Origin of the sequence: Rhodococcus phenolicus, assembly GCF_001646785.1 — a bacterium.
Taxonomy (GTDB): domain Bacteria; phylum Actinomycetota; class Actinomycetes; order Mycobacteriales; family Mycobacteriaceae; genus Rhodococcus; species Rhodococcus phenolicus.
In genome coordinates this window covers 57672-114034 of record NZ_LRRH01000037.1, presented here as the reverse complement: position 1 = coordinate 114034, position 56363 = coordinate 57672, and the positions used below count along the sequence as shown (strand labels likewise).

The following is a 56363-nucleotide window of genomic DNA, read 5'->3' as shown; positions in this document are numbered from 1 at the left end:
AACGATGAGCTGGGTCCTGGCGGTCGACTTCGGCACCTCCAACACCTCCGCCGCACACCGCACCGGACCCGACCGCATCGAATCCCTCCCCCTGACCCACACCAGCAACCTGATGCCCTCCGCGGTCTACCTCGACCCCCACGGCACCATCACCACCGGCGACGTCGCCGTCAACCACGCCACCCTCGACCCCGCCGGCTACATCGCCGCCCCCAAAGCCCACGTCACCACCGGCACCGTCCACACCCGCGGCCACGACATCCCCACCGCCACCACCATCGCCGCGGTCCTGCGCACCGTCCACACCCGCGCCCTGACCGCCCACAACAACCAACCCCCCACCGACATCGTCCTCACCCACCCCGAAGCCTGGTCCCCACGCGAACTGGCGGTCCTGCGCCACGCCGCCACCCTCGCCGGCCTCGGCGGACACGTCTGCCTCATCTCCGAACCCCGCGCCGCCGCCTTCCACTACTCCCGCCACCACGACGCCAAGATCGTCGCCGGCTCCACCATCGCCGTGTTCGACTTCGGCGGCGGCACCCTCGACGTCGCCGTCCTGACCGCCACGGACGAATGGACCTTCGAAGTGCTGCGCGCCGCCGGCGACAACGCCCTCGGCGGCAAGAACCTCGACGCCACCGACGCCCCCTCGGCGACGATCCGGGTCACCGGCAACGGCACCGAGATCACCGTCACCCTCACCCGCGAGGAGTTCGAGCAGATGATCGAACCGCAGATCGGCCGCGCCGTGCAGCTGGCCGCGACGGTGCTGCGCGAGGCCGGCGTGGACCGCGGGGGCCTGCAGGCGCTGTACCTGACCGGCGGGTCCTCGCGTATCCCGTACGTGCATCGGCGGCTGGCCGAGCTCGGCCCGATCGCCACGCTGGACGACCCGAAAACCGTGGTGGCCAGGGGCGCGGCGGGGTTCGTCGCCGGTGGGCGGGGCACCGATCCCGCGGCGCAGCGGGCCACCGAGGTACTCGAGCGCGAACCCCGGCACCCACGGCAGGCACCGGCATCCGTATTCCACGGCCCGGCGTTCGCCCGGCCACCCGCTCCCGCTGCCGCGCAACAGAAATCCCGTACGCCGCTGATGATCGTGGGCGCGGCCGTCGCTGCGGTACTCGTCGCGGCAGCTGCGATCTTCTTCGTCACCCGCCCGGACACGGATCCCGCGTCCGCGGCCGCGGCGCAACCCGGCGCCGCCGTCGTGATCGACGCCACCGAGCCGGCGGACAGCTCCGCCCCGGCCGCCACCGCGGACTCGACGTTCATCAGCGAATCCACCGACGACGTGACGTCACTGCTTCCGACGAAGCTGATCACCTCGTCGACGGCATGCGAGAAATCCGGCTTCTCGTCCGGCAGTTCGGCCCTGCAGGTGCGTTGCCTCGTCAACGTGAATTCGAACCTCGGCAAGGCCGTCGGCATGGAAGCGAACGAATACCTCGGTGTCACGGCATGGCGCGACGACGAGTACGCGCGGTCTCATCTGATCCAGTTGCGGGACAACAAGACCGGCGCGTACACCACGATCACGTCCCCGGACGGGAGCCGCATCGTCGGCTACGACCCGAGCGGCCCCTACGTGATGTTCGATGTGGTCGACAGGTCGCGGGGCCTGATCGTGCAGTTCTCCACCGAAACGGCCGAGCAGGGCCTGGCCCTCCTGAAGGAACTCGGCTACGTCGCCTGACGTGCGGCTGCGCCGACAGGACGGCCGGGAAGCGAGAACGACACCGTGACTCCGTGGAGCCCGTGGGACGACAGCATCACCTGGCGTATCCCGTTGTTCGACACGGTCTCCGGGATCGACGCGGACTCCGGCACCGGCCGTCCGTCCTTCGACCCGCCCGAGGCGTGGGCACGCGCCCTCGCCGCAGTCGCGCTCGACCTGAGGTGTCTGCGCCACGGACGGTCCGTGAACCTCGATCGATTGGTCTGGGACCTGTCGATCAACGGCGACTACCACGTGTCGGTCGGCTGGCAGCGCATCCGCGGACTCGGTGGCTTCGGCATCGGTGGCGGCCTCACCGTGGATGTCTCGTACGGTGAAGCGGCGGCCTGGGTCGCCGAGGTGGTGCAGGACGATCTGGCCGGCTACGAATTCGTGCAGTGGCCGAGTCGCGGGCGCCACCTGTTGCGCCCTCGTCTGCACGGCGCCGATCCGGTCTGGGTCGATCCGCACGGCGACGTCGTGCTCTGCCCCATCGGGCACCTGTGCGAGAACGCCGGCTCCTGGCGGTAGGCCGGATCACCGGCCACACCGTCCCCGTCGGAGCCGGGTGCGATCATCGGCGGATGAAACCCGCCGTTCGTTCCGTCCACGAGATCGTCTCCGCCGTCGAACCGTGGGACGACCTCGAGCGAAGTCACCGGTCGGCAGCGCTGGAGTGGATCGCAGGTACGGACGACGTCTTCCGCAGACGTTCACCCGCGACCCCACCGCAGCATCTCGTGTCCTATGTCGTCGTGGTCGACCCGAGCGAGGCGAGTGTGTTCCTCGTCGACCACATCAAGGCGGGCCTGTGGCTTCCTGCCGGCGGGCACGTCGAGCCCGGCGAGCACCCGAGGGACACCGCGATCCGCGAAGTGCGGGAGGAACTCGGAATCGAGGCCGACTTCGGTGTCGCCGGTACCGCCCCTCTCTTCCTCACGGTGACGAACACGGTCGGCAGCGGCGCCGCGCACGTCGACGTCAGCCTCTGGTACGCCGTCGCCGCCGGCAGCGGCACCGAGTTCGCCCTGGATCCACGGGAGTTCCGTGGCGGCCGATGGTGGACGGCCGACGAGATGGCGGGCAGCGATCCGACTCGCTTCGATCCCCATTTCCTCCGATTCATCGCGAAACTCCGTTCCGTGACGGAAAATTCGGGCGCGCAGGCCACGCCGAGGGTGGTGGGTACCGGCGGGTGACGCGGATCTGCGATTACGGTCCTCCGGCGACACGCGTGTCACAGGCCGGTACCCGGACGTGTCCCCGAGAACGTTTCCGAACAGATCGGGGGATCTCCCGGATGTGCGCGGGCGCGGAAATTGGTGGAATCCCAGCATGACATTCGTGACCGCCGCCGCTGCCGAATCCGTTCCGGATCGGATTCTCGGCGTCGTCGCACTCGCCGCCATGATCGCCCTGCTCGTTCTGCTGATCGTCGCCGCCGTCGATCACACGCGGCGGCCGCGGATACTGAAGGCTCTGGGCTACGGTCTGGCCGGAGTCGCCGGTGCGTTCGCGATCGCGCGCGGAGTCGCCGAATTCTTCGTCGTCGACTTCGGCGACCCGGCCAGCTATCGCGACGACTGGGGAGGACCGACCCTGCTCGGCGTGCTCCTCGTGCACAGCGGGCCGGGAGTGGTCGCGGTGATCACCGCCGGTTACCTGATCCGCAGGAATCGCACCGCACACTCTGCGGTGACGGGCTGAGCAATTCCGGCCACCGCAGCAGTTTCGGTCAGAAATACACGTAGACCGGGCGGATCGGGTTGGGGATCGATCGAAGCTCGTGCGCGACATCGTTCGTGTCGTACTGAACGCACTCGTGGATCTGGACGTAGTGCCCGTCACCGCGGCACTCGATCTTCCGCGCGGCGCCGTACGGACTCAGGATGATCGGCTTGTGGGTGTTCGCGCCGATCAGTGCGCCCGGGTCGAGGGGCGCGACGAAGTAGTCGGTTCGGTCCCGAACCGCGTTGAAGCCGTACGGGTCGTCGGCGGGTTCTGCCGAGGCGGCTGTCGCCGTCGCCAGCAGGGCTCCCATGACGAGTGCGGCCGTCGCGAGGATACGAGTGAGCACGGGCGTCCTCCTCCATTCGGTGTCCACATGGTATTCGGAACGGTGTAGCCGGACCGGTCGTTTCCGTTCTCGAACGAGGCCGGTATCGCACTGCGAACCGTTCTGTAACGTCTCCTGCGATCCGGCCGGGGCGTCCCGCCGCCCGGAGCCGCCTCGCTCGGAAGTGGGTACTGTGCGCATCGGAATCGTGGCCTACGAGGGCTGTTTCGCCACCGAAGTGTTCGCCGTCTCCGATTTTCTCCGCATCGCCAACCATGTCGCCCGCGACAACGGTACCGCCGCCGGTGCATTGTTCCGGACCTCGGTGGTCGCGGCGTCGCCGGAGCCGGTGACCGTCGCGGGCGGATTCACGATCGAGGCGCGTCCATGGCGTCACGGCTTCGATCTGCTCGTCGTACCCGGGTTCGAGCTCACGCCCGCCACCGACCTGGACGTCCGGCTCGCCGACCGCAGCCGTGAGATCGACTTCCTGCGCACCGCCGGACGTCGCGGCACCCGCATCGCCTCGGTGTGTGTCGGCGCCTTCCTGCTCGGTGAGGCCGGCCTCCTGGATGAACGACGATGCACCACCTCCTGGCTGTTCGCATCGACACTGGCCCGGCGATATCCGCAGTCGACGGTGTGCGCGGAGTCCCTGATCGTCACCGACGATCGGATCACCACCACCGCCGCGTTCACCGCGTCGCTCGACCTCGCGACCACCATCGTCCGGGACCACCTCGGCGCCGACGTCGCGCGGACCGCCGCGCGCATCACCCTGGTGTCGGAGAACCGGACCAGCCAGGCGCCGTACGTGGTCGAGTCCATGGTGGAGACGACGGCCGGGCCGTTCGCGATCGCGGTCCAGCGCTGGCTGGTCGATCACCTGACCGAGCCCTACAGCCTCGCGCGCCTGGCAGACGCGTTCCACGTCAGCACCAGGACGGTGTTGCGCCGCTACGCCGACGAAGCCGGCTCTTCACCGCTGCACTTCCTTCGAGAGGCCCGGGTCGGCGCCGCCAAACGGCTCTTGACCGACACCGATGTGCCGATCGGCGAGATCCCTCGACGCGTCGGATACCAGGACCCGGGCACGTTGCGCCGGCTCTTCCTGGAGCGGGTCGGCATGGGGCTCGGCGACTACCGCCGCGAGTTCCGCACCCGCTGACACCGGACGACGCGGTGGCCGGATCCGCACGAAAGGTGGCGATCGCGCCCCTCCTTCCCCGGCGCGTTCGCCGACGAGGATCGAGCCTGTTCATCCGAACCACACGACGAACAGGACCAGCCATGACAACTCGTGAGACGACCGGGGACGATCCGCTCGAGGACTTCGAGCGCCGGCACCTCACCTTCGATTCGGTCATGAAACGCGTGCTCGTCTCCGGCTCGGGCCCGGCCGTCGTCGTGATGCCGGAGATGCCGGGCATCAGTCCTCATGTCGCCCGTTTCGCGCGGTGGATTCGCGACGCCGGCTTCACCGTGTTCCTGCCGTCGCTGTTCGGTCGCGACGGCGCGGTCCCCACCGTCGAGGACGGCACCGCGGTGATGCAGCGCGCGTGTGTCAGCGCCGAGTTCCGGGCGTTCGGCGCGAACCGGACCAGCCCCGTCACCCGATGGCTGCGCGCCCTGGCCGCCGCCGCACACACGGAGTGCGGCGGCCCCGGCACCGGGGCGGTGGGCATGTGCTTCACCGGCAACTTCGCCCTGACCATGACGCTCGAGCCGTCGGTCCTCGCGCCGGTGCTGTGCCAGCCGTCCCTTCCGCTCGACGACCCCGCCGGGTTGGAGATCGCACCGGAGGATCTCGCCGCGGTGCGTGAACGAATCGACCGCGACGACCTGACCGTGCTCGCATACCGTTTCTCCGGTGACAAGTGGTGCCGTGCAGAGCGTTTCGCAGCCTACGAATCCGCGCTCGGGAACCGTTTCGTGGGCACGGTACTCCCGGACAGCGCGGCCGATCCCACACCTCCACCGTTCTTCGCGGACGTGGTGGCGAGTCCGCACAGTGTGGTGACGGCGCACCTGATCGATGCCGCGGGCGAGCCGACTCTCGCCGCTCGCGACGAGATCCTGGGGTTCCTTGCTGCGCGGCTGACCCCGGGGCAGAGCCGATAATCGGGAGTATGGCCAATTCGTCGTCCGGTGATTCGATCCTCGATCGCGTCGTGCGCATCCTCGAAGCGTTCGACGACGAGAAACCGGCACTGACCGTACGGGCGCTCTCGCGGCGTTCGGGGATCCCTCAGGCGACGATGTACCGGCTCGTCGGCGAGATGGTGCAGCACGGGATCCTGTCGCGGGAGCAGGACGGCACCGTGCGGCTGGGGCTGCGTCTGTGGGAACTGGTCGCGCGCAGCTCGCCCGCGAAGGATCTGCGTGAGGCCGCGTTGCCGTTCCTGCAGGACGTGCAGTCGGTGGTGCACCAGCACACGCAGCTCTCCGTGCTGCGGGACGGCGAGGTGCTCGTCCTCGAGCGGCTCTCGTCGTCCGGTTCGGTGATCAACCAGGCCTCGGTCGCGGGCCGGATGTCCGCGCACGACACGTCGATGGGCATGGTGATGCTCGCGTTCTCCCCCGCCGAGGTACAGGAGGAGTACCGACGCCTGCACCCCGAGGTGGAGCATCGGTTCTCCACTACCGCAAGTGATTTCCGTCGTGCGCTTGCGGAGATCCGACGATTGGGATACGCCAGTTACGACGGTGTCCTCGACGACGGCACCACGGGCATCTCGGTTCCGGTCGTGGACCGGGCCGGGCACGCCGTGGCGGCGCTCGGGGTGGTGGTGCCCACCGGCGTCGCCCAGCGGCAGGCGATCATCGCAGTGCTCATGGCAGCCGCACGGGGCATCGCCCGGGAGGCCGGGGAACAGCCACCGGGACGGAACATTCCGGGTTTTCTCGTTCAATGAGAAGAGATGTTCGCTCGAGACGAGTGGCCTACAACACTTCTCTTCGTCCCGAGCACACCGTCCCCGTGGAGGAAGTCCGTGAGCGCACCCCGCACGACCGTCACCACGCAGGTCGGCATCGTGGGCGGCGGCCCCGCCGGACTGATGCTCTCGCACCTGCTCGCCAAGGCCGGCATCGACAACATCGTCATCGAGAAGCGCGATCATGAGACCATCCGCACCACCCACCGCGCCGGCATCCTCGAACACGGCTCCGTCGAGTTGCTCACGAACAGCGGAGTCGACGGCCGCGTCCTGTCCGAAGGCCATCGCCACGACGGCATCGACCTGCGATTCGGCGGTCACAGCCACCGCATCGATTTCCAGGACCTGGTCGGCGAATCGGTGTGGCTGTATCCCCAGAACGAGGTCTTCGTCGATCTCGCGGCCGCCCGGGCACGTGACGGTGGCGACGTCCGCTACGGGGTCGGCGACACCGAGGTCCTCGACATCACCACTGACACCCCAAAGATCCGCTTCACCGAGGCCGACGGCACCCCGGCCGAGATCCGGTGCCGCATCCTCGTCGGTGCGGACGGATCGCAGAGCATCTGCCGCAAAGCGATCCCGGCGGATGTGCGCACCGACCATTTCATCGAATATCCGTTCGCCTGGTTCGGCATCCTCACCGAAGCACCGCCGAGTGCGCCCGAACTGATCTACGCCCGCTCCGAGCACGGCTTCGCGCTCATCAGCCAGCGCAGCGACACCGTGCAGCGCATGTACTTCCAGTGCGACCCGGCCGAGGACGCCGCGAGCTGGACGGAGGAGCGCATCTGGGACGAGTTGCAGCGGCGGGTGGACGGTCCCGACGGTCTCGAACTGAAGCGCGGCCGCATCTTCGAGCAGATGGTCCTGCCGTTCCGCTCCTACGTGTGCGAGCCGCTGCGTCACGGCAATCTCTTCCTTGCCGGCGATGCCGGTCACACCGTTCCGCCCACGGGTGCGAAGGGCCTGAACCTCGCCCTGGCGGACGTGGGCCTGCTGTTCCGCGCCCTCGACTCGTACTTCTCCGCGGGCTCGACCGCACTGCTCGACGACTACAGCGAGACCGCCCTGCAGCGGGTCTGGAAAGCCCAGAACTTCTCCTACTGGATGACTTCCATGCTCCACACACGTTCCGAAGCAACGTCGTTCGAACACAAACGAGCTCTCGGCGAGCTCGCCGCCGTCACCGGATCCCGGTACGGGCAGCAGTATCTCGCCGAGGGATACACCGGTTGGCCCGACAACTGACGCCGCTTCGTCCCGTCCCTGCCACTTCGACACGCGAGGTTCCCGTGCTCCATCTGCCGCCGCGATTCGCCCGACCCGAGGGCGCGCACCCACCCCTGGACTTCCCGGACTACCGGACCACCGGCCTGCGGCGGCCCGCCCAGCCGCTCACACTGATCCCGCAACGCCTCGGCGAACTGACCGGCCCCCTCTTCGGTGAGGACCGGGTCCGGGAAGGTGACGCCGACCTGACTCTCGCAAACGGTGGTGAGGCCGCAGGCCAGCGGATCATCGTGCACGGCCGGGTCCTCGACAGCGACGGTAAGCCCGTCCCGCACACCCTCGTCGAGGTGTGGCAGGCCAACGCCGCGGGCCGGTACCGCCACGTGAACGACAACTGGCCCGCCCCGCTCGACCCGCACTTCGACGGCCTCGGCCGTTGCCTCACCGATGCGCAGGGCGAATACCGTTTCACGACTGTCAAACCCGGTGCCTACCCGTGGCGCAACCATGACAACGCATGGCGGCCCGCCCACATCCACTTCTCCCTGTTCGGCACGGCCTTCACCCAGCGGCTCGTCACCCAGATGTACTTCCCGGACGACCCGTTGTTCTTCCAGGACCCGATCTACAACTCGGTGCCGCCCGAGGCGCGCCACCGCATGGTCAGCGTGTTCGACTACGACGCCACCGTCGACAACTGGGCACTCGGGTTCCGCTTCGACATCGTGTTGCGCGGACACGAGGCCACCCCCTTCGAGGACGAGGAGGACAACGATGAGTGATTTCGCTCCTCGCTACGCCGTCACCCCCGGCGACCAGAGCACCGCCACGTTCGGTCCGACCCCCTCGCAAACCGTCGGGCCGTACTGGAAGATCGGCCTCGACTGGGGCACCGACGGTGAGAACGTCGTACCCGCGGGCACTCCCGGCCGGGTCACCGTCCGTGTCACCGTCCTGGACGGTCACCGTGAGCCGGTGGCCGACGCGATGATCGAGACCTGGCAGTCCGACACCGACGGCCGGTACGGCACACAGGGTTTCCGGGGATTCGCCCGTAGTGCCGCCGACGAGACCGGAACGGCCGTCGTCCACACCGTCAAACCGGGCTCCGACGACGAAGAGGCACCGCACCTGCTGGTCGGGATCTTCGCCCGCGGCATGCTCGACCGCCTGTACACCCGCATGTACTTCCCCGAGGACGACGCGGCGCACACGACCGATCCGGTACTCGCGGCGCTGCCCGAGTCGCAACGGGGCAAGCTCGTCGCGGAACGGTCCGACGACGGATACGCGTGGACGGTGTACGTTCAGGACCTCGATCCGAACGGTGTGGAAACGCCGTTCTTCTCGATCTAGACGGGAGCCCTCGTTGTCCGAGCCGGCACGACCCGAGAACACCCGTGGCAGCTTGTTCGACCCGGTGTTCGGGGCGGGTGAGATCGCCCCGATGCTGTCCGACCACGCGTGGCTGACGGCGCTGCTCGACGTCGAGGTGGCGATCACCCGGACCGCCGAAAGGTACGGTCGCGCGACCTCGGACGACGTTGCGGCCGTCGCCGCGGCGGCCGCGCGGATCGCCCGCGAGCTGGATCCCGCCGAACTCGGCGGGCTCGCCGCGGCCGGAGGCAATCCGGTGATCCCGCTGGTGAAGATCCTGCGTGACCGCGCCGATGCGCCGGCCACCGCCGTGCACGTCGGCGCGACGAGCCAGGACGTGCTCGACTCTGCACTGATGTTGTTGTCCCGCAAGGCGGGCGGGTACGTCCTCGGGCAGCTGCGTGCCGCCGCGGATGCCGCGGCGCGGCTCGCCCGGACACACCGCGACACCCCGATGGTCGCGCGCACGCTCGGTCAGCAGGCGCTGCCCACCACGTTCGGTGCGCTCGCCGCCGGCTGGCTCGCCGCACTCGACGACGGTGCGGCCGAAGTGGAACGGGCCGTGAACACGCTTCCGGTGCAATACGGCGGGGCAGCAGGTACTCTCGCGGCCGTCCACCCCGACGGACCGGCGTTCGCCGACACGCTCGCGGATCTGCTCGGCCTGGCCCGGCCGCTCGTGCCGTGGCACACCGCACGCACACCGATCACGCGCCTGGCCTCCGCACTGGGGATCGCCACCGGGTCGGTCTCGAAGGCCGCCACCGATATCGTGCTGATGGCCGCCACCGAGCTCGGCGAGGTCGCCGAGGACGCACCCGGTGGGTCCTCGGCGATGCCGCACAAGCGGAACCCGGTCGCGGCGATCACCGCACGCGCTGCCGCGCGCCGGGTGCCGGGTCTGGTCGCGACCGCTCTCGCCGCGGCGGACCACGAGTTCGCCCGCGCCGCCGGAGCCTGGCACGCCGAGTGGGAGACGCTCACCGACCTGATCCGGCTGTCCGGCGGTGCGGCGCATCAGCTTTCGGTGTGCCTCGGCGGACTGCACGTGAATCCCGATGCCCTGTCCCGCAACCTCGGTCTCACCGGCGGAGCCATTCTCGCGGAGAAGGTCACCGCGGCGCTGGCCGAACACACCGGCGGAGCGCGCGACATCGTCACCGCCGCGGCGGCCGCGGGCACCCCGCTCGATCGTGTTCCTGCGATCACCGAGCATCTCGGCGCCGATCGGGTGCGCGAACTGCTCGATCCCACCTGCTATCTCGGCCATGCCGGCGACCTCGTCGACCGCGCGCTGGCCCACCACGACCTGACGAAAGGATCCGCGTGACCGTCGCTCTCCACTACGAACTGCACGGCGACCCCTCCGCCCCGCCGGTGCTGCTGCTCGGGTCGCTCGGCTCCGACCTGTCGATGTGGGAGCCGCAGATCGCCGCGCTGTCCCCTCTCGCGCAGATCATCGCCGTCGACCATCGCGGACACGGACGGTCACCGGTCGTCGACGGTCCGTACACGATGGCCGACCTCGGGGGCGACGTCCTCGCCGTGCTCGATGCGCTCGGTCTCGAATCCGTACACGTGGTGGGTCTCTCGCTCGGAGGAGCCGTCGCGCAGTGGCTCGCCGCGCACCGTCCGGCACGGGTTCGTACCCTCACTCTGCTCTGCACGTCGGCGGCGTTCCTTCCGGCCGAACCGTGGCGGGAGCGGGCGGCGGCCGTCCGCGCCGAAGGCGTGGCCTCGCTTGCCGAGTCGATCGTCGGCCGCTGGTTCACCCCCGGACTCGCCGACCGCGACGGCGACCTGGTTTCCCGCCACGTGGCCATGGTCTCGGCGACGAGCGACGAGGGCTACGCCGGCTGCTGCGAGGCGCTCGCGAGCTGGGACGGACGTGCCGACCTGGCCCGCATCGTCGCACCCACCCTGGTGGTCGCGGGGGCACAGGATCCGGCGACGCCACCGTCGGTGATGCGGGAGCTCGCCGACGGTATCGCCGGGGCGGATTTCCATGTCGTCGATCCGGGCGCACATCTGATGAACGTCGAGCAGGCCGGACGGATCACCGCCCTCGTCCGCGAACACCTGACCCGCGCGACGCCGGCAGGTGCGCAGCGCACCGCCGCATTCGATCAGGGAATGCGGGTGCGCCGTTCGGTGCTGGGCGACGCCCACGTCGACCGGGCGACGGCGGCGGCGACCGAGTTCACCGCGCCCTTCCAGGATTTCATCACCCGTACCGCGTGGGGCGATATCTGGTCCCGGCCGGGACTGGATCATCGGACCCGCCGGCTGCTGACCCTGGCGATCCTCACGGCCGTCGGGAACGAGCACGAACTCGACATGCACATCCGGGCCGCCCTGCGCGCCGGGATGGACCCCGATGTACTGGTCGAGGTGTTCCTGCACACCGCTGTCTACGCGGGTGTGCCCAACAGCAACCGGGCCTTCGCCCTCGGCCGGCAGGCACTCGCAGACGCGGACGTCTCGTAGACCGAGCGAGCAGACGCAGTTCCGCACTCTTCGCGAAGTCGTCGCGACAAATGTTGCGGCACAGATTCTCCGGCCGGCGAGGTCGCGGTCGGCTCGACTGCGGCGTCCACAATCCGGCTCAGCCGAGTCGCCGCGCCCGCAGCACCGAGTCGCGCAACGTCACCTCCCCGGCCTGCGGGTGGACCGCTGTCCGGGACCGGACGTCGCAGACCTCGATCTCCCACTCGCCGTCCTCCAGCGCCGGAATCAGCGATTCGGGGGTGAAGAGGAACGAGCGGTGACCGTGGCGGAGCCCGGTCGCGAGGTCTTCGGGGTGGTGGCCGACCACGAGCAGGGTGCCACCGGGAGCGACCGCGGAGCCGAGCCGCCGGGTCAGGTCGACCATCCCGCCGTCGGGAAGGTGCATGAACTGCGACGAGACGAGGTCCCATCGTTCCTCGCCGGGCTGCCAGGTACGGACGTCGGCCTGAAGGGTCGTGACACGGTCGCCGACGCCGGCCTCGGCGGCGTGCGCCGCTGTCTTCTCGAGTGCGGCGACGGCGAAGTCGAGGGCCGTCACCGACCAGCCGCGGCCGGCCAGCCAGACCGTGTCGGCTCCCTCACCGCAACCGACGTCGAGTGCCCGGCCGGATGCCAGGGACGAGGCCTCCACCTCGAGCTGCGGGTTGACGTTTCCGCTCCACACCCGTTCCCCTGAGTAGCGCTCCTCCCAGGCGGGCTGCTCGAACATCTCGGCCCGGCGATCGTCGGCCGCGCGGTCGGCGTCCTCGGCGGCCAGGTCGGCATTGATGAACGCTCCCACCCGATTACCGTGAGCAGCCGAGCCGATCAGGGTCATGCTGATGTCGGTGGTGTTGCCGGCCGCATAGAGGCCGGGCACGGACGTCGCCCCGACGGGGTCGACCGCGATCACCGAACCCACCGGCGTCCCGCCCATTTCGACCTGCTGCGGCTCCACGCCGAGAGGCGACAGGAAGTCGGCGCGTACCTGTGGCCGGGACGCCACGACGATTGCCTCGCGCTCGAGCACAGCGCCGTCGGCGAGGCGCAGCCCGACCAGCCGATCGCCGTCGGTGACCACCTCGCGCGGGGTGCCGTGCTCGATCGGGACACCGATGGCGGCCATCCGCTCCAGATCGGTGGGCGACAGCTCGACGCCGTCGGCAACGACGATGACGACGTCGTCGGTGAGCTGGCGGAAGAGCAGGCCCTGGTGTCCCGCCATCGGACTGGTCGCCAACACAGCAATCGCCTGATCACGCACCTCCCAGCCGTGGCAGTAAGGGCAGTGGAGCACGTCCCTCCCCCAGCGCTCGGCGAGTCCGGGGACGTCGGGCAGCTCGTCCACCACGCCTGCGGTGACCAGCACGCGCCGCGCGGCGACCTCACGGCCGCTTCCGGTGACCACGGCGAACCCGTGCTCGGTGCGAGTCACGGCCGTCACGCGGTCGTTCGCCAGTTCCACGCCGTACGCCGCAACCTCGGCGCGCCCGTCGGCGAGCAGCTCGAGCGGCGGAACGCCTTCGCGGCCGAGGTAGTTGTGGGCATGGTCGGCAGGGGCGTTGCGGGGTTCACCGGCGTCGATCACCAGCACCCGGCGCCGGGACCGTCCCAGCACCATCGCGCCGCTCAGGCCGGCAGCCCCGCCACCGACGACCACCACATCGAAGTTCTCGTTCCCAGTCATACCTCCACAGTGCGGGACCGGACCGAAAGTGGCAAGTTATATTGCCGATACAGCAATCACCCTGCCGTGGACACTTCCGGCATCGCCGACCTGCGCTGGGTTCTTCAGCGCGCAGGACTGATCCTGGTCTTCGCGCCGGGCAGGGAGATCGGAGACGCCTCCACCGCCACACCCGACGACTGTGTCCGTGTGTTGTATCGCATCTTCCGCGACGACCACTGGCTCACGGGCGGATTGGTCAACTGCTTCGAGAGTCCCGACTCGGTGGCAGGGCGTATCTGCGGCGCGCTCTCGAACTCGCCGGCCACTCCAGCTGATCACACCATCGGCGGTTCAGGATTCGAGACGGAAGAGAAGACCGGGACGGTCCGATCCAGCACCGGGCCCGCCTCTCTCACCGGCACACTACTCCGCCACGCACAGCGGTTCCCGAAAACGCCCCCACCAACCGGTCGGTGGCGCCACCCCCAGGGTCCTTTCTGTGTTGAACAGGTGTGGGACGTCAAAGCGGCAGACTGAGCGCATGTGGAAACGCAATTACGACATCGCGGTGACGATAAGCACGGGCGCAACCTTGTGGGCGCTGGGCTCACCATGGCCGATGTGGGTGGTCTGGTTCGGCATTGTTGCGTTCGTCGTACAGGGGCGACTTCGGGCGCGATCCTGGCAACCGTGATCGAGGCCGGCTGGCTCGCTCGGCCCGGTTTGAGTTGCCTATACGAGACCAACATGCAGGACGGTTATCCAGGACGGGCCGGGAGCCGGATTCCGCAGGACGCGATCGGGTGCCGGATGGGTTTCGGGTGTGCTGTTTGAGGATCGTCAAACAGCACACCCACGAAGCCGAACCCGAACACAGCGGGCCGGGCAGATTTCCACCACGGCGGACCTCGGGCTCGAACACCGCCCATTTTTGCGTTTGTTTCGTTTGCTGCGTATATTTCACTTAGAGGAGGCGGGGTATGTCCGCGATCGAACATCCGAGTGCCGTGGAGCAGGAACAGGCACGACAGGCGCTGAACGCTCTCCGGGGCGTGAAACCGAGTACCGACACGTTCGACGTCACTGTCGCCGGAACGTCGGAGTCCGTGCACCTGCCGAGTTCCGCCCTGGAGTTGATCAAAGACGTACTGGCGAACATGGCAGCCGGCCAGGGCGTGACCGTGGTCCCTGCGCATGCGGAGCTCACCACCCAGCAGGCCGCCGAACTGCTCAACGTGTCGCGCCCGCACGTGATCAAACTCCTGGACCAGGGCCTCATCCGGTACCGGCTGGTAGGCCGGCATCGTCGAATCCTGGCATCCTCACTGCTCGAGCACCGGCGCACCCAGCAGCGCAATGCGCGGCGGGCCGCCGACGACCTCACCGCCCTGTCCGAAGACCTCGGACTCCACTGACGTGACCTTCACCGTCCTCTACGACGCGAACGTGCTGTACCCGAACGTGCTTCGCGACGTGTTGATTCGCCTGGCCCAGACCGGGCTGGTTCACGCCCGGTGGACCGACCGGATTCTCGACGAGACGTTCCGCAATCTCGCCGCCGACCGACCGGACATCCCCATCGATACCCTGGCCAAGCTTCGGGGGCTGATGAACCGAGCGGTCCCGGACTGCCTGTTCACCGGGTACGAGGCACTCATCCCGGCGCTGACGCTGCCCGACGAGAACGACCGGCATGTGCTCGCCGCGGCGATCCGCTGCTCAGCGCAGGTGATCGTCACCGCGAACCTGCGCGATTTTCCCGATGCCGAACTTGCCCAGTTCGGTATCGAGGTCCTGCACCCGGACGAGTTCGTCATGCACCTGTTCACGCTCGACGGGGCGCGGGTGCACCAGGCGATCAGCGCTACTGCCGCAGCGTGGCGCAACCCGCCCGGCGCCCCTGCCGATGTATGCGAGCGCCTCGCCGCGGCGGGCTTACCGATCTCCGCCGCGGCGTTGCGTCGCTGAGACTCCACGACGCGCCCCTATGCGGTCTGATTGTTCCGAAAGTTGTTCCCGTACCGATGTTTCGAGACCTTGTTTCGGAATCAACTTGTGAGACGCCGGGAGCTGGGTCGACCCGATTCCGCTTGCACGCCGGATGACTGTCTAACTGCCAAGGTTGTGAGACGGTTGAGTGGGGTACGTGATGAGCTCGTGATCTCGCTGGAGAACACCTCGGATTCGACTCTCGCATTGGATGCGAACGTGTCGATTTTCGACCTGACCTGGGAGTTTGCCGCAAATGTCGGCGGCACGTGAATACTGACCCCGGCACGGCATCTCAATTTTGACCCCCTGTCCACCGATCCTGGTTCGAGTCGAGCCAGGAGGGACGAAGGGATGTTGTCCGTGGAAGATTGGGCCGAGATTCGTCGTCTGCATCGCAGCGAACGATTGCCGATCAAGGCGATCGCCCGGGTGATGGGGATATCCCGCAACACCGTCCGCTCGGCGCTCGCCGCCGACGGGCCTCCGAAATACCAACGCGCCACGAAGGGCTCGATCGTCGACCCGTTCGAACCCCGCATCCGGGAATTACTGCAACAGTTCCCCACGATGCCTGCAACGGTGATCGCCGAACGGATCGGCTGGGATCACTCGATCCGGGTGCTCAGCGGACGGGTCGCCGAACTACGTCCGGTCTATCTGCCGCCGGATCCGGCCTCGCGCACCACCTACCTGCCCGGGGAGATCGCGCAGTGCGACTTCTGGTTCCCACCGATCACCCTGCCCGTCGACCACGGCCAATCCAGACCGCCGACGAAACTGCCGGTGTTGACGATGACCTGCGGCTATTCACGCTGGTTGTCCGCGGTGCTGGTGCCCACTCGCGGCGCCGAGGACCTGTTCGCGGGCTGGTGGCAGCTGATCCACCGTCTCGGGGCGGTGCCCCGGGTGCTGGTATGGGACGGTGAAGGCGCGGTCGGGCGACGACGCCACCGCAAGACGGAACTGACCCAGGACTGTCAGGGTTTCCGGGGCACTCTCGGAGCGAAGGTGCTGATCTGCAATCCCGCGGACCCCGAAGCCAAGGGCATCATCGAACGCAACCACGACTACCTGGAAACCTCGTTCCTGCCGGGCCGCTCGTTCGCCGGCCCGGACGGCTTCAACCGGCAGTTGTCGGCATGGATAGCAACGGCGAACACCCGCCGCAAACGGGTGCTCGGGTGCGCGCCGGCCGACCGGATCGATGCCGACCGACACGCGATGCTCACACTTCCACCGGTGCCCCCGGTGACAGGCTGGCGATCCTCGACCCGGTTGGCCCGTGATCACTACATCCGGCTCGACTCCAACGACTACTCGGTGCATCCGGCGCCACCGGACATAAGAGCCGATTATCGGTGCGGTGATGGTCGTGACTGGAGGCGATTCCGCGGCGCGTCTTGTCGATACCGCTTGGGAACGATTGGACGCTCTACCCAAGACGCATACAACGTATTTCGCGGTTGCTCGTACGTGTCGCCTCTGTCCACGGCGTCGGCAACGACTGCGTTGTGACCATTTCATACGTCGCGTCGGCGAACGACTCAACGGCCGTTCGAACGGCCCGCCGAAGCAAGTCGCGCCACACATGGGGACTCGCGGGCTCCCGCCCCCTCGTCTCAGCGGAGATGGCTTGGGTCGACCAACCAAAAGAACAAGGTCACGACCTCTTTCGAGTTCGTGACCTCGTTCTGCGCAGTTCGTGGAACTGCTCATTATTGTGGGCGAAGGGGGACTTGAACCCCCACGTCCCGAAGGACACTGGCACCTGAAGCCAGCGCGTCTGCCATTCCGCCACTCGCCCGAGCGACTGGAGAACAGTAACACACCTTCTGCAAATATCACGATTCGCCTGGCCAGAGCCGGTTTCCCGGCGCTACCGGACCACGCTCGGGGCCGAGTTGGACATTCGCTCACCCTCCCCCGAGCCGGATCGGGCAAAAAGTCGATACCATGCAGGGGCGAGAACTGCATCGCGACACGCACAGTCCGGAAAGGGGGCCGCCATGGGAATCGCGCAGCGTTTCGAACGCAAGCTTCAAGCCGCAATCGGCGACGCATTCGCGCGCGTCTTCGGGGGCGGCGTGGTTCCCCAGGAGGTCGAAGCCGCGCTTCAACAGGAGGCGACGGACGGTGTCCAGCAGCTCGATCGTGGGCTCATGCTCGCACCCAACAAGTACGTCATCACCATCAGCGAATCCGATCACGAGGCCCTGGCAGCAGACAGGGACTTGACGGTGAAGGCATTCTCCCGTCACCTTGAGGACTTCATTCGCGAACAGGGGTGGCAAACCTACGGTGAGATCCATGTTGCCTTCGAGTCGTCGTCGGCGCTGCACACGGGGCAGTACCGCACTCGCGGCTCGGTCGATCCCGATACCGGGCGCGCACCGGCGCGCGCACCGGCCTCGCGTTCGCCCCAGAATCGCCCGACCGTGAAACCTGACCCAGGAGTTGCCCCCATGACGCAGAACCCCGGCTACGAACCCGGCCGCGAGCCCGCCGACCGTGCGGAGCCGCAGTATGCGCGCAACGGTCATGCGCACGTCGGCCAGGATCAGCGCTATGCGCAGGGCTACCGCAACGAGGGTGGCGCCGCCTATCCGCCGGCCGAGGCCTACGGCGCCGAGCGCGGCGGCTACGCCGATCAGGGTTACGCGGACCAGGGCTACGACCAGCAGGGCTACAGCCAGCAGGGTGGCTACGACGACCGCAACTACGGCGGTGGCTACAACGACCAGCAGCAGGCCTACAGCCAGGACTACGGACGCAACGACTACCAGCAGCCGCAGCAGCAGCCGTACGGCGAGGACCGCTACCAGGGTGGTTACGGCCAGCCCGGCGCGGCCGGTGCCGCAGGGTACGACCAGGGTTACGCCGATCAGGGCTACCAGGGTCAGGCATACGGCCAGCAGGCCTACGGCAACCAGGGCTACGCCGATCAGGGTTACGCGGACCAGGGTTACGGCCAGCAGGGCGGCTACGACGACCGCAACTACGGTGGCGGCGCCGCCGCCTACCCGCCGGCCGGTGCTGCCGCGGGTCGCGTGCTGACCGCGACGCTGCAGCTCGAGGACGGCAGTGGCCGTTACTACCAGCTCCGTGAGGGCAGCAACATCATCGGCCGCGGCCAGGACGCCCAGTTCCGCCTCCCGGACACCGGCGTGTCGCGTCGCCACATCGACATCCGCTGGGACGGGACGGTCGCGATGCTGTCCGATCTCGGCTCCACCAACGGCACCACGGTCAACGGTGCACCGGTGCAGGACTGGCAGCTCGCCGACGGCGACGTGGTCCGCGCGGGTCACTCGGAGATTCTGGTCCGCATCCTCTGAACAGGTTTCGACACCCGATCGGACCCGACTCGAGATCGGTCCGACGCGTAGCCGACGCGTCGGACGGTGCGTCGAGTCGCGCACAGTCCGTATTGTGGGTGACCTCAGCACACCGGATGCGATTGCGCCGGTCGACCATGCCGAAGGAGGACGAGCCGTGCAGGGGCTGATTCTGCAGCTGACCCGGGCGGGTTTCCTCCTCCTGCTGTGGCTGTTCATCTGGGCTGTTCTGCGCACTCTGCGCTCGGACATCTACGCGGGCGCGGCCCGTCCGCTGCCCCGCTATTCGCGCAAGCAGTCGGTGCTGCCCTCGCTGGCTCGCAACAAGACCGCGAAGTACCTGGTGGTGACGCAGGGTGCGCTCGCCGGGACCCGCATCTCGCTGGGCACACAGCCGGTGCTGATCGGGCGTGCCGACGATTCGACGCTCGTGCTCACCGACGACTACGCCTCCACCCGCCACGCCCGTCTCTCGCCGCGTGGCTCCGACTGGTACGTCGAGGACCTCGGTTCCACCAACGGGACCTATCTCGATCGTGCGAAGGTCACCACCGCCGTCCGCGTACCCCTGGGCACTCCGGTCCGGGTCGGGAAGACCGTGATCGAGCTCCGCCCGTGACCCTTGTATTGCGTTACGCCGCCCGCAGCGACCGCGGTCTGGTTCGCTCGAACAACGAAGATTCCGTGTACGCCGGTGCGCGGCTGCTCGCGCTCGCCGACGGCATGGGCGGTCACGCCGCCGGTGAGGTCGCCTCACAGCTGATGATCGCGGCGCTCGCCCACCTCGACGACGACGAGCCGGGCGACGATCTCCTCGGCAAGCTCGCCGCAGCGGTCCGCGAGGGCAACGCCTCCATCGCCGACCAGGTCGAGGAGGAACCGGAACTCGACGGCATGGGCACCACGCTCACCGCGATCCTGTTCGCCGGCAGCAAGCTGGGCCTCGCCCACATCGGGGATTCGCGCGCCTACCTGCTGCGCGACGACCAGCTCACCCAGATCACCCGCGACGACACGTTCGTGCAGTCCCTCGTCGACGAGGGCCGCATCACCGCCGAGCAGGCCCATTCGCATCCGCAGCGGTCGCTGATCATGCGTGCCCTCACCGGCAGCGAGGTCGAGCCGACCCTGACGGTGCGCGAGGCGCGCGCCGGCGACCGTTACCTGGTGTGCTCGGACGGCCTGTCCGACGTGGTCAGCGACGAGACGATCGCCAACACGATGCGTGAAGGCACCCACGACGAGTGCGCCGACCGGCTCATCGAATTGGCGTTGCGGAGCGGCGGTCCCGACAACGTGACCGTCGTCGTCGCCGACGTCATCGACCTGGACTACGGGCAAAGCCATCCGATCGTCGCGGGCGCCGCGTCCGGCGAGGACGAGGACACTCCGCCGCCGAACACCGCCGCAGGCCGTGCCGCGGCGATGCGGCCGCCGCGTGCCGCCCCGAAGCGGGTTATCAGCAAGCCCGAGCCGGAACCGAAACGCAAGCGCAGCCGCCTGTGGTGGCCCGTCGCCGGGCTCGTCGTGCTGGCGCTGCTCGCGACAGCGGTGGTCGTGGGCCGCATGATGCTGCGCAACTACTACTACGTCGGGGCCGACGACAGCCGGGTGACCGTGCTCCGCGGCGTACCCGGCAACGTGCTCGGCTACTCGCTGCAGGAACAGGCGCTCGTCGGGTGCCTGACCGACGAGGGCATGCTGACACTGATGGAACCCGACCACGCCAACTGCCGGGTGATGGTCGTCGACGATCTGCAGCCCGCCGCGCGCGAGCAGGTGCGTGCCGGTCTCCCGGCAGGCACCCTCGACGAGGCGAAGGCCCAGATGGGCCGGCTCGTCGACGGCGACCTGCTGCCGGTGTGCGTCGAGGAGAAGCCGGAACCGACACCGGCACCCGGATCTGCGGCAACCGCAACTCCGGGCCCGGACGGCACGCCCGCCCCGACGCCGGCACCGGAGACCCCGCCGGTCACCACTGCCTCGCCGCCCCCGGCGGAGACCTCGGCGCCGGGAACCCCGGTGCCCGGTGAGACGTCCGCGGCCCCGGCCGCTCCGGAGCAGACATCCGAACCGACCCCGGCCGTACCGCAGGTACCGGGCCAGAACTGCAGGGTGGGAGCCTGATGTCGGTGTCTCACGTCGCGGGGGCTTTCCCGAGCCCACCGGGTGGATTCGCCCCTGCACCGCCGCAGTCGACCCGCCGCAACACCGAACTGCTGCTGATTCTCGCCGCGATCGGGATCACCCTGGTGTCCCTGATGCTCGTCGAGGTCAGCCAGGAACAGACCTTGACCTGGGATCTCGCCAAGTACGGGCTGACCTATGCCGGGATGTTCCTCGTCGCGCATCTGGCGGTGCGGCGGTTCGCGCCGTATGCCGATCCGCTGCTGCTGCCGATCGTCGCCCTGCTCAACGGGCTCGGCCTGGTCCTGATCCACCGCCTGGACCTCGCCGACCAGGAGAACGCCCTGTTCATGGGCAATCCGATCCCGTCGCCCGATGCGAACCAGCAGATCCTGTGGACCGCGCTGGCCATTGCCGGGTTCGTCGCGGTGCTGGTGCTGCTGCACGACTACCGGCTGCTCGCCCGCTACAGCTACACCCTCGGCCTGATCGGGCTGGTCGCGCTGGCCATCCCGGCGCTGCTGCCGTCGAGCCTGTCCGAGGTCAACGGCGCCAAGATCTGGATCCGGCTGCCCGGTTTCAGCATTCAGCCCGGCGAGTTCTCGAAGATCCTGCTGATCATCTTCTTCGCGTCGGTACTGGTCGCGAAGCGCGACCTGTTCACCACCGCGGGCAAGCACTTCCTCGGCATGGACTTCCCGCGCGCCCGCGACCTCGGCCCGATCCTCGCCGCGTGGATCCTGTCGATCGGCGTGATGGTGTTCGAGAAGGACCTGGGCACCTCGCTGCTGCTGTTCACGACCGTGCTGGTGATGCTCTACATCGCCACCGAGCGGGTGGGCTGGCTGCTCATCGGTTTCGGTCTGCTTGCCGTCGGCTTCTTCTTCGCCTACCAGATGTTCGGGCACGTGCGGGTGCGCGTGCAGACGTGGCTCGACCCGTTCGGCGACTACGCGAACACCGGCTATCAGATCTCCCAGTCGCTGTTCGGAATGGCGACCGGAGGTGTCGGCGGCACCGGTCTGGGCAGCGGCCGGCCGGCGCAGGTGCCGTTCGCGAAGACCGACTTCATCGTCGCGGCGATCGGTGAGGAACTGGGCCTGATCGGCCTGGCCGCGATCCTGCTGCTGTTCCTCGTGCTGATCGTTCGGGGCCTGCGCACCGCGCTGGCGGTGCGCGACAGCTTCGGCAAGCTACTTGCGGCGGGCTTGTCGTTCACCCTCGCGATCCAGATCTTCGTGGTCGTCGGCGGCGTCACGAAGCTGATCCCACTGACGGGACTGACCACTCCGTTCGTGTCGTACGGCGGGTCGTCGCTGCTCGCGAACTACCTGCTGCTGGCGTTGCTGATGAAGATCTCGCACGCCGCCCGCGAACCCGTCCTGCCCCGCAAGAAGCCTGCACCGCCGATCGCGGACGCGCAGACGGAGATGATGGGGCGCGAATGAACGGTCCTCTCCGCAAGGTCGCGATGGCCGTGATGTTCATGGTCGCCGCGCTCCTCGCAAATGCCACCTATGTGCAGGTCATCAAAGCCGACGACCTGCGTACCGACCCGCGCAACTCGCGGGTGCTGATCGACGAGTACTCCCGTCAGCGCGGCCAGATCTCCGCGAGCGGGCAGGTGCTGGCCGTGTCGGTGCCCACCGACAGCCGCTACAAGTACCTGCGCACCTACCCGGCGACCCCCGAGCAGCCGATGAGCCCGCTCGCGTACGCGCCGGTCACCGGCTTCTACTCGATGCAGTACGGCAGCACCGGTCTGGAACGATCCGAGGACGCCATCCTCAACGGATCCGACAACCGCCTGTTCGGTCGCCGCTTCTTCGATCTGGTGTCGGGACGCAACCCGCGCGGCGGCAACGTCGTCAGCACCATCGACCCGCTGATGCAGCAGGTCGCCTACGACGAACTGACCGCCAAGGGCTACACCGGTTCGGTCGTCGCGATCGAACCGAGCACCGGCAAGATCCTGACGATGGTGAGCACCCCGAGCTACGACCCGAACCGGTTGTCCGGGCACGACGGTGCCGCCACCAGCGCGGCCTGGGACGAACTCAACTCCGACCCGGCCAAGCCGATGCTCAACAGGGCGGTGTCGCAGACCTATCCGCCGGGGTCGACGTTCAAGGTCGTGGTCACCGCCGCGGCCCTCGCGAACGGCGTCGGCCCGGAGGACCGGTTCACCGCCGCCCCGAACATCACGCTCCCGGACACCACGACGACCCTCGAGAACTACGCCGGATCGACGTGCGGCGCCGAACCCACCGCGACGCTGCGCGAGGCGTTCGCCCGCTCCTGCAACACGGCGTTCGTCGAGATGGGCATCAACACCGGCAAGGACGCCCTCGCGGCGCAGGCCGAGGCCCTGGGGATCGGCGAGAACATGTCGATTCCGCTGTCCGTGGCGGAAAGCACAATCGGCCCCATCCCGGACGGTGCGGCCCTCGGCCAGTCCAGCATCGGGCAGCGTGACGTGGCGCTGACACCGCTGGAGAACGCGGTGATCGCCGCGACCGTCGCGAACGGCGGTGTCCGCATGCAGCCCTACCTCGTGGACCAGTTGCAGTCCCCTGACCTGTCGGTTCTCGCCGAAACCAAGCCGGAATCGGCGGGCCAGGCGATCGCCCCGGAGGTCGCCGCGACCCTCACGGACCTGATGATCGGCGCCGAGAACTACGCGGGTGGCGGCGGCAAGATCCCCGGGGTGCAGATCGCGTCCAAGACCGGGACGGCCGAACACGGCAGCGACCCTCGTAACACTCCGCCGCACACCTGGTATATCGCCTTTGCGCCCGCGCAGCAGCCCACGGTGGCGGTGGCGGTGATCGTGGAGGACGGCGGCGACCGTGCACTCGCGGCAACCGGCGGCTCCGTGGCCGCACCCATCGGACGCGCCGTCATCTCGGCCGGATTGCAGGGAGGCTGACATGGCTGTGAACAGCGGCACCCTGATCGCCGACCGATATCGTCTGCAGCGGCTCATCGCGACCGGCGGTATGGGCCAGGTGTGGGAAGGGCTCGACACCCGGCTCGACCGTCGGGTCGCGGTGAAGATCCTCAAGGCGGAACTGTCGGACGACCCGGACTTCCTGACGCGGTTCCGGTTCGAGGCGCGCACCACCGCCCAGTTGAACCATCCCGGTATCGCCGGGGTGTTCGACTACGGCGAGATCATCGACGCCGAAGGCCAGTCGATCGCCTACCTCGTGATGGAGCTCGTGCACGGCGAGCCGCTCAACGCGGTCCTGGCCCGGGTGGGCCGGCTGTCGCTGACGCACAGTCTCGATATGCTCGAGCAGACCGGCCGGGCCCTGCAGGCCGCGCACGACGCCGGTGTCGTGCACCGCGACGTCAAGCCGGGCAACATCCTCATCACCCCGACCGGCCAGGTCAAGATCACCGACTTCGGTATCGCGAAGGCGGTCGACGCGTCCCCCGTGACGCGGACCGGCATGGTGATGGGCACCGCCCAGTACATTTCGCCGGAGCAGGCCCTCGGCCAGGAGGCGACCTCCGCGAGCGACGTGTACTCGCTGGCCGTCGTCGGTTACGAGGCTCTGTCGGGGCGGCGGCCGTTCCTCGGTGACAGCGTCGTCACCGTCGCGATGAAGCACGTGCAGGAGGTGCCGGCGCCGCTGCCGGCCGACCTGCCCGTCGGCGTACGCGAACTCGTCGAGATCGGGATGGCGAAGGATCCGGCGCAGCGTTATTCGAGCGGCGGTGAATTCGCCGACGCCGTCGCGGCCGTCCGGGCCGGCCGCCCGGTGCCCCCGCCCGGCAACGTTCCGCCGATCACCGGTGCGAACCGGGTGCTGCCGCCCGGGGTGCCGGGCACCACGCCGCCGACGGTCGCGACCCGCGCCATGTCGGCCCAGCAGCCGTATGCGGGCGAGCCGTACACCGGCGCTACCCCGCCGCCGCAGACCCCGTACACGGGACAGAACTATGCGACCGGCACCCAGCCGCCGATCGGCGATTCCGGGGGCGGCCGGTACCCGAAGGCACTGTTGTGGGCTGCCGGTGTCGCGGTCGCACTCGCGGCGATCGCGCTGGGAGTGGTGCTGTTCGACCGCACCGGCTCCGACGAGCCGGTCCCCGGCCCGTCGCCGACGACGCAGATCACCACGACACCCAGGCCGACGACCACCACCGAGCGGCCACCGAGGACCACGACCACCGAGGAACCGACGATCGCGCCGCCACCACCGGTGACGACGATCCCGACGACCACGCCACAACCGACCACCACGCCCCCACCGACGACCACCCCGGAACCGACCACCACGATTCCGGAAACCACGACGACCACCCCGGAACCGACCACCACGACCATGACGACCATGACGACCACCACGACCACCACGACCCCGCCCGAGGGCGGAACCGGAGGCGGCACCGGGGGCGCGGGTGAAGGTGAGGGCGGCGGGGAGGTCGAACCCGGGGCCAGCGAGAATACGAATTCGAACATCGAGCCGGAAACAGGAACGTCATGACCACACCGCGCAAGCTCTCCTCCCGCTACGAGCTGGGTGAGATCCTCGGCTTCGGTGGCATGTCCGAGGTTCACCTGGCTCGCGATCTCCGGCTCGGTCGTGACGTGGCGATCAAGGTCCTGCGCGCCGATCTCGCCCGCGACCCCACGTTCTACCTGCGGTTCCGCCGGGAAGCGCAGAACGCGGCGGCGCTGAACCATCCGGCGATCGTCGCCGTCTACGACACCGGTGAGGCCGAAACCGAAACCGGGCCGCTGCCGTACATCGTCATGGAGTTCGTCGAGGGCGAGACGCTGCGCGACATCGTGCGCGGCACTGGGCCGATGGCACCGAAGCGGGCGATGGAGGTCATCGCCGACGTCTGCGCGGCCCTCGACTTCAGCCACCGCAACATGATCGTGCACCGCGACGTCAAACCCGCGAACGTCATGATCAACAAGGCCGGCGCCGTGAAGGTCATGGACTTCGGTATCGCGCGTGCCATCTCGGACGCGGCGAGCCCGATGACGCAGACCGCCGCGGTGATCGGCACCGCCCAGTACCTGTCACCGGAGCAGGCGCGGGGTGAACAGGTCGACGCCCGCTCCGACGTCTACTCGGTGGGCTGCGTGCTCTTCGAGATCCTCACCGGCGAACCGCCCTTCAAGGGTGATTCGCCGGTCGCGGTGGCCTACCAGCACGTGCGCGAGGATCCGCCGCTGCCGTCGTCGGTGAACCCGTCGGTGCCGCCGGAACTGGATTCGGTGATCCTCAAGGCGATGGCGAAGAACCCCGCCAACCGCTACCAGAGCGCTGCCGAGATGCGCAGCGACCTGATCCGGGTGCTGTCCGGGCAGCGGCCCAGCGCACCGATGGTGATGACCGCCGACGAACGCACCAACTTCCTCGGTGCCGTCGACGGCGGTTCGAACTACCGGGAGGACACCGCGCCCGTCGCAGCCGCGTCGGGCGGGGGTTCCGGCGGCGGCTCGGTCGCGAAACGTGTCCTGCTGGGTCTGGCCGCGGCCGTCGTCGTCGGCATCGTCGGTGTGTTCCTGTGGTCACTGGGACCGGGGTCGTCCGCGGCGCAGGTCGCCGTGCCCGACGTGCGGAACCTCGCGCAGGCCGTCGCCGAGGCGCAGCTCCAGGACGCCGGTTTCCGGGTGGCCGTGCAGCCGAAACCGGACGCGGTGGTCGCGACCGGCAATGTCGTCAACACCCGGCCCGTCCCCGGCACCCAGGCCGAGGAGAACTCCACGGTGACGCTGGAGGTCTCCAGCGGACCCGAACAGGTGCAGGTCCCGAAGCTGAGCGGGATGAGCCAGCAGGAGGCGGCGCAGGCACTCGCCGAGATGGGTCTGCGGCTCGACAGCAATGTCGGGAAGGCGCCGTCCACGCAGGCGCAGGTCGACACCGTCGTGAAGCAGGACCCCTCGTCCGGCAGCAACGTCGACCGCGACAGCGCCGTCACCATCACCCTGGGTTCCGGTCCGGAACAGGTGCGGGTGCCGAACGTGGCCGGTCAGACGCTCGAGGTCGCGCGGGAGAACATCGAGAGCGCCGGCTTCACCGTCGAGGTCGAAGAGATCGAATCCGGTCAGACCGAAGGCACCGTCGTCTCCACGAGCCCGGCGGGCGGCGCCAACGCCACGAAGGGCCAGACCGTCACGATCCAGGTGTCCAACGGTGACCGGGTCGAGATGCCGGTGGTCACGAACCGGTCGGTGTCCGAGGCGCTGGCCGCGTTGCGGGCCGCGGGATGGACGGGATCGGCGTCGCAGCTCCAGCAGACCCGGGAGGCGACCCTCGCCCCCGAGATGGTGGGCATGGTCATCACCCAGCAGCAGCCTCCGGGCTCGGAAATCTCCAAGACCCAGACCATCACGGTCGGGGTCGGAGCACTCGGCATCCGGTAGCCGAACCGAAACGAGCGAGGGGCTCGGGCATCGTGCCCGAGCCCCTCTTTTCGTTCCGGGGTTCCCGTGCGGTCAGGCTGCTCCGCCGTCGAGGGCACGGGCCATCTCGGCCTCGAGCTGCACGACGAGGCTCTCCTCCGGGGCCCGGCCGCACACCGACAGCCAGTTCGCGAGCATCCGGTGCCCACCCTGGGTCAGCACCGATTCGGGATGGAACTGGACCCCGTGGATCGGGAGCTCGGCGTGCCGCAACGCCATCACGATGCCGGACTCGGTGTGCCCGGTCGGTTCCAGTTCGGCAGGCATCGTCTCCGGCAGCACCGTCAGAGAGTGGTAGCGGGTCGCGGTGAAGGGGTCGGGCAGACCCGCTAGGACGCCGTTGCCGTTGTGGTGCACCAGGCTGGTCTTGCCGTGCAGCAACTCTGGGGCCCGGTCGACGGTCGCGCCGAACGCGACCCCGATGGACTGGTGGCCCAGGCACACCCCGAGCAGCGGCGTCTGCGTGTCGGCGCACGCCCGCACCAGGTCGATGCTCACGCCCGCGCGTTCCGGCGTGCCCGGTCCGGGACTCAGCAGGATCCCGTCGTAGTCCTTCGCGACGGCTGCGAGCGCGCCGGGCGCGGTGAGGCGTTCGTCGTCGTTGCGCCAGACGTCGGCCCGCGTTCCGAGCTGGCCCAGGTACTGGACCAGGTTGAACACGAAGCTGTCGTAGTTGTCGACCACGAGAATGCGCATGAGACGCAGCGTACCGACCGGTCAGCGGACGGTCGCGCGGCCGGTGTACGCGGGAACGGTCAGGTCGTTCGACGCCTGCTGGCCGTACCCGAGGCCGAAGCGGCTCGCGTACTGCTTGTAGACGATGATCCCCGGTTCCGCGGCGAGTGCCGCCTCGAGCCGCGCGCGGTCGCCGAGCGCGGTGATCACGTACGGCGGTGAATAGGTGCGTCCGTGCAGCAGCAGCGTGTTGCCGATGCAGCGCGGTGCCGACGTCGCGACGATCCGTTGATCCTGCATCGCGATCGCCTCGGCACCGCCCGCCCACAGGGCGTTGAGCACGCTCTGCACGTCCTGCTGGTGCACGACCAGATCGTCGGGGGCGGCATCGGTCGGGTAGCGACCGTCCGGTCCGCGCGGGGCGTCGGTGAGGGTGACGGTGACGCCCGGGCCGCGGCGGGCGGTCAGTCCCGCGGGGTCAGCAAGGGCGTCGGCCTCGGAGAGCACGTGCGCGACGTCGTCGTCGGTGGTCGCGGCCTGATCCTGCAGCTCGGCGACGCGGGTGCCGAGGTCGTCGCGCAGCCCGTCCAGTTCCTCCACCTTCGCCTGGGCGGACCGGACGAGATCGGACAGGCGCGTGGAGTCGGAGGCGCGCAGTTCGTCACCGTCGGAGACGCCACGGGTGGTGCCGAGCAGCAGCCCGGCGACGAGGCACACGGCCAGAGCCGCGGAACCCCAGGCCAGCGTGTGTATCCGCCCGTCGGACACCCCGAGCCTCCCCTCGCCGGTCTGCGTTAGCGTGTACTGGACACATACGTAGCTGCCCAACCTACTCTGCCCGCCGCGCGGGCGGTTCCGCACGAGCGAGGACATCATGCCCAAGTCGAAGGTCCGGAAGAAGAGCGATCAGCCGCTCAAGTCGGTGAGCCGCACTCCCGTCAAGGTCAAGGCCGGACCGTCCAGCGCCGTGTACGTCGCGGTGATGCTGGGGCTGATGATCGTGGGTCTGCTGTGGCTCGTCGTGTACTACCTGGCCGCCGAGCAGATCTCGTGGATGAACGATCTCGGCGCATACAACTTCCTCATCGGATTCGGTTTCATGGTCGTCGGCTTGGTCATGACCATGAAGTGGCGCTGAGATCACACGGTTGTGATTCATCCCCACCTGTGGAGAAACCTGTGCACTACCAGTGCATCCGGGCCGGCGCGGGTCCCGCGGTGAGCGAACAGCGGTGGTCCACCCCGCCTCTCGCGATCGCCGCGCTCGTCGTGGGCGGCGGTGTACTCGCGGTCGCTGCGGTCGCGTTCACGTCGGACCCGGCGGGACGTTTCCTCGCGGGGGCGGCCGCCCTTCTCGTTCTGGCGACCGCAGCGCTGGCGGCCCGGCAGCGGCCCCGGCTCGAGGTGCTGGAGAACGGTTCCGGGCTCGCCTGCACGCGCGTCACGGGACGCCGTGTCTTCCCCCGCGAGGCACTGATCCGGGTACGGATCGTCGAGTATCCGCGGCTCGGCCGGCGGGTGCCGATGCTCGAGATCGACGCGCGAGAGCCCGGCAGCGGCACCGAACGTCTCATGATCTTCGGCCGGTGGGATCTCGGTGCCGACCCGCGGGACGTGTACGACGCACTCGTGCTCCGCGACCTGGCTCCCGATCAGAGTCCGAGCTGAGCCCGCAGCCGCAGCACACCGAGCACGGTGACCAGCACGGTCACCACCAGGACTGCGCCGAGCGCGATCCAGCCGGTCCGGACCACACGATTGCGGTCCGTGCCGGCGCCGAGCACTTGCGGGCCGTACAGGAACGCCGCGGTGGACGCAGCGCCGATCACGAGGCCACCGAGATGCCCCCACAGTGAGATACCGGGGATGGTGAGGCTGATGAAGACGTTGACGGCGACGACGGTGAGTACGGGCGCAGGACTGCGCCGGAGCCGCAGCAGGATGACGGCCTGCGCACCCATGAGCCCGAACACCGCGCCGGACGCGCCCGCGGTGACCGCGTCGGTCTGCATCAGCATCACCGCCGCCGATCCACCGAGGATCGACAGCAGATAGACGGCGATGTACCGGGCGCGGCCGAGGACGATCTCGGTGTCGCGGCCGATCACCCACAGCGCGAACATGTTGACCGCGAGGTGGATCGGCCCGAAGTGCAGGAAACCGCTGCCGACGAGGCGAAGGTATTCGTCGTTGCCGGCGATCATCGGCGGCCACAGCGCGAAGTCGTGGAACAGTCCGGACCGGAGCTGGTTGTTCATCACGCTCGACGACTGCGCGGCCGTGATCGCGAAGACGAGGACGTTCAGTCCGATGAGGATGTAGGTGATCAGCGGCGTCGGATGGTCGCTGCGCACGGGGGCACCGGCGACGGTGCGGGCGTGCGGGGTGGTGTTGCGGGCCGCGGCGACGCAGTCGACGCACTGTTTTCCGACCGACGCGTCGCGCAGGCAGTCGGGGCAGGCGGGTCGCCCGCAGCGGGTGCAGGAGAGCAGGGTGGGACGGTCGGGATGGCGAACGCACCGCGGCTGGGGCGGATGGCCGCCACCTTCGGCCGCCGGGCCCCAGCCGGGGTTCGTCATGGGGATCCTTCTCAGGCGATGGTGATGCTCTCGATGACGACGGCGTCGACGGGGCGGTCGGCCCGGTCGGTCGCGGTCGTCGCGATCGCGTCGACGACCTTGCGCGACGCCTCGTCGACGACCTCACCGAAGATGGTGTGGCGACGGTTGAGGTGCGGCGTGCGGTCGACGGTGATGAAGAACTGCGAGCCGTTGGTGCCCGGGCCGGCGTTCGCCATGGCGAGCAGGTACGGACGGTCGAACTGCAGCTCCGGGTGGAATTCGTCGCCGAACTGGTAGCCCGGGCCGCCGCGACCGGTGCCGGTCGGGTCGCCACCCTGGATCATGAAGCCGTCGATGACACGGTGGAAGACCGCGCCGTCGTAGAACGGACCGCTGGCCTCGCCCTTGGCGTTCTGCGTCTTGTATTCCTTGGAGCCGTCCGCCAGGCCGACGAAGTTCTCGACGGTCTTGGGGGCGTGATTGCCGAACAGCGAGATCACGATGTCGCCGCGGTTGGTGTGCAGCGTGGCGGTGGCGGTCTGATGAGGTGAAGTCACCTCCCCATCGTGCCATCCGGACATCCCGAGCGGGGCGAGTGCCCGAACCGGGGCACGTGCGGGGACCGCACCTGTGTCGCGGCGGGACCTGTGTCGCCGTGCGGGGACCGCACCTGTGTCGCCGTGCGGGGACCGCACCTGTGTCACAGTGCGGGGACCGCACCTGTGTCACAGTGGAACGATGACGCGTTCGAGAGAGTCCAGCAGTCACGGCGGATCCGACACCGGGCTCGTGTATCCGCTGAAGGGATCGACCAGCATCGGCGGTGCGCTGCAGGTGGTGGGTCAGGGTGCGCTCGCGCTAGCGCATGGTTCTCTGACTGCGGGGCTGTTCGTGGCCCGCAGGTCGGTGGATCTCGCGAAGTCGGTGGCGAACCGCGCGCGTCGTACTTCTTCCACCGACGTGGTGGCGTTGGTGTCCGAGCCCGCCGCCGCCCGTACCGGCCGCGGCCGTAAGGCTCTGGTCGTGGCCGGTGCGGTCGGGGCGGTCGTCGCCGGTGGCGTGGTGTTCTTCCGGGCGCGGCGGTTCGAGCATCCGCCCGTGGCGGCGGAGCCGCCGCGCGTCGATCAGGTTGTGTCCGATCGGGTTCCGTCGGTGTCGGAGGGCACGGACTGACGTCTATCCGGTCGAGTTCGGGTCCGCGATCCGGTCACCCTACGTACAGGTGACCGGGTCGTCGTTTTCGGTCTGCTGGTCGATCTCGCGTGCCGTGACGCGGATCTGGCGGTCGACGATGTAGCAGGACAGGACGTAGAGCGCTGCGAGGAGTACGAACAGGATCGGTACTGCGGCAATGATTTCCATGTGACGCCTCCGTCGGCGGCCCGGCATCGCCGGGGGAAGTGGACGGTCGGGGGTGTCTGCGTCGACGTCGCCCAGACTACGGATTCCGCGGCGCCCCGGCAGGGCTCACAATCGCCCGCAGGCCGTGATTCCGTTCACATGCCACGGCGACCGCGGGTTACCGGCCGGTACCGATATTCCGGATCACGTGTTTTACGTCACATCGACGTGGATACTGGCGAGTAGGAAACCCGATCGGGGAGGCCCGCGATGCCAGAACCAGTCCAGATCAGCGAAGAACAAGCCCGGGCGGTGGCCGAGGAGGCCCGCGAATCCGGATGGGAGAAGCCCTCGTTCGCCAAGGAACTGTTCCTCGGCCGGCTCACTCTCGACCTCGTCCACCCGTTCCCCCGTCCCACACCCGACGAGGACGCCCGCACCCAGGAATTCCTGACGAAGCTGCGCCGCTTCTGCCTCGAGATGGACGGCGCCCTCATCGAACGCGACGCGCGGATCCCCGACGAGTACGTCGCCGGGCTGACCGAACTCGGCTGTTTCGGCATGAAGATCGCACCGGAGTACGGAGGCCTCGGACTGTCACAGGTCGCCTACAACCGCGCGTTGATGCTCGTCGCGTGTGTGCATCCCAGCCTCGGTGCGTTGCTGTCGGCGCATCAGTCGATCGGCGTTCCGGAACCGTTGAAGCTGGCCGGCACGCCCGAGCAGAAGCAGGCGTTCCTGCCGCGCTGCGCGCGCGGCGCGATCTCGGCGTTCCTACTCACCGAACCGGACGTGGGCTCGGACCCGGCCCGGCTCGCGTCGACCGCGACTCCGATCGAGGACGGCGCGGCGTACGAACTCGACGGCGTGAAGCTGTGGACCACCAACGGGGTGGTCGCCGAGCTGCTGGTCGTGATGGCCCGGGTGCCGCGCAGCGACGGTCACCGCGGCGGGATCTCCGCGTTCGTGGTCGAAGCGGACTCGCCGGGCATCACCGTCGAACGCCGCAATGCCTTCATGGGACTACGAGGCATCGAGAACGGCCTCACGCGGATGCATCGGGTGCGGGTTCCGAAGGAGAACCTGATCGGCCGGGAGGGCGACGGCCTGAAGATCGCCCTGACCACGCTGAACGCGGGACGCCTCGCGATCCCCGCGATGTGCGCCGGGGCCGGGAAGCTGGCCCTGAAAATCTCCCGCGAATGGTCCTCCGAGCGGGTGCAGTGGGGTCGGCCGGTCGGTGAGCACGCCGCGGTCGCCGCGAAGATCTCCTACATCGCGGCCTCCGCGTACGCGCTCGAATCCGTGGTCGAACTGTCCGGGCAGATGTGCGACGAGAACCGCAACGACATCCGCATCGAGGCGGCCCTGGCGAAACTGTGGGCCAGCGAGACGGCCTGCCGGATCGCCGACGACCTCATCCAGATCCGCGGCGGGCGCGGCTACGAGACGGCCGCGTCACTCGCGGCGCGCGGCGAACGGGCGGTGCCGGCCGAACAGTTGCTGCGCGACCTGCGCATCAACCGGATCTTCGAGGGATCCAGCGAGATCATGCGGCTGCTCATCGCCCGTGAAGCCGTGGACGCGCACCTGCGGGCGGCCGGCGATCTCGCCGATCCGAAGGCCGGTGTCGAGGACAAGGCGAAGGCTGCCGCGAAGGCCAGCGGCTTCTACGCGAAGTGGTTGCCCAAGCTGGTCGCCGGAAAGGGCCAGTTGCCGACCGCGTTCTCCGAATTCGGCGACCTGGCGCAGCATCTGCGCTACGTCGAGCGCAGTTCCCGCAAGCTCGCCCGCTCCACCTTCTACGGGATGGCGCGGTGGCAGGCGGGCCTGGAGAAGCGGCAGAACTTCCTGGGCCGGATCGTCGACATCGGCGCCGAGCTGTTCGCGATGGCGGCGGTGTGTGTGCGCGCCGAACGGCAACGCGCCGACGGGCATCCCGACGCGGCGGGGGCGTTCGAACTGGCGGGCGTCTTCTGCCGTCAGGCGCGGGTGCGCGTCGACGCACTGTTCGACGAGTTGTGGACGAACACCGACGACGCCGACCGGACGCTGACCGGCAGCGTGCTCGAGGGCAGGTACACCTGGCTCGAGCACGGCGTGATCGACATCAGTGAAGGCACCGGGCCGTGGATCGCGGATTGGGAGCCGGGGCCGTCGTCGGCGGAGAACCTGGCACGCCACTTCACCGAGACCCGGAACCGGACGCAGTAGACCGGGAACGAAAGACCGGGAACGGTGAAGGCCCGCACTCCGTGGAGTGCGGGCCTTCCGTCAGGAGGTCAGAATCCGCCGCAGTTCGAGGGTGCCGGCTCGCCGTGGAAACGGTCGACCATGTACGACACCGACTCGGGCATGCCCGTCACCATCGGCGACAGGTGGTTGACGACGAAGCCCGGCAGGATCGGCGGGGTCGGGTTCGGCGAGAACTGGACGGTCGCACCCTGTGCGCACCAGTCCAGCGCGAGCTGACGGCCCTGGCCGTAGGGAACGGCGTCGTCCTGGGTGCCGTGCTGCAGCAACACCGGGACCTGCGGCTTCAGGCGGCCGATGCGCTGGGCGTCGACGACCGCTTTCGCCTGGGGCAGTCGCTCGAGGACGACGGAGAGCGGCTCACCCGACTTGGTGTAGTCGCTGGTGCGCTGGAAACCGTGACGGAAGATCGTCTCGGGGACGCATTCGTTCGCGACCTGGGTCAGCATCTCCCGGCCGTGGTCGTTGATCTCGGCATCGATCTCGTCGGTGATCTCGGGGTACGCATTCTGCAGGCCGTTGATCGTGTAACCGATCACGCCCGTCAGGGCGGTGCCGTCGATCTGCGCGAGAGTCGCGGCGAGGTCGGCCGGCGGCGCACCCGCGTAGACGCCACGCAGGTCCAGGTCGGGGGCGTAGTCGGGCGCCAGCTCGGCGGCCGACGCGGCCGCACCGCCGCCCTGCGAGTACCCGAAGAAGCCGACCGGGCCGTTGTCCGGGATGGACGTGCCGGGAAGCTGCTGCGCCGCGCGCGCCGCGTCGATGACCGCGTGTCCCTCGGCGAGACGATTGACGTAGGTGTGGTGACCCGGCGTGCCGAGACCGTCGTAGTCGGTGACGACGACGGCGATGCCCTGCAGCAGCATCACGTTGATGGACAGCAGTTCGTATTCGGTGAACAGGTCCAGCGGCGGGTTGTAGTCCACCAGGTAGTTCAGTGCCTTCGACGGCGCGCACCGGTCGCCCTGGCCCTGGGTACCGGGTGCGAGCACGACGAGCGGACGTTCGCCCGGGCCGGCCCACGGGGTGGACGGTTCGAGGTAGGTGCCGCCGACCGCGTTCGGGACTCCGTTGGCATCGTTGCTGCGGTACAACATGCGGGTGCCCTGCGCGGGGAATACGCCGTTCGTCGTGGGGACGCGGATCGCGAGGTCCGAGGGCTCGCTGCGCAGCACGTCACCGGGGTTGCCGGCAGGCAGCGGGCTCGGTGGCGTGTAGAAGTCGCCCTCGGCATGGGCGATCGCGGGAGCAGCGAGCACGCTTCCTACCACCGCGGCGGATGTCACCGCCGTGCAAATCCAGCGTCCGACTCGGCCGATCACCATATTCCCCCCAGATGTTCCGTGTTCGAGTTCGAGAAGTGTGTGCCGCAGGGCACAAACGTTACGGACTGTAACACGTAACTTACCGGCGCGTAAGATCCTGTCGGCCTGCTGGAAGATCGCCGAAGCCCCAGTTCAGCCGCCCAGTGCGGCGCGAACGGCGTCGGTGTCCGCCTGCGTCCATCCCTCCGGGGCGAGGATGTCCGCCCACAGGTCCGCGGCCTCCGGACCGTAGGAGTGGCCGTACCCGTCGGGCACCTCTGCGGAGAACACCATGTCCAGGGTCACCTGCCAGAACGTCACGAACGGAATCCAGCGCATCCCGGGATCCACATCGGGCCCGAGCGGTTCGCGCAGCCAATCGGGCTTGTGGAGCACCAGATCGAACGACCACCAGGTGATCGGGTCACTTCCGTGCTGCCAGAACACGATTCGCGGAAATTCCCACGCCCCGGGCAGATTCGCGTCGTCCGGGTGCGCGGCGAAACGGATGTTGCGACCCTCGTCGACGATCGGCAGCCGCTCGAGCGACCCGGGATCACGCTGCTGGGTGATCCGGCCCCACGGTTGCGAGAAATTGGGCGTGCCCACGAGCAGTGCTCCGTCGGTCCGCGCGACCAGGTCCGAGCCCGAGGCGAACGCGGACTGCCCGCCGTACGATCCGAGACTCTCGCCGAACACCACCAGCGCGGGACGCGCATCCTCGGGAAGAGCGAGCCACACGTCGTGGACGGCCTCGAACAGCGCCCGGCCCGCCTGCTGCGGGGACTCCCGGTCGGCGATGAACGCGAGCGGGCTCGGCAGGTAGGAATACTGCATCGCCGCGATCGCCGAATCGCCGCCGTTGAGATATTCGAAGGAGTCGGCGACGCTCCCGTTGACCCAGCCGCGGCCCGTCGTGGTCACGACCGCGAGAGTCTTGCGGTCGAACGCGCCGGTGCGCTTCAGCTCCGCCACGACACGCTCGGCGATGCCGTCGACCGTGTCGGCCGACACCCGGCCCGCATACGCCCGGATCGGTTCGAGGGCGGGACGGCCCGTGACGGCTTCGATCTGCGCGGCGTCCGGTCCGCCGGCGACGAAGGTGCGGCCCTCCCGGCCGAGGGTGTCCCATGCCTCCGCGGACTCCGGCGATCCGGACCGTTCCGGTGCGGTCGGTTGCTGCACCCCTTCCGCGGTTCCGGTGTCCGCGACCGCGGACGCCTCCTCCGCGGCACCGAGAATCCCCCGGTACAGTGCGCCGTTGACGAGCACGACGACCAGCGCCACGACGATCACCAGCGCGGTCACCCGCGCGACCGGTGCCGGCGTGTACCGGTCGACGAATCGCGTGAGCCTGTCGGTGCCGGCCCGCAGACCCCGCCCGATCATCAGCAGCAGCAACGCCACCACGAGTGCGATCAGCAGCACGGGGAGATACAGGGACCGCTCGACCCGCTCCGTGTGCACGAGGTCGCGGACGATCTGCTGCCACCACGAGCCGAGAACCAGGAACGTCGGGACCACCACGGCCGCGACCCCGGCGAGCACCCACCAGCCGATACGCCGGGTGCGCGGCGACCAGTCCGGGTGCACGCCGCAACGCCGCAGCACCCACGCGATCAGGCAGCCGATGCCGTAGCCGGTGACGATACCGATACCGGTGGCGACGCCCTGCAGGTACCACGCACGGGGAAGCAGCGAGGGCGTCATCGACCACACGAAGAACAGCAGCGCGAACGCGAGACCGACCGGATGGAAGGATCGGGCGAACGCCCTGGCGTGCGTGGTGGCACTCATTCGGGAAGTGTATGGGTGAAACCGTCCGGTCCGTACCGACACGCCGTAACACGGATACTGCCCGGTATGAGCCCGGAACGCCGGTTTCGGTAGCAAGATGTATGCGGTTCGTTACCTGTGAGGGGAGAGGGCTGTCATGGCAATCGGAGTCGGGCTCCGGATCGGCAGGGTCGTGTCCACGGCGGTGGTCGCGTCCAACGAACCCGGTACCCAGGATCCGGTCGTCATCGCACGCGACACCGTCCTGCACATCGACGAGGACGGCACCACGTCCCTCGGTTCCCGCTCCTCCGACAACGAGGCCCGCACCCTGGCCGGGTTCCTCGCCCGCGTCGGCGAGAACGCGGGTGTCACCGCGAGCGACGGTCGCGTGTACCGGTCCGAGGACGCGATGGCGACCGCGATCCAGTGTCTGCTCAGCGAAACCCAGCCGCTGCCCGCGTTCGGTGGCGCCGACGACGGAACCGAGCCCGGCTACACCGCGACCTACCCGTCGCACTGGGACCCCGCGACCGTCGCGTCGCTGCGGGCGGCGCTCGACTACGCGGAGTTGCGGCACGTCGACCTGGTGTCGGACGCGCAGGGCGCCGCGACCTGGTACGCCTCCGAGATCTCCGAATCCCCCGGCCAGCTCATCGGTGTCTTCCACGTCGACGACGCCGGGTCGACGGTGACGCTGGTGCGGTCCGGGGTGCCGGCCGGGAAGGCGTTCCGGGTACCGACGAAGGGCGCACCGTCGCCGGCCGCGCAGCTCGCGACCGCGCTCGGCTCGTTCGGATGGCTGCCGCCGAATCTCGATGCGGTCGTCGTGATGGGCGACGGTCTCGTCGCCCGCGACCGCTCGCACATCCAGGAGATCGCGAACAGCATCTCGACGAAGTTGACGGTCCGCACCCTCGTCGGTCCGGGCCCGGAGCAGACCGCCGCGCTCGGCGCGGCCATCCTGGCTGCCGGTTTCGTGCCGGCCCGGGAGACGAAGAGCGCCCGGATCGGTCTTCCCCCGTCGTACGAGGCCACCGATGTGCTCACCGGTGGCCTCGCGCGCATCCGGGCACAGGAGATGCTCGAGGCCGGGGAGAACGACGTGGTCGCCGCGCGGTTGCTCGCCGTCCCCCCGGACCAGCAGGACGACACCGGGACCGAGGCGGCGGAAGACGACCACAACGACGAGCCGTCACGGAAGCCGCTGGTTCCGATCCTGGTGGGGGTCGTGCTGACCGTCGCGCTCCTGCTGGTGCTGCTTCTGTGAATCAGTCTGTGTCCGAAGATTTCTCGCCGATCGCTGCGAGTTCGGCGGCGTCCTCCTCGCCGAACTTCTCCTCGAGCGTCTCGGGCGTGTAATCCAGATCGATCTCCTCGACCGGACGGCCCCGCGCGGATTCGATCGCGCCGAGCCGGCGCTGCGCCCGATCGGCCGCGTAGGCCACGAACTCCTCGGGATCCAGCCCGAACGGCTGCTCCTCGAACTGATCGTTGATCCACTGGATCACTCCGAGCGCGTGGGGCAGCAACTCCCCCATACGTTGTTGCACCACATCCCAATTCGCGTCGTCGGCGGCGACGTGCCGGCGGCACGTGAACGTTCCCCACGCCATGTGGCGACGTTCGTCGTCGCCGATCCGGCGGATGAGATCCTGCATGCCGGGCAGGATGCCGCGGGTCGTGCAGACCTTCTGCCACGCGTAGTAACCGGTCAGGGCGAGGCTGCCCTCGATGACATGGTTGTAGGTGACGCTCGCGCGGACCTGGTTCGCCGGGCTGGGGTCGCGTTCGAGGATCCCCAGCGAATCGGGTAGTTCGTCGTAGAACAACGCCCGGTAGTGCGGGTTCTCCGCGACGTACGGCAGCAGGTCGCCGGTCAGTCCCACCGCGTCCATCCACAGCCGGAACACCTGGGTGTGCTTGGCCTCCTCGAAGCAGAACTGCGTCAGATACATCTCGTCGCCGAGCCGGTTCTCGGCGGCCATCGCGCGCAGGAACGGCTGGATGTCCTGGGTGACCGCCTCCTCCCCCGCCGCGAAGTGCGTCACCAGATAGGCGGTGCTGCGTTGCTGTTCGCTGTTCAGGTCCGCCCAGTCCGCGACGTCCTGCGAGAAGTCGAGGTCGCGGGGATCCCAGAACTTGGCGTTGCCCTTCGCGAAGAGCCGCAGCGGGAAGGCGTCCCAGTTGAGTCCGCCCTCCCGCAGCGACGCGAAACCTTCTCGCCGCGGTGATACCTCGGTCACCTGTCCAGGCTAACCCCGTTTCCGCACCGCCATCGGGGTTTCTCAGCTCTCGAACAGTGTCTCGCCGGGATAGCCGCCGGCACCGAACCCGGGTGGGATCACGAACACCGCGGAACCGATGGGGGTGATCCACGGGTTCAGTGCGTCGTGGTCGGCCAGGCGCTGCTGCACCGGCACGAACTGCCGATCGACGTCGGCCTGGTAGGCCGCGAAGAGCAGCCCTGCCCCGTCGCCGTCGTCGTAGTTGTAGCCGCGGCGCAGGAACTGCTCGTCCGCGTTGCGCGGCCGGGCACGCGCCACGTGCGATTCCGGTGGGATCACGGGGATGCCGTGCCGGTCGACAGCGTCGAAATCGGGATCGTCGTGCTCGGCCGTGCCGGTGAGCGGCGCACCGGTGGACAGGGCGCGACCCACCGTGAGTTCCCTTGCCGGACGGTCCAATTCGTCCCAGGTGTCGAGTTCCATCCGGATGCGTCGCAACACCAGCGACGAACCGCCCGCCAGCCACGGCGGCGATCCCGGGTTCCACACCCGGCTCCCGAATTCCGGGCTGCCCGGGCCGGGGTTGACGGTGCCGTCCACCTGCCCCATGAGATTGCGCATCGTCGCGCCCTCGGGACGGGTGCCGGGGGCGTGCCGGAAGCCGCGCTGAACCCACCGCACCGACACCTGCGAACGCACGGTCCGGGTGAACGTGCGCACCGCGTGCGCCAGCGTGACGGGATCGTCGGCACACACCTGCAGCAGCAGGTCGCCACCGTTCCAGCGGTCCTCGAGCCGGTCGATCCCGAACGTAGGCAGCGGCCGCAACCATTCCGGCCGCGACGTCGCCGCGTACGCGGGGTCGAGAATCGCCGGGCCGAACACCCCGGGGCCGAATCCGACGGTGACGGTCAGCCGGGCCGGGTCCTCGGCGAGTTCCGGTTCGGTGTCGCCGAGGCCCGCGATGCCGGTGGTGAGCCGGTACGCGTCCTGCGCCCACACCTTCAGGACCCCGATCAGGGCGCGGCGGTCGGTGCCGGGCCGCAGGTCCAGCGCCACGAACGACGCGAAGGCCTGAGGATCGGTTTCGATGCCCGCCTGGTGGGTGCCGTGGAGTTCGACGATGTGCGGGTTCTCGTCGCGCGTGGTGGTGCATCCGATCCCGGCCGCACCCAACCCGATCGCGCCGAGTGCGGCGGCGCCGCCACCGAGCAGGCGGCGCCGGGTGAGCTCAGCCACCGTGGTTCGCCCCCTCCGGAGAGCTCGGCGCGTAGTCCTCCCGCGCTCCGGCGAAATCGCGGACCTGCGAGGTGAATTCGGTGGACGACCCATCGCTGAAGGTGACGGTGAACGCGATGTCGGTACCGGGGGCGACGGGCTCGATCAGGTCCATCAGCATCAGGTGGTCGCCGCCCGGCGCGAGGCTGTGCACGCTGCCGGCGGCGATGGTCAGTCCGCCGTCCATCTCGCGCATCGTCATCGCCCCGCCGGCGGCGGGAGCCGTCTCGTGCAGTTCGGTGCGACTCGAGACGGGACTCGAGACGCTCACGACACGGACGTCGCTGTCGCCGGTGTTCTCCAGTTCGGCGAAGGCACCGGTCATGCCGGATTCGGCGGCTTTGGTCCACGCCGACGACACGACGATCGTGTCGGCCGCGGTTGCGGGGTCGTCGGATCCACATCCGGCGGTGAGGGCGACCGCGGCGGTCGCGGCGAAGGCAAGGAATGTCGTCGTCTTCTTCATGGGGGTCTCCCGGATCGGTCTGTGCGCACACTGGGGTGCGCGATCGCCCGCGGGGCGATCGTGGCTGGAAGAGGGTCGGGGGTCAGACCGTGACGGGAGGGCCGCGCGGGACGATGCCGGTGGATCGGAGCAGGTCGTGCAGGGCCGGGGGCCGCGGCGGAACGAGCACCGCGGCGGGCGCGGCGACGGGCGTGAAGGGGGCGGGCGAGACACGACGCACCGCGGCGAGCACGACCCGGCACCCGCGTTCGGCGGCCGCGACGAGCAGGGCCGCCACCGCGGTCGCAGCGGCATGCCCGGCGAACATCGCGGGCCCGGGAACGTGGGTGTGTCCGGCGTCGAGGGCGAGCACGAGATGTCCGAGCACCTGACCGGCGATCAGGACCGCGGCAACCGGTATTCGGGTGCCAGCGGCCACCACACCGACCGCGAGGGTCGTCGCGAGCAACAACACGACCGCGCTCTGGGACGGAGTACCGCCGCCGCCGAGCGCGTGCGCGGCGATGCTCACGGCTCCGGAGGTCGCGCCGGTCAGCCCGCCGCGCACCCGCGCGACGAGGACTTCGGCGGCACCCATGACCACAGGATACGCAGGTACTACTACCGCTCGTAGTAACACCCCTTCCGATGTTGTCGACAGAGTGTCGATATGATTTCGACGATGCGTCGACAAATTCGGCGCGCCTCACCGACCTCGTCAGCGAAGGACCCTCATGTTCCTGACCCTGCGCGAACTGTGGTTCGCGCGCACCCGATTCGCGCTGATGGGCGCGGTCGTCGCACTCATCTCGATCCTCATGGTGATCCTCTCCGGTCTGTCCTCGGGCCTGGTCACCGACGGCGTCTCCGCGCTGCAGCGCACCCCCGCCCAGGCATTCGCGTTCGCGGAGGGCACCAAGTCCGACTCCGCGTTCTCCCGTTCCGTCGTCACCGACGAGCAGGCCGCCGCCTGGCGCGAGCGCCCCGACGTCGCGGACGCCGCCCTGTTCGGCAACGCGATCGTCAACGCGAAGACCGGTGCCGGACTCCCCGTCGACCTCACCCTGTTCGGCATCGAACCCGGATCGTTCCTCGAACCCGCAGCCGCTGAGGGCAACGCACTGCAGGGTGCTACCGACATCATCGTCAGCGACAGCGCCCGCGACGCCGGCATCGAACTCGGCGACACGATCGTCATCGACCGGCTCGGCACGGAGCTGACCGTCGTCGGGTTCACCGCCGACAAGCGCACCTTCGGGCACGTCGACGTCGCCTACGTGCCGCTGCCGACGTGGCAGGAGATCCACGCCGGTGTCGAGGCAGACGAACAGCCGCAACCGGACATCTACCGCGAAGCCAGCGTTGTCGCACTTCAGGGCCTCGACGGCGAGCTACCCGACCTCACCGCCGGGGACGCCGCCGCGGGCACCGCATCGAAGACACTCGAGGAGTCGTTCGACTCCTCGCCCGGCTACTCCGCCGAGATGATGACCATGTCGATGATCAAGGCATTCCTGTACGCGATCTCCGCACTCGTCGTCGGTGCGTTCTTCAGCATCTGGACGGTCCAGCGCAGCCGCGAACTGGCGGTGCTGCGAGCAATGGGCGCCTCCACCGGCTTCCTGCTGCGCGACGGCCTGCTCCAGGCCGTCGTCGTCCTCGTCGCATCCGTCGCCGTCGGCGTGCTCGTCGGTCTCGGACTCGGCTCCGGCCTGGACGGCACCGGTATGCCGTTCGCCCTCGAGAGCGGACCCGTTCTGCAGGGCGCGGTGCTGCTCGTCGCCCTCGGCCTCGTCGGCGCCGCCGTCGCCGTCGTTCGCATCACCCGCGTCGACCCCCTCACCGCACTGGGAGAAAACCGTTGACCGCCACAACCAGCACCCGCGCCGGACTGGCGCTGACCGACACCTGCCTGCGCTTCGGTGACGGCGACAGCACCGTGCACGCCCTCGACCACGTGACCCTCGAGGTCGCGGCCGGGGAACTCGTCGCGATCGTCGGCCCGTCCGGCGCCGGCAAGTCCAGCCTCCTCGCGGTCGCGGGCGGGCTGGCCAGGCCCACCTCCGGCACCGTCACCGTCGACGACGTCGTCGTCACCGACCTGAAGGCGCGCGAGCTCACCCGGTTGCGCCGGGAACGCATCGGATTCGTGTTCCAGTCCGGGAACCTGATCCCCGCCCTCGACGCGCGCGACCAGCTCCGGCTCGTCGAGAAGATCACCGGCCGTGCCGGACGCGACCCCGACCAGCTTCTCGAATCCGTCGGCATGAGCCACCGGGCCGGCCGCCGGCCCGGGCAGTTGTCGGGTGGCGAACGTCAGCGCGTCGGTATCGCACGGGCCCTCATGGGACGGCCCTCGCTGCTGCTCGTCGACGAACCGACGGCGGCGCTGGACCGCAGACGCAGCCACGAGGTCGTGGAACTGCTCGCCCGTGAAACCCACGGTGCCGGGGTCGCTACGATCATGGTCACGCACGATCACGACGTGCTCGAGCACTGCGATCGGGTCCTCGAAATGGTCGACGGCGGGCTCCGGCCGCACGACTGACGACCCGCCCGATACGAGAGGAGGGTCCGTGCCGAAGATCTCCGCGGCGACGGTCGTCGAACACCGCGCCGCGCAACGCCGGGCCCTCCTCGACGCCGCGCTCGAACTGCTGTCGGAAACCCCGGACCGGGCACCGTCCCTCGGCGAGGTCGCGGTGCGGGCGGGTCTGGCCCGATCCAGCGTCTACCACTATTTCGGATCGCGCGACGACCTGCTGCGCGCGGTCGTCGAGGACATGTTTCCCCGCTGGAACGCCAAGATCGTCGCGGCGATGAACGCGGCCGACGATCCGGCCGAACGGGTCCTCGCGTACATCGAGGTGAACCTGCGGCTCGTCGCCGACGGCGAGCACGCGGTCATCGGGGTTCTCGCGACCTTCACTCCGCAGGCGTTCACGAACGAGCGGATGCACGCGCTGCACCAGGAGCTGGTGCTCCCCCTGCTCGACGCGCTGCGCGAACAGGGCAGGCCCGACCCGGAGCTGACCGCGGAGTTCATCAACGCGCTCGTCTACAAAGGCACCGAACTGATCGAGGCCGGCCGGAGCCTGGACGACGTGCTCGACACCATCCGGAATCTGGCCGCGCTGGGGTCGGAACGCACCTCACCCTGAGCGTTGTTTCACGTGAAACAACACGTTCGTCCGGCTCAGGATTTCCAGGACGCGGGGTCGACGCGGTGCCGGCTGACGATCGACACCCGGTTGAAGGCGTTCATCGCGATCGCGACCCACACGATCGCCGAGAACTGATCGTCGGTCAGGTGACGGCGCGCCTCGGCGTAGGCGCGGTCCTGCTCGTACGACGACGGCAGCGTCGTCACGGTCTCGGCCAGTTCCAGCGCGGCCCGCTCGGTATCGCTGAACAGCTCGGTGTCCCGCCACGCCCGCAGCACCGCGATGCGTTGCGGCTTCTCACCGCCCTTCAGCGCGTCGCGGGTGTGCACGTCCAGGCAGTACGCGCACCCGTTGATCTGCGAGACCCGCAGGTTCACCAGCTCGACGAGTACGCGGTCCAGGCCGGCCTCGGCGACCGCGTCCCGCACCGCGACCGCCACGGCGACCTGGGCGCGGTACACCGCACGGCTCTGCTTGTCGATCGGGATACGCTCGGGGTTCGACACGGTTCGATTGTCGGCCATCGGCGACCGATCGGTGGCAGGCTCGAAGAATGAGCAATGCCGATGTACACCCTGTCGAGACCACCTGCGGGACCGGTCCGTGCCCCCGCGACGAGGCCGGTCACCCCCGCGTCGAGATCATCACCTCGCGTGAGGTGCCGCTCGGAGGCCCGCGCGCGATGCCGGTCCGGCGGACCCTCCCCCAGCGGCAACGGTCCCTCATCGGCGCATGGTGCTTCGCCGACCATTACGGCCCCGACGACGTCGCCGCGACGGGCGGCATGGACGTGGCCCCGCACCCGCACACCGGGCTGCAGACGGTGAGCTGGCTGTTCACCGGCGAGATCGAGCACCGCGACAGTCACGGCGTGCACGCGATGGTCCGGCCCGGCGAGGTCAACCTGATGACCGGCGGCCACGGCATCTGCCACTCCGAGGTCTCCACCCAGGACACCACCACGCTGCACGGGGTCCAGTTGTGGGTCGCGCTTCCCGACAGCGCCCGCGACGCTCCCCGCAACTTCCAGCACCACGCCCCCGAGACGACGGTCCTGCCCGGGGCCACCGCGAAGGTGTTCCTCGGCTCCTTGTTCGGCGTCACCTCACCGGTGGAGACGTTCACCCCGCTGCTCGGTGCCGAGATCACCCTCGACGCGGGTGCCGAACTGGTGCTGGACGTCGATGCGACGTTCGAGCACGGCGTCCTCGTCGACACCGGCACCGTCCGCCTCGGCGGCACGCAACTGTCGCGCAGCATGCTCGGCTACGTGGGCACGGGCGTGACGTCGCTGACCCTGACGAACCTCACCGACGCCCCCGCCCGCGTGGTCCTGCTCGGCGGCACCCCGTTCGGCGAGGAGATCGTCATGTGGTGGAACTTCGTGGGCCGCAGCCACGACGAGATCGTCCGTTTCCGCGACGCCTGGCAGCGCGAATCGGAACAGTTCGGACGGGTCGAGGGCTACACGGGGAAGGTCGCGAGGCTTCCCGCCCCCGGTCTGCCGAACGCGCAGCTACGCCCGCGACGGAATCCCCGGTAGACGTTCGCGCGGTTCCCGGTCGTCCGCTCGTGCGATCGAGGCAGCGGACGGCTGGGCGCCCGGCAGATGCCCGAACAAGCAGAAAGGGCGCCTCCCGGTTACCCGGAAAACGCCCTCGAACTGCATATCGCGATTGTGGAGCCTAGGAGATTCGAACTCCTGACATCTGCCTTGCAAAGGCAGCGCTCTACCAACTGAGCTAAGGCCCCGTCCGCCGTCAGCGGCTGGTGACCTCGTGCCATTCGTCCTCGCTCCGAAGCATCCGAGCGATTCCGATGACCACCAGCACCGCGGTCCCCACGAGTGCGAGAACCTTCATGCTGGCTGCCCTTTCGGCACGGGGAGTGGGCCTAGGAGGACTTGAACCTCCGACCTCTTCGTTATCAGCGAAGCGCTCTAACCGCCTGAGCTATAGGCCCTCGAACCGATTCGGAACACTACCCCACCGAACCGCGAACAACAAAATCGGTCCGGCGGGGCAGCGTTTTCCCAGTTCAGTCCGGGTCTGCGAGTGTGACCTGCACACCGCCGACGAGATCGGTGCAGAGGTTGTAGATGAACGCACCGAGCGTCGCCATGGCCGTCAGCAGGATGGTGTTGGCCAGGCCGATCACCGTGGCGTAGCCGAAGACCTGACCCGCGGTGATCAGGCCCCCACTACCCGATTCGGAGACGATGTCGGTGAATGCGCTGTTCAGACGCTCCCACACGCCCATTCCGGCGAGGATGCCGTAGAGCAGGCCCACCGCGACCATCCACACGAAGAACAGTGAGAGGGAAATCACGGAGGACATCTTCAGCATCGACCACGGATCGATACGACGTACCTGGACGGTCGCGCGCAACGGATCCCCCGCCATCGGCACCGCCGCGGCGGCTGCCGACGCGGCCGGCGCGGCAGTCGTGGCGTGGGAGGACTCCACCGCCACCGGTGCCGCGGCCGGAAGCGGATGCTTCACCGTCGACAGGTCCGGCAGATCCTTCGCGAGATCCTTGCGTTCGATGTGCCGTGTCGGCCCGTCGATCACGGCCGACTTGGCCTTCGCCGCGGACGGAGCCGCCGTACCGGTCACGACCGGTCGTGCAGGTGTCGTCGGGGCACCCTGAGACGGCCGCGGAGCCCCGCCTGCCGGCTTCACCGGTTGCGCCGCCCCGCGCTGTGGAGCCGCGTTCCCCGTGACCGTCCGGTCGACACCCTGACCGCGGCCCGGCAGGTTCGTCTGCGGCGTGCTCTGCGGCGCGGACGACGTCTGCTGGCCCCGCTGCCACGGCGGCGCCTGGCCACCGGACGCCGGGCGCTGCGCCGGCTTCACGCCCTTGTCCGCCGGCTGCCGGACCGTGGGCGTCGTCTGCGCGGCCGGGTTCGGCTGCGCAGTCTGCTCGGTGCCACCGACTTGCACCGGCTTGTCGGCGGGCGATGCGGGCTTGTCCGATGCCGTGCCGGCACCGTCCGACTTCGGAGCCGGACCCGCCGGTGCCTGCTTCGCCGCCGGGGACTGTGCGGTCGGGCCCGCGGGGGCCTTCGGAGCATCCGGAACAGGTGCGGTGCCCGACGTCTTCGCAGACGCCGGCTTCACGGCGTCCGGCTTGGCCGGAGCGTTCTCCGTCTCCTGCCCGTTAGGGCGCTTCGGTGCCGGGGACCCCTTCTCGGCACCGTTCGGTCCTTGGGGAGTGCTCACTTACGACTCCTTCGCATCTGGTGTGGCGCCCTCCTCGGGCTCATCGGCGTTGCGTGCGATCGCCAGCAACGTGTCACCCTCGGCCAGGTTCATCAACCGGACACCCTTCGTCTGGCGACCGGCCTTGCGCACCTGCTTGGCAGCGGTACGAATGACCCCACCGCCCGAGGTGATCGCGTAGAGCTCGTCGACATCGTCCACGATGAGCGCTCCGACCAGGGTGCCACGCTTGCGGTCGTATTGGATCGTCAAGACGCCCTTACCGCCGCGGCCCTGGACCGGGTAATCCTCCATCGGCGTGCGCTTGGAGTAGCCACCGGACGTCGCGACCAGCAGATACGTTCCCTCGCGGACCACGTTGAGCGACAGCAGCTTGTCGTCCCCGTTGAAGCGCATACCCTGCACACCGGACGTCGCGCGACCCATCGGCCGCAGTGCCTCGTCCGTCGCCGAGAACCGGATCGACTGTCCCTGCTCCGACACGAGCAGCAGATCGTCGTCGGAGGAGCACAACACGGCACCGACGAGCTCGTCCTCGTCGCGCAGGTTGATCGCGACGATGCCGCCGGACCGGTTCGAATCGAAGTCCGCCAGGCGCGACTTCTTGACCAGGCCGTTGCGGGTGGCCAGCACCAGGTACGGGGCGTCCTCGTACGTCTTGATGCGGATCACACCCTGGATGCGCTCGTCCGGCTGGAACGCCAGCAGATTCGCGACGTGCTGGCCGCGGGCGGTACGGCTGGCCTCGGGCAGCTCGTACGCCTTCGCCCGGTACACCCGGCCCTTGGTGGTGAAGAACAGCAGCCAGTCGTGGGTCGACGTGATGAAGAAGTTCTTCACGATGTCGTCCTGCTTGAGCTCGGCGCCCTTGACGCCCTTGCCGCCGCGCTTCTGCGACCGGTACAGATCGGTCTTGGTGCGCTTGGCGTAGCCGGTCTCGGTGATCGTGACGACGACATCCTCGCGCGCGATGAGGTCCTCGTCGGACACGTCGCCGTCCGACGCGATGATCTTGGTGCGGCGCGCATCACCGTACTTGTCGACGACTTCCTTCAGCTCGTCACGGACGATCGCGCGCTGCCGCTCGGGCTTCGCCAGGATGTCCTTGTAGTCGTCGATCTCGCGCTCGATCTCGGCCAGTTCGTCGATGATCTTCTGACGCTCGAGCGCGGCGAGGCGGCGCAGCTGCATCGCGAGGATCGCGTCGGCCTGGATCTCGTCGACGGTGAGCAGGTCCATCAGGCCCGAACGGGCGATATCGACCGTCTGCGAACGGCGGATGAGGGCGATGACCTCGTCGAGCGCGTCGAGCGCCTTGACCAGACCGCGCAGGATGTGGGCGCGTTCCTCTGCCTTGCGCAGCAGGTACCGGGTCCTGCGGACGACGACCTCGATCTGGTGGGTCACGTAGTACCGGATCATCTGGTCGAGGCGCAGCGTGCGCGGCACCCCGTCGACGATCGAGAGCATGTTGCAGCCGAAGCTGGTCTGCAGCTGCGTGTGCTTGTACAGGTTGTTGAGCACGACCTTCGCGACCGCGTCCCGGCGGACCGTGATCACGATGCGCATGCCGACACGGTCCGAGGACTCGTCGTGGATGTCGGAGATGCCGGCGATCTTGCCGTCGCGGACCTGGGTCGCGATCGAAGTGATCAGGTTGTCCGGGTTCACCTGGTACGGCAGCTCGGTGACGACGATCGTGGTGCGCCCCTTGGCGTCCTCCTCGATCTCGACGACCGCGCGCATCCGCACCGAACCGCGACCGGTGGTGTACGCATCGTGGATGCCCTGGCTTCCGACGATCAGACCCGATGTGGGGAAGTCCGGTCCCTTGATGCGCTCCATGACGGCCGCGAGGGTGGTCTGCTCGTCCGCCTCGAAGTTCTCGAGCGCCCAGTAGATCGCGTCGGCGACCTCGTTCAGGTTGTGCGGCGGAATGTTCGTCGCCATGCCGACCGCAATGCCGTTGGACCCGTTGATCAACAGGTTGGGGATACGGCTGGGGAGAACCGTCGGTTCCTGGGTGCGGCCGTCGTAGTTCGGCTGGAAATCGACCGTTTCGTGGTCGATTTCGCGGAGCATCTCCATCGCGAGCGGCGTGAGCCGGCACTCGGTGTACCGCATCGCGGCGGCACCGTCGTTGCCGGGCGAACCGAAGTTGCCCTGGCCGTCGACGAGCGGGTACCGCATCGACCACGGCTGTGCCAGTCGCACGAGCGCGTCGTAGATGGAGGAGTCGCCGTGCGGGTGGTAGTTGCCCATCGTCTCGGCGACGGCGCGGGCCGACTTCACGTAACCGCGGTCCGGTCGGAAACCGTTGTCGTACATGGCGTACAGGACTCGGCGGTGCACCGGCTTGAGGCCGTCCCGCACGTCGGGCAGGGCGCGGCCCACGATCACGCTCATCGCGTAATCGATGTAGCTGCTCTGCATCTCCTGCTGGATGTCGACGGGCTCGATGCGGTCGTGCCCCGGCCCCTCCGGCGGCAACGTGGTGTCGGTCATGAGCTCCTTCTTCTACTCGGCTCGAACGTCTGCCCGGGACCGTCGCCCGGTGGACGTCTCGCAACCACCCGAGTCTATAGGTGCAGGTCAGCGAACACCGAGAAGGACGGCACTTTCTTCCGTCACGTTACGCGCGGGAATCCGCGGGACCGGTGATCAGACGGTCGGAACGTTGCCGGGAGCAGCGGGAGTCGTGTTCTCGCTCCCGGCGCTCCACCGCGCGACGGATTCCTCGAGCTCGACGTCGGCCCGGCTCAGGGTCAGGCCGAGAACGAGGATCGACAGGGCCAGCACGAGGATGCCGAGGATGAACGCGGGGAACAACAGCGACAGGACGGTCATGCCTCCCGGCCTCGGCGCGGTCGGATCGACCGTGACCTCCACACCGGCCATGCCGGTGTAGTGCAGCGCGACGACCGCGAGGCCCATGACCAGCGCGGCCGGGATACGCACGACGAACTTCTCGGAGACGCGGCCGAGCCACAGCGCCGCGTTCGCCGCGACGAGACCGATGATCACCGATGCCACCACGAACACCGTGTCGTGTTCGACGGTGCCCTGAATGCGGAGCGCGGCCATGCCGGTGTAGTGCATGAGGCTCACCGCCAGGCCCATGATCGTTCCGCCGATCAGCAGCCGGGCCACCGACGGGATCTTGTCGAGGACCGTGTCCCCGAAACCGGCAATCCAGAGACCGACCATGGTCGCAACGACGGCCAGCACCACCGAGAAGAGCGTCAACGGCAGGTCGTAGCGGACGGGCGAACCGATGACGTCGAACCCCATCATGCCGATGAAATGCATGAGCCAGATACCGATACCACCGATCGCGACCGCCGCCAGGGCGATCCAGCCGGTACGCTGGCCGACCTTCGCGTTGGCCGACTGACGGACACACGACAGGCCCACGTACGAACCGATGACAGAAGTGGCGTAAGCGAGAAAGAGCACCCACGTTCCCATGGAGAAGTGATGCATTTCGTGCGACATCTTGACCCTCGACCTCGGCACGAAAATATGAACCGCATGGTGGTGACGTGCCACACCGGCCGAAACGGGCTGCAGCCCTCTGCCCCCCGCGGCAGCGGGACCAACATATACCAGTCAACCGGTTTGTAAACAGGGGCGGGCTGTCGCGACGCGGAACGCCTACGGAACCCGGGCCCCGCCCTCGTTCGCACCGCGGTCGGCCACCCACTGGTCGGCCTCCCGCTCGAGTTGCGCCGCAACCCGATCGGGGTCCATGAGGGCCAGCACGATGGGCACCGTGATGACCACCATGCCGACGACGAACACAACGAACAGGACCGAGAACAACTCGGTCCCGCCGGGCATCGGCATCGTGGCGTCCGGCGTCACGTCGACCGCCGCCATTCCGAGGAAGTAGACGCCGAGAACCGCCGCGCCCGTGACGACACTGCCGCACAGGCGCAGGAGGAAACTACCGGCGACCTCGACGAGCCACAGGAACGAGAACGCCACCACGAGCGACACCGCGGCGGTCGCGAGGACGAACGTCGTGTCGAAGGTGAACGTGCCCTGCAGTCGCACCGACCACATGAGGGACAGGAACACCACGCAGATCCCGGCACCGAACAGCAGCCCGCCGCCGAGCAGCCGGCCGGGAGAATGCCCGCCCCGGGAAACCGAGACGACCATCGCGACGAACGAGCTCACCAGGGCCACCGCCAGCGAGAACGCGATGGTCAGCAGATCGTGACGCACGACGCTGCCGGTGACCCCGAACCCGGCGACGGCGAGCAGCAGCGCCAGCCACACCCCCACGCCACCGGCGGCCGAGGCGGCGAGCAGCAACCAGGACAGCCACCTCCGTTCGGTGGCGGCGAAACGTGCCTTCCTGGCGCACACGAGCCCGACCAGCAAACCGATCGACGACGTCGCGAACGCCAGCACCACCACCCACGACCCCATGGAGAAGAGCTGAACGTCAGCGTCCACTACCGAGCCACCGGCTGATGCAACTTCCTCAACGCGTATTCGGTGACGGTGACCAGAGCGGACTTCGCCGACTCACGCGCACGGGCGTCGATCGAGACGATCGGAACCTCGGCCGAGACGGCCAGCGCCTGCCGGATGTCCTCCACCGGGTACCGCGGAGCATCGTCGAACTCGTTGATCGCGACGATGAACGGGAGATTCCGCGCCTCGAAGAAGTCGACGGCGGCGAAACTCTCGTCCAGGCGACGGGTGTCGATCAGAACGATCGCCCCGATGGCGCCGCGGATGAGGTCGTCCCACATGAACCAGAACCGATGTTGTCCCGGCGTACCGAACAGGTACAGCACGAGATCCTCGGCCAGGCTGATGCGACCGAAGTCCATGGCGACGGTCGTCGTGGCCTTCTGCGGCGTAGCACTCAAGTTGTCCACGCCGTCGCTGGCGTTGGTCACCAAGGCTTCCGTGCGCAGCGGGACGATCTCCGACACCGCCCCCACCAACGTGGTCTTTCCGACACCGAAGCCGCCGGCGATCACGATTTTGGTCGAGGTCACCCGCTTGGGGTCGTTAGAGTTCGCGAAGTCCACTGAGGACCCTTTCAATCAGCTCACGACGCTCGGCGTCGCTCGAATCGTCTTTGAGCGTGGCCAAGATCTGGACATGTCCGGCCTCGACGAGATCAGCGACGAGGACGCGTGCCACCCCGATTGGCACACCCACCCGAGCAGCGATCTCGGCTACCGACGGGGACTCCTTGCACAACTCCAAAATGGTGGCGTTGATGTTGTCCAGGTCCCGGGCCCGATCATCGGTACCCGGGATCGCCTGGATCAACGCCTCCAACGCCAGTTCGACCGCGGGACTCGTCCGCCCCGAAGTCAGTGAGTACGGACGGACCAGACTGGGCTGATCCGGAACCGACTCAGGTTTGCGCGATTCCATGGCCACCTCGACGTCAGGACCCCTGGCCGACCCGCGGGGTCGCCTCGACCGACGCTCCCACGCGGTCGACCAGGAGCGCCATCTCGTAACCGACCTGTCCGATGTCACACTCCGACGCGGTCAGCGCAGCCAGATGAGAGCCGTCGCCGACACTCATGAGCAGCAGGTAACCGTGCTGCATCTCGACAACGGACTGCAGGACGCCGCCGCCGTCGAACAGCTGCGACACGCCGTTGGACAGGCTGGCGAGACCGGACGTCACCGCAGCGAGCTGCTCGGCGCGGTCGACCGGAAGGTGCGCGCTGGCAGCCATGAGCAGGCCGTCGGCGGACACGAGCACGGCGTGGGACACACCGGGAACCTCGCGAGCGAAATTCGATACCAACCAGTCCAAAGGACGAGTTACGTCGGATCCGTGATCAATGTTCATCGAACTCCCTGTTCGTCGTTCTCACGTGTGGTCGCGTTCACAGTAGACCGGCCGTTGCGGACGCCCTGCTGGTGACGGCTGAGGTTCGCCCGGATGGATTCCGGGTCGCGCCTGCGGATGGCAGGCCGTTCCGCGGGTGCCGCGGGTTCGACCGCACCCGGCACCAGCCGGTGACCGGGAGCGCGCCGAGGCAGACCTGCGGTGGTGTGATCCTCCACAGGAACCTCGGTCGCGCGCTGTGCCGCTTGCCATCCTGCGTCAGCCGGCGACGTCCATTCTCGCTTGCGTCGGTCCTCCGGCAGACTCGTCGGGTCGACGAGCCAATCCGACATCATGTCGGTGAAGATCGGCGTGCCCGCAGGTGGGCGCCGGATGGCTCCGGTGTCGCCACGGGGCTGGAAGAACGAGGCAGTCTTCGCCGAGTTCGTCCGGTACCGATGCCGCGCGGCCTGGCTGGCCTCACTGTGCGGGGACACCGAGTCGCCGTTGGCGATGCTCGGAGCCGACTGCGTCGAAGGACCCGCGAAGGCTGCCGCACCACTGGTGGGGGCCGGTTCGCCCGGCGCCGAGTGACGCTGCGGCAGACCGGGAGTCGCTCCCGGCTCACGCTGCGGCAGACCCGGAGTCGCGCCGGGCCGGCGCTGCGGCAGACCGGTGATCGGTCCACCTTCGGGCGCGCGGGTAGCGGCATCGACCGGAGCTTCGACGACCGGTTCGGGCCGACTCACAGGCTGCTGGGCATGCCGCTGCGGCAGACCGGGTGTGGTTCCCGGCTGACGCTGGGGCAGACCTGCGTCCTGCGAACGCTGCGGCAGACCCGAGTCCTGCGAACGCTGCGGCAGGCCACCGACCGGTGCCGGGGCGACCGGCTCGGACACCGACGGCGCAGTCGCACCGGACGCCGACGGAGCCGGAGTCAGGCCGGGCGTCGCACCCGGCTGACGCTGCGGCAGACCCGGCGGGGGCGACTGGCGCTGCGGCACGGACTGCGGGGACACAGGCTGCGGGGACACAGGCTGCGGCGGTGCAGACTGCGGCGAGACCGAACGCTGGGGCAGACCCGGCGTGGTTCCCGGCTGACGCTGGGGCAGACCTGCGTCCTGCGAACGCTGCGGCAGACCCGAATCGGAAATGCTCGGCGTGACCGCCGTTCGTTCCTGATCCGGCTCGACCGGCGGCCGCTGACGCGACGGGAGCGCAGAAGCCAGCGCCGCGGCCGCATCGGGCTGAATCCGGGGTGCCGGTGCCGGCGAAGGTGAAGGCGCCGTAGGCGATTGCGGGGTCGGCAGACCGGGGGTCGCGCCGGGCTGGCGACGCGGCAGACCCGGGGTCGCACCGGGCTCACGCTGCGGGAGCCCGTCCACCGGCCGGCCGTTGGCCGCGTGGTGGTGACCGTTCTGTTCGGGCTTCTGCAACGACGGCGCCTGCGAGCGGGCCGGCGCAGCCGGAAGCTCGCCGGAGATCGCGGGACGGGCCTGCGGGATCTCGCCCGACGCGTTTCCGTGCCGCGCCGAGGCCGGTAGTTGCGGCGTCTCCCGCTCCGGGCGCGGGAGCGCCGGCTGTTCCTGGAAGTCGTCCTGCATTTCGGCGCCGCGCCACGGCTGCGGACCCGTCTGAGACAGCGCAAGCGGCGAGACGAGCAGAACGTCCGGGATGTGCACGCTTGCGGTGATACCGGGGTTGCGCGCGGTGTCGAAGGTCGGACGCAGCCGCACGGTGAGACCGTGCCGGTCCGCGAGCCGCGACACCACGAACAGACCCATGTGACGCGCCGAGTCGGGACCGACCTCGCCGCCCTGGGACAGGCGGTGGTTGATCACGTCGAGTTCCTCGGCGGGGATACCGATTCCGCGGTCGGCGATTTCGACGAGCAGACCACCGTCGACGGCACGCGCGAAACTGAACGTGACGTTGCTGTCCGGCGGAGATGCGCGCAGCGAGTTGTCGACGAGCTCGGCGAGCAGGTGGACGATGTCGGTCGCCACGGCACCGCTGAGCGCGCCGTCCGGCGTCGAGCCGATCTGGACGCGCTGGTAGTCCTCGACTTCGGACATCGCCGCGCGGAGGATGTCGCCGAGCTGAACCGGTGCGGAATGGCCGCGACGCACCCGGGTGCCGGAGAGAATCAGGAGGTTGTCGCCGTTGCGGCGCATACGGGCCGCGAGGTGGTCGAGACGGAAGAGACTCTCGAGACGGCCCGGATCCTTCTCCTCGTACTCGAGTCGCTCGATGAGGCCGAGCTGCTGCTCGACGAGCGACTTGCTGCGCCGCGCCAGCGTCTCGAACATCTCGTTGATCTGCAGGCGCAGGTGTGCCTGCTCACCGGCGAGACGCAGTGCCTGGCCGTGCATGTCGTCGACAGCGCGGGCGAGCTGGCCGATCTCCTCGGTGGTGTGCACCGGAACGCGCGTGAACTCGATGTCCTCGATGTTGTCGCCGAGCTTGATGCGGTCGACGGCCTCGGGCAGCTCCTGCCGGGCGACCTTGAGGGCGCCGTAGCGCAGCCGGCGGATCGGGCCGACGAGAGAGCGCGACACCAGCAGCGCCAGCACGAGTGCGGCGAGAAGCGTCGCGAGAACGATCGCGGTGTCGCGCAACGCGGCCGAGCGGGTTTCCCCGGCACGGTCCTCGACGGTGGTGGTGATGCCCTCGGTGGCCTGCTGGATCAGCGACCCGTAGATCTCGAGGCTCCGCATCATCGACGTGCGGAGGTTCAGAAGCGGCAGGGGCCCGTCCGCGGCCGCGTCCACCATGTCGGATCGAGTCTTCACCAGGTTGCGCAGTTCCTCGATCTGGCCGTCGGCCAGCGGGTAGGAACGCGCGAGCGTCTCGAGCATGGCGAGCTCGGCTCCGGAAGCGGAAACAAGCTCGGTGCCCGGCTGATTCGGGTCGCGGAGGATCGCGACCATACCCAT

The 56363-nt window shown here is 68.7% G+C and carries 53 protein-coding genes, 3 tRNA genes and 1 pseudogene (1 of these 57 only partly in view); 32 read left to right on the top strand and 25 right to left on the bottom strand.

The window, feature by feature from the left end; all coding sequences use genetic code 11:
* From A8G15_RS11845 to A8G15_RS31440, 4 genes are all read left to right on the top strand, one after another.
* A partial coding sequence (locus tag A8G15_RS11845; RefSeq protein WP_245687810.1) for an Hsp70 family protein occupies window positions 1-1699 on the top strand: 1699 nt, incomplete at its 5' end.
* Between the two features lie 45 nt (window positions 1700-1744).
* Window positions 1745-2251: a hypothetical protein gene (locus tag A8G15_RS11840; RefSeq protein ID WP_156665351.1), complete on the top strand. Its 507-nt coding sequence runs from the start codon at window positions 1745-1747 to the stop codon at window positions 2249-2251.
* 53 nt (window positions 2252-2304) lie between these two features.
* On the top strand, window positions 2305-2919 hold the full coding sequence (locus tag A8G15_RS11835; RefSeq protein WP_068159294.1) for an NUDIX hydrolase: 615 nt from the start codon (window positions 2305-2307) through the stop codon (window positions 2917-2919).
* A 136-nt stretch (window positions 2920-3055) separates the two neighbouring features.
* Window positions 3056-3427, top strand: coding sequence for a hypothetical protein (locus A8G15_RS31440; RefSeq protein ID WP_211270151.1), 372 nt, complete (start codon window positions 3056-3058; stop codon window positions 3425-3427).
* A 28-nt stretch (window positions 3428-3455) separates the two neighbouring features.
* On the opposite strand, the gene A8G15_RS11825 is transcribed toward A8G15_RS31440, so the two are convergent.
* Window positions 3456-3797, bottom strand: a complete 342-nt coding sequence (locus tag A8G15_RS11825; protein WP_156665350.1) for a hypothetical protein — start codon at window positions 3795-3797, stop codon at window positions 3456-3458.
* A gap of 172 nt (window positions 3798-3969) precedes the next feature.
* Here A8G15_RS11825 and A8G15_RS11820 point away from each other — a divergent pair, with 172 nt between their 5' ends.
* The 8 genes from A8G15_RS11820 to pcaDC all read left to right on the top strand — a co-directional run bounded on the left by A8G15_RS11820 (window position 3970) and on the right by pcaDC (window position 11812).
* A complete protein-coding gene (locus A8G15_RS11820; RefSeq protein WP_068159277.1) occupies window positions 3970-4944 on the top strand; it encodes a GlxA family transcriptional regulator in 975 nt (324 codons plus the stop codon).
* 122 nt (window positions 4945-5066) lie between these two features.
* Window positions 5067-5897 carry a dienelactone hydrolase family protein gene (locus A8G15_RS11815; protein ID WP_068159276.1) on the top strand — a complete coding sequence of 277 codons (831 nt, stop codon included), beginning with the start codon at window positions 5067-5069 and terminating at the stop codon, window positions 5895-5897.
* Between the two features lie 8 nt (window positions 5898-5905).
* Window positions 5906-6691: an IclR family transcriptional regulator gene (locus A8G15_RS11810; RefSeq protein WP_068159275.1), complete on the top strand. Its 786-nt coding sequence runs from the start codon at window positions 5906-5908 to the stop codon at window positions 6689-6691.
* Between the two features lie 78 nt (window positions 6692-6769).
* Window positions 6770-7966: a 4-hydroxybenzoate 3-monooxygenase gene (locus A8G15_RS11805; protein WP_068159274.1), complete on the top strand. Its 1197-nt coding sequence runs from the start codon at window positions 6770-6772 to the stop codon at window positions 7964-7966.
* Window positions 7967-8010: 44 nt separating this feature from the next.
* Window positions 8011-8730 (top strand): protocatechuate 3,4-dioxygenase subunit beta, encoded by a 720-nt coding sequence (gene pcaH / locus A8G15_RS11800; RefSeq protein WP_068159273.1) that lies wholly within the window; start codon window positions 8011-8013, stop codon window positions 8728-8730.
* A complete protein-coding gene (gene pcaG, locus A8G15_RS11795; protein WP_068159272.1) occupies window positions 8723-9304 on the top strand; it encodes a protocatechuate 3,4-dioxygenase subunit alpha in 582 nt (193 codons plus the stop codon). The genes pcaH and pcaG overlap by 8 nt, the downstream gene beginning before the upstream one ends.
* Window positions 9305-9395: 91 nt before the next feature.
* Window positions 9396-10655 carry a lyase family protein gene (locus A8G15_RS11790; RefSeq protein WP_425415086.1) on the top strand — a complete coding sequence of 420 codons (1260 nt, stop codon included), beginning with the start codon at window positions 9396-9398 and terminating at the stop codon, window positions 10653-10655.
* Entirely contained in the window at window positions 10652-11812 is a 1161-nt protein-coding gene (gene pcaDC, locus A8G15_RS11785; protein ID WP_068159270.1) for a bifunctional 3-oxoadipate enol-lactonase/4-carboxymuconolactone decarboxylase PcaDC, read from the top strand. Before A8G15_RS11790 ends, pcaDC begins: the two co-directional genes overlap by 4 nt.
* 118 nt (window positions 11813-11930) lie before the next feature.
* Here the strand turns inward: pcaDC and A8G15_RS11780 are convergent, their stop codons facing one another.
* Entirely contained in the window at window positions 11931-13499 is a 1569-nt protein-coding gene (locus tag A8G15_RS11780; protein ID WP_068159269.1) for a bifunctional NAD(P)/FAD-dependent oxidoreductase/class I SAM-dependent methyltransferase, read from the bottom strand.
* A 66-nt stretch (window positions 13500-13565) separates the two neighbouring features.
* Between A8G15_RS11780 and A8G15_RS30575 the strand changes: the two genes are divergently transcribed.
* The 4 genes and pseudogenes from A8G15_RS30575 to istA form a co-directional block, all read left to right on the top strand.
* The gene (locus tag A8G15_RS30575; RefSeq protein ID WP_156665349.1) at window positions 13566-14018 is read left to right on the top strand and encodes a hypothetical protein; all 453 of its coding nucleotides are present in this window, start codon (window positions 13566-13568) and stop codon (window positions 14016-14018) included.
* Window positions 14019-14461: 443 nt separating this feature from the next.
* Entirely contained in the window at window positions 14462-14896 is a 435-nt protein-coding gene (locus tag A8G15_RS11770) for a helix-turn-helix domain-containing protein (RefSeq protein WP_068159265.1), read from the top strand.
* 1 nt (window position 14897) lies between these two features.
* Window positions 14898-15449 carry a PIN domain-containing protein gene (locus A8G15_RS11765; protein WP_068159263.1) on the top strand — a complete coding sequence of 184 codons (552 nt, stop codon included), beginning with the start codon at window positions 14898-14900 and terminating at the stop codon, window positions 15447-15449.
* A 375-nt stretch (window positions 15450-15824) separates the two neighbouring features.
* Window positions 15825-16802: pseudogene (gene istA, locus A8G15_RS11760) on the top strand (IS21 family transposase); the annotation flags it as partial.
* A 392-nt stretch (window positions 16803-17194) separates the two neighbouring features.
* Here istA and A8G15_RS11755 read toward each other — a convergent pair.
* A tRNA-Leu gene (locus A8G15_RS11755) sits at window positions 17195-17277 on the bottom strand.
* Window positions 17278-17479: 202 nt separating this feature from the next.
* On the opposite strand from A8G15_RS11755, the gene A8G15_RS11750 reads away from it, so the two are divergent.
* From A8G15_RS11750 to pknB, 7 genes are all read left to right on the top strand, one after another.
* Window positions 17480-18808, top strand: a complete 1329-nt coding sequence (locus tag A8G15_RS11750; protein ID WP_068159261.1) for an FHA domain-containing protein — start codon at window positions 17480-17482, stop codon at window positions 18806-18808.
* A gap of 157 nt (window positions 18809-18965) precedes the next feature.
* Window positions 18966-19427: an FHA domain-containing protein FhaB/FipA gene (locus A8G15_RS11745; RefSeq protein ID WP_068159291.1), complete on the top strand. Its 462-nt coding sequence runs from the start codon at window positions 18966-18968 to the stop codon at window positions 19425-19427.
* Complete coding sequence (locus A8G15_RS11740; RefSeq protein WP_068159259.1) at window positions 19424-20935, top strand: PP2C family protein-serine/threonine phosphatase; 1512 nt, start codon at window positions 19424-19426, stop codon at window positions 20933-20935. The genes A8G15_RS11745 and A8G15_RS11740 overlap by 4 nt, the downstream gene beginning before the upstream one ends.
* Window positions 20935-22383 carry an FtsW/RodA/SpoVE family cell cycle protein gene (locus A8G15_RS11735; RefSeq protein ID WP_068159257.1) on the top strand — a complete coding sequence of 483 codons (1449 nt, stop codon included), beginning with the start codon at window positions 20935-20937 and terminating at the stop codon, window positions 22381-22383. The genes A8G15_RS11740 and A8G15_RS11735 overlap by 1 nt, the downstream gene beginning before the upstream one ends.
* Window positions 22380-23864: a peptidoglycan D,D-transpeptidase FtsI family protein gene (locus tag A8G15_RS11730; RefSeq protein WP_068159255.1), complete on the top strand. Its 1485-nt coding sequence runs from the start codon at window positions 22380-22382 to the stop codon at window positions 23862-23864. The genes A8G15_RS11735 and A8G15_RS11730 overlap by 4 nt, the downstream gene beginning before the upstream one ends.
* A 1-nt stretch (window position 23865) precedes the next feature.
* Window positions 23866-25431 carry a serine/threonine-protein kinase gene (locus A8G15_RS11725; protein ID WP_068159252.1) on the top strand — a complete coding sequence of 522 codons (1566 nt, stop codon included), beginning with the start codon at window positions 23866-23868 and terminating at the stop codon, window positions 25429-25431.
* Entirely contained in the window at window positions 25428-27326 is a 1899-nt protein-coding gene (gene pknB, locus A8G15_RS11720; protein ID WP_068159249.1) for a Stk1 family PASTA domain-containing Ser/Thr kinase, read from the top strand. Before A8G15_RS11725 ends, pknB begins: the two co-directional genes overlap by 4 nt.
* Before the next feature lie 72 nt (window positions 27327-27398).
* On the opposite strand, the gene A8G15_RS11715 is transcribed toward pknB, so the two are convergent.
* Window positions 27399-28061 carry an aminodeoxychorismate/anthranilate synthase component II gene (locus A8G15_RS11715; protein WP_068159248.1) on the bottom strand — a complete coding sequence of 221 codons (663 nt, stop codon included), beginning with the start codon at window positions 28059-28061 and terminating at the stop codon, window positions 27399-27401.
* 21 nt (window positions 28062-28082) lie between these two features.
* Complete coding sequence (locus tag A8G15_RS11710; RefSeq protein ID WP_068159246.1) at window positions 28083-28808, bottom strand: DUF881 domain-containing protein; 726 nt, start codon at window positions 28806-28808, stop codon at window positions 28083-28085.
* A 106-nt stretch (window positions 28809-28914) separates the two neighbouring features.
* Here A8G15_RS11710 and crgA point away from each other — a divergent pair, with 106 nt between their 5' ends.
* Both crgA and A8G15_RS11700 read left to right on the top strand, forming a co-directional pair.
* Window positions 28915-29178: a cell division protein CrgA gene (gene crgA / locus A8G15_RS11705; RefSeq protein WP_068159244.1), complete on the top strand. Its 264-nt coding sequence runs from the start codon at window positions 28915-28917 to the stop codon at window positions 29176-29178.
* 80 nt (window positions 29179-29258) lie between these two features.
* Window positions 29259-29708 (top strand): PH domain-containing protein, encoded by a 450-nt coding sequence (locus A8G15_RS11700; protein WP_068159290.1) that lies wholly within the window; start codon window positions 29259-29261, stop codon window positions 29706-29708.
* On the opposite strand, the gene A8G15_RS11695 is transcribed toward A8G15_RS11700, so the two are convergent.
* Window positions 29693-30619 carry a rhomboid family intramembrane serine protease gene (locus tag A8G15_RS11695; RefSeq protein ID WP_068159242.1) on the bottom strand — a complete coding sequence of 309 codons (927 nt, stop codon included), beginning with the start codon at window positions 30617-30619 and terminating at the stop codon, window positions 29693-29695. The genes A8G15_RS11700 and A8G15_RS11695 overlap by 16 nt on opposite strands.
* Window positions 30620-30630: 11 nt before the next feature.
* The gene (locus A8G15_RS11690) at window positions 30631-31158 is read right to left on the bottom strand and encodes a peptidylprolyl isomerase (RefSeq protein ID WP_068159289.1); all 528 of its coding nucleotides are present in this window, start codon (window positions 31156-31158) and stop codon (window positions 30631-30633) included.
* 181 nt (window positions 31159-31339) lie between these two features.
* On the opposite strand from A8G15_RS11690, the gene A8G15_RS11685 reads away from it, so the two are divergent.
* Window positions 31340-31774 carry a hypothetical protein gene (locus tag A8G15_RS11685; RefSeq protein WP_156665347.1) on the top strand — a complete coding sequence of 145 codons (435 nt, stop codon included), beginning with the start codon at window positions 31340-31342 and terminating at the stop codon, window positions 31772-31774.
* A 39-nt stretch (window positions 31775-31813) separates the two neighbouring features.
* Here A8G15_RS11685 and A8G15_RS30570 read toward each other — a convergent pair whose 3' ends face one another.
* Window positions 31814-31963, bottom strand: coding sequence for a hypothetical protein (locus A8G15_RS30570; RefSeq protein ID WP_156665346.1), 150 nt, complete (start codon window positions 31961-31963; stop codon window positions 31814-31816).
* A 249-nt stretch (window positions 31964-32212) separates the two neighbouring features.
* Here A8G15_RS30570 and A8G15_RS11680 point away from each other — a divergent pair, with 249 nt between their 5' ends.
* A complete protein-coding gene (locus tag A8G15_RS11680; protein WP_068159238.1) occupies window positions 32213-34156 on the top strand; it encodes an acyl-CoA dehydrogenase family protein in 1944 nt (647 codons plus the stop codon).
* A gap of 68 nt (window positions 34157-34224) precedes the next feature.
* Here the strand turns inward: A8G15_RS11680 and A8G15_RS11675 are convergent, their stop codons facing one another.
* Together A8G15_RS11675 and A8G15_RS11670 are read right to left on the bottom strand one after the other, a co-directional pair.
* Window positions 34225-35520, bottom strand: coding sequence for a lipase family protein (locus tag A8G15_RS11675; protein WP_068159236.1), 1296 nt, complete (start codon window positions 35518-35520; stop codon window positions 34225-34227).
* Window positions 35521-35652: 132 nt separating this feature from the next.
* The gene (locus A8G15_RS11670; RefSeq protein ID WP_211270150.1) at window positions 35653-37296 is read right to left on the bottom strand and encodes an alpha/beta hydrolase; all 1644 of its coding nucleotides are present in this window, start codon (window positions 37294-37296) and stop codon (window positions 35653-35655) included.
* Window positions 37297-37432: 136 nt separating this feature from the next.
* On the opposite strand from A8G15_RS11670, the gene A8G15_RS11665 reads away from it, so the two are divergent.
* Window positions 37433-38545 carry a hypothetical protein gene (locus A8G15_RS11665; protein ID WP_068159234.1) on the top strand — a complete coding sequence of 371 codons (1113 nt, stop codon included), beginning with the start codon at window positions 37433-37435 and terminating at the stop codon, window positions 38543-38545.
* Between the two features lies 1 nt (window position 38546).
* Here A8G15_RS11665 and A8G15_RS11660 read toward each other — a convergent pair whose 3' ends face one another.
* The 4 genes from A8G15_RS11660 to A8G15_RS11645 form a co-directional block, all read right to left on the bottom strand.
* Window positions 38547-39521 (bottom strand): R2-like ligand-binding oxidase, encoded by a 975-nt coding sequence (locus A8G15_RS11660; RefSeq protein ID WP_068159232.1) that lies wholly within the window; start codon window positions 39519-39521, stop codon window positions 38547-38549.
* A 42-nt stretch (window positions 39522-39563) separates the two neighbouring features.
* Window positions 39564-40742: a Dyp-type peroxidase gene (locus A8G15_RS11655; protein ID WP_068159231.1), complete on the bottom strand. Its 1179-nt coding sequence runs from the start codon at window positions 40740-40742 to the stop codon at window positions 39564-39566.
* Window positions 40735-41247, bottom strand: a complete 513-nt coding sequence (locus A8G15_RS11650; protein WP_068159229.1) for a copper chaperone PCu(A)C — start codon at window positions 41245-41247, stop codon at window positions 40735-40737. The genes A8G15_RS11655 and A8G15_RS11650 overlap by 8 nt, the downstream gene beginning before the upstream one ends.
* Before the next feature lie 82 nt (window positions 41248-41329).
* A complete protein-coding gene (locus A8G15_RS11645; protein WP_068159227.1) occupies window positions 41330-41824 on the bottom strand; it encodes a hypothetical protein in 495 nt (164 codons plus the stop codon).
* 136 nt (window positions 41825-41960) lie between these two features.
* Here A8G15_RS11645 and A8G15_RS11640 point away from each other — a divergent pair, with 136 nt between their 5' ends.
* The 3 genes from A8G15_RS11640 to A8G15_RS11630 are packed head-to-tail and all read left to right on the top strand — an operon-like array spanning window position 41961 to window position 44387.
* Window positions 41961-43091 (top strand): ABC transporter permease, encoded by a 1131-nt coding sequence (locus A8G15_RS11640; RefSeq protein ID WP_068159225.1) that lies wholly within the window; start codon window positions 41961-41963, stop codon window positions 43089-43091.
* A complete protein-coding gene (locus A8G15_RS11635) occupies window positions 43088-43774 on the top strand; it encodes an ABC transporter ATP-binding protein (RefSeq protein WP_068159224.1) in 687 nt (228 codons plus the stop codon). The genes A8G15_RS11640 and A8G15_RS11635 overlap by 4 nt, the downstream gene beginning before the upstream one ends.
* A 28-nt stretch (window positions 43775-43802) precedes the next feature.
* A complete protein-coding gene (locus tag A8G15_RS11630; RefSeq protein ID WP_068159221.1) occupies window positions 43803-44387 on the top strand; it encodes a TetR/AcrR family transcriptional regulator in 585 nt (194 codons plus the stop codon).
* Between the two features lie 35 nt (window positions 44388-44422).
* Here A8G15_RS11630 and A8G15_RS11625 read toward each other — a convergent pair whose 3' ends face one another.
* Window positions 44423-44914, bottom strand: coding sequence for a carboxymuconolactone decarboxylase family protein (locus A8G15_RS11625; RefSeq protein ID WP_068159220.1), 492 nt, complete (start codon window positions 44912-44914; stop codon window positions 44423-44425).
* A gap of 29 nt (window positions 44915-44943) precedes the next feature.
* On the opposite strand from A8G15_RS11625, the gene A8G15_RS11620 reads away from it, so the two are divergent.
* A complete protein-coding gene (locus tag A8G15_RS11620) occupies window positions 44944-45933 on the top strand; it encodes a pirin family protein (RefSeq protein WP_068159218.1) in 990 nt (329 codons plus the stop codon).
* Window positions 45934-46069: 136 nt separating this feature from the next.
* Here A8G15_RS11620 and A8G15_RS11615 read toward each other — a convergent pair.
* The 10 genes from A8G15_RS11615 to A8G15_RS11570 all read right to left on the bottom strand — a co-directional run.
* Window positions 46070-46142, bottom strand: a tRNA-Ala gene (locus A8G15_RS11615).
* Between the two features lie 136 nt (window positions 46143-46278).
* Window positions 46279-46352, bottom strand: a tRNA-Ile gene (locus A8G15_RS11610).
* Window positions 46353-46427: 75 nt separating this feature from the next.
* Window positions 46428-47612, bottom strand: a complete 1185-nt coding sequence (locus A8G15_RS11605) for a DUF3566 domain-containing protein (RefSeq protein WP_068159216.1) — start codon at window positions 47610-47612, stop codon at window positions 46428-46430.
* Window positions 47613-50117 (bottom strand): DNA gyrase subunit A, encoded by a 2505-nt coding sequence (gene gyrA / locus A8G15_RS11600; protein ID WP_068159214.1) that lies wholly within the window; start codon window positions 50115-50117, stop codon window positions 47613-47615. It lies immediately after the preceding gene.
* Between the two features lie 156 nt (window positions 50118-50273).
* Window positions 50274-51107, bottom strand: a complete 834-nt coding sequence (locus tag A8G15_RS11595) for an MHYT domain-containing protein (RefSeq protein WP_068159212.1) — start codon at window positions 51105-51107, stop codon at window positions 50274-50276.
* A 159-nt stretch (window positions 51108-51266) separates the two neighbouring features.
* Complete coding sequence (locus A8G15_RS11590; protein WP_082899824.1) at window positions 51267-52076, bottom strand: MHYT domain-containing protein; 810 nt, start codon at window positions 52074-52076, stop codon at window positions 51267-51269.
* Complete coding sequence (locus tag A8G15_RS11585; protein ID WP_068159210.1) at window positions 52076-52630, bottom strand: GTP-binding protein; 555 nt, start codon at window positions 52628-52630, stop codon at window positions 52076-52078. The genes A8G15_RS11590 and A8G15_RS11585 overlap by 1 nt, the downstream gene beginning before the upstream one ends.
* A gap of 13 nt (window positions 52631-52643) precedes the next feature.
* Window positions 52644-53018, bottom strand: a complete 375-nt coding sequence (locus A8G15_RS11580) for a DUF742 domain-containing protein (protein ID WP_068159286.1) — start codon at window positions 53016-53018, stop codon at window positions 52644-52646.
* A gap of 13 nt (window positions 53019-53031) precedes the next feature.
* On the bottom strand, window positions 53032-53448 hold the full coding sequence (locus tag A8G15_RS11575) for a roadblock/LC7 domain-containing protein (RefSeq protein WP_068159208.1): 417 nt from the start codon (window positions 53446-53448) through the stop codon (window positions 53032-53034).
* Window positions 53445-56363: the 3' portion of a sensor histidine kinase gene (locus tag A8G15_RS11570; protein ID WP_068159206.1), read on the bottom strand. Its footprint extends 564 nt past the window's final position; the window shows 2919 of its 3483 coding nt (coding positions 565-3483); its start codon lies beyond the right edge, outside the window — the gene reads right to left on this strand; it ends in the stop codon at window positions 53445-53447. Before A8G15_RS11570 ends, A8G15_RS11575 begins: the two co-directional genes overlap by 4 nt.

Excerpts from the sequence above, each read along its gene's own strand:
- A8G15_RS11835 (WP_068159294.1), top strand. The coding sequence starts at position 2,305 with ATGAAACCCGCCGTTCGTTCCGTCCACGAGATCGTCTCCGCCGTCGAA.
- A8G15_RS31440 (WP_211270151.1), top strand. The coding sequence starts at position 3,056 with ATGACATTCGTGACCGCCGCCGCTGCCGAATCCGTTCCGGATCGGATT.
- A8G15_RS11815 (WP_068159276.1), top strand. The coding sequence starts at position 5,067 with ATGACAACTCGTGAGACGACCGGGGACGATCCGCTCGAGGACTTCGAG.
- A8G15_RS11810 (WP_068159275.1), top strand. The coding sequence starts at position 5,906 with ATGGCCAATTCGTCGTCCGGTGATTCGATCCTCGATCGCGTCGTGCGC.
- pcaG (WP_068159272.1), top strand. The coding sequence starts at position 8,723 with ATGAGTGATTTCGCTCCTCGCTACGCCGTCACCCCCGGCGACCAGAGC.
- A8G15_RS11790 (WP_425415086.1), top strand. The coding sequence starts at position 9,396 with ATGCTGTCCGACCACGCGTGGCTGACGGCGCTGCTCGACGTCGAGGTG.
- A8G15_RS11780 (WP_068159269.1), bottom strand. The coding sequence starts at position 13,499 with ATGACTGGGAACGAGAACTTCGATGTGGTGGTCGTCGGTGGCGGGGCT.
- A8G15_RS11770 (WP_068159265.1), top strand. The coding sequence starts at position 14,462 with ATGTCCGCGATCGAACATCCGAGTGCCGTGGAGCAGGAACAGGCACGA.
- A8G15_RS11750 (WP_068159261.1), top strand. The coding sequence starts at position 17,480 with ATGGGAATCGCGCAGCGTTTCGAACGCAAGCTTCAAGCCGCAATCGGC.
- A8G15_RS11735 (WP_068159257.1), top strand. The coding sequence starts at position 20,935 with ATGTCGGTGTCTCACGTCGCGGGGGCTTTCCCGAGCCCACCGGGTGGA.
- A8G15_RS11730 (WP_068159255.1), top strand. The coding sequence starts at position 22,380 with ATGAACGGTCCTCTCCGCAAGGTCGCGATGGCCGTGATGTTCATGGTC.
- A8G15_RS11725 (WP_068159252.1), top strand. The coding sequence starts at position 23,866 with ATGGCTGTGAACAGCGGCACCCTGATCGCCGACCGATATCGTCTGCAG.
- pknB (WP_068159249.1), top strand. The coding sequence starts at position 25,428 with ATGACCACACCGCGCAAGCTCTCCTCCCGCTACGAGCTGGGTGAGATC.
- A8G15_RS11715 (WP_068159248.1), bottom strand. The coding sequence starts at position 28,061 with ATGCGCATTCTCGTGGTCGACAACTACGACAGCTTCGTGTTCAACCTG.
- crgA (WP_068159244.1), top strand. The coding sequence starts at position 28,915 with ATGCCCAAGTCGAAGGTCCGGAAGAAGAGCGATCAGCCGCTCAAGTCG.
- A8G15_RS11695 (WP_068159242.1), bottom strand. The coding sequence starts at position 30,619 with ATGACGAACCCCGGCTGGGGCCCGGCGGCCGAAGGTGGCGGCCATCCG.
- A8G15_RS11685 (WP_156665347.1), top strand. The coding sequence starts at position 31,340 with ATGACGCGTTCGAGAGAGTCCAGCAGTCACGGCGGATCCGACACCGGG.
- A8G15_RS30570 (WP_156665346.1), bottom strand. The coding sequence starts at position 31,963 with ATGGAAATCATTGCCGCAGTACCGATCCTGTTCGTACTCCTCGCAGCG.
- A8G15_RS11680 (WP_068159238.1), top strand. The coding sequence starts at position 32,213 with ATGCCAGAACCAGTCCAGATCAGCGAAGAACAAGCCCGGGCGGTGGCC.
- A8G15_RS11675 (WP_068159236.1), bottom strand. The coding sequence starts at position 35,520 with ATGGTGATCGGCCGAGTCGGACGCTGGATTTGCACGGCGGTGACATCC.
- A8G15_RS11670 (WP_211270150.1), bottom strand. The coding sequence starts at position 37,296 with ATGAGTGCCACCACGCACGCCAGGGCGTTCGCCCGATCCTTCCATCCG.
- A8G15_RS11665 (WP_068159234.1), top strand. The coding sequence starts at position 37,433 with ATGGCAATCGGAGTCGGGCTCCGGATCGGCAGGGTCGTGTCCACGGCG.
- A8G15_RS11650 (WP_068159229.1), bottom strand. The coding sequence starts at position 41,247 with ATGAAGAAGACGACGACATTCCTTGCCTTCGCCGCGACCGCCGCGGTC.
- A8G15_RS11645 (WP_068159227.1), bottom strand. The coding sequence starts at position 41,824 with ATGGGTGCCGCCGAAGTCCTCGTCGCGCGGGTGCGCGGCGGGCTGACC.
- A8G15_RS11640 (WP_068159225.1), top strand. The coding sequence starts at position 41,961 with ATGTTCCTGACCCTGCGCGAACTGTGGTTCGCGCGCACCCGATTCGCG.
- A8G15_RS11625 (WP_068159220.1), bottom strand. The coding sequence starts at position 44,914 with ATGGCCGACAATCGAACCGTGTCGAACCCCGAGCGTATCCCGATCGAC.
- A8G15_RS11620 (WP_068159218.1), top strand. The coding sequence starts at position 44,944 with ATGAGCAATGCCGATGTACACCCTGTCGAGACCACCTGCGGGACCGGT.
- gyrA (WP_068159214.1), bottom strand. The coding sequence starts at position 50,117 with ATGACCGACACCACGTTGCCGCCGGAGGGGCCGGGGCACGACCGCATC.
- A8G15_RS11595 (WP_068159212.1), bottom strand. The coding sequence starts at position 51,107 with ATGTCGCACGAAATGCATCACTTCTCCATGGGAACGTGGGTGCTCTTT.
- A8G15_RS11580 (WP_068159286.1), bottom strand. The coding sequence starts at position 53,018 with ATGGAATCGCGCAAACCTGAGTCGGTTCCGGATCAGCCCAGTCTGGTC.
- A8G15_RS11575 (WP_068159208.1), bottom strand. The coding sequence starts at position 53,448 with ATGAACATTGATCACGGATCCGACGTAACTCGTCCTTTGGACTGGTTG.